This is a genomic window from Alteromonas lipotrueae (assembly GCF_019249255.1).
GTDB classification, from domain to species: Bacteria; Pseudomonadota; Gammaproteobacteria; order Enterobacterales; family Alteromonadaceae; genus Alteromonas; species Alteromonas lipotrueae.
The window spans coordinates 57,672-115,342 of record NZ_JAESDJ010000006.1; the positions used below are offsets into that span (position 1 = coordinate 57,672).

General features: G+C 43.7%; 50 protein-coding genes and 4 tRNA genes (2 of these 54 cut by a window edge). 26 read left to right on the forward strand and 28 right to left on the reverse strand.

Annotation, left to right across the window (positions count from 1 at the left end; all coding sequences use genetic code 11):
• Nucleotides 1–525 carry the 5' portion of a cytochrome b/b6 domain-containing protein gene (locus KYS23_RS10105; RefSeq protein WP_159531235.1) on the reverse strand. It extends 156 nt beyond the left edge of the window, so only the first 525 of its 681 coding nucleotides appear in the window; the start codon lies at nucleotides 523–525; its stop codon lies beyond the left edge, outside the window.
• A 243-nt stretch (nucleotides 526–768) separates the two neighbouring features.
• Between KYS23_RS10105 and dapB the strand changes: the two genes are divergently transcribed.
• The 4 genes from dapB to greA all read left to right on the forward strand — a co-directional run bounded on the left by dapB (nucleotide 769) and on the right by greA (nucleotide 6,875).
• The gene (gene dapB, locus KYS23_RS10110) at nucleotides 769–1,569 is read left to right on the forward strand and encodes a 4-hydroxy-tetrahydrodipicolinate reductase (protein ID WP_159531233.1); all 801 of its coding nucleotides are present in this window, start codon (nucleotides 769–771) and stop codon (nucleotides 1,567–1,569) included.
• A 342-nt stretch (nucleotides 1,570–1,911) separates the two neighbouring features.
• Nucleotides 1,912–3,042, forward strand: coding sequence for a glutamine-hydrolyzing carbamoyl-phosphate synthase small subunit (gene carA / locus KYS23_RS10115; RefSeq protein WP_159531231.1), 1,131 nt, complete (start codon nucleotides 1,912–1,914; stop codon nucleotides 3,040–3,042).
• A 13-nt stretch (nucleotides 3,043–3,055) separates the two neighbouring features.
• Nucleotides 3,056–6,271, forward strand: coding sequence for a carbamoyl-phosphate synthase large subunit (gene carB, locus KYS23_RS10120; RefSeq protein ID WP_159531220.1), 3,216 nt, complete (start codon nucleotides 3,056–3,058; stop codon nucleotides 6,269–6,271).
• Between the two features lie 127 nt (nucleotides 6,272–6,398).
• Nucleotides 6,399–6,875, forward strand: a complete 477-nt coding sequence (greA, locus tag KYS23_RS10125; RefSeq protein ID WP_159531210.1) for a transcription elongation factor GreA — start codon at nucleotides 6,399–6,401, stop codon at nucleotides 6,873–6,875.
• Between the two features lie 78 nt (nucleotides 6,876–6,953).
• Here greA and KYS23_RS10130 read toward each other — a convergent pair whose 3' ends face one another.
• Complete coding sequence (locus tag KYS23_RS10130) at nucleotides 6,954–8,762, reverse strand: tetratricopeptide repeat-containing diguanylate cyclase (RefSeq protein ID WP_218418506.1); 1,809 nt, start codon at nucleotides 8,760–8,762, stop codon at nucleotides 6,954–6,956.
• A 471-nt stretch (nucleotides 8,763–9,233) separates the two neighbouring features.
• On the opposite strand from KYS23_RS10130, the gene KYS23_RS10135 reads away from it, so the two are divergent.
• The 4 genes from KYS23_RS10135 to KYS23_RS10150 all read left to right on the forward strand — a co-directional run bounded on the left by KYS23_RS10135 (nucleotide 9,234) and on the right by KYS23_RS10150 (nucleotide 14,748).
• Nucleotides 9,234–11,222, forward strand: coding sequence for a methyl-accepting chemotaxis protein (locus KYS23_RS10135; protein ID WP_218418507.1), 1,989 nt, complete (start codon nucleotides 9,234–9,236; stop codon nucleotides 11,220–11,222).
• A 248-nt stretch (nucleotides 11,223–11,470) separates the two neighbouring features.
• Nucleotides 11,471–13,336: a hypothetical protein gene (locus KYS23_RS10140; protein ID WP_218418508.1), complete on the forward strand. Its 1,866-nt coding sequence runs from the start codon at nucleotides 11,471–11,473 to the stop codon at nucleotides 13,334–13,336.
• Between the two features lie 373 nt (nucleotides 13,337–13,709).
• Nucleotides 13,710–14,255, forward strand: a complete 546-nt coding sequence (locus KYS23_RS10145) for an NUDIX domain-containing protein (protein ID WP_159531203.1) — start codon at nucleotides 13,710–13,712, stop codon at nucleotides 14,253–14,255.
• A gap of 103 nt (nucleotides 14,256–14,358) precedes the next feature.
• On the forward strand, nucleotides 14,359–14,748 hold the full coding sequence (locus KYS23_RS10150; RefSeq protein ID WP_159531201.1) for a DUF3224 domain-containing protein: 390 nt from the start codon (nucleotides 14,359–14,361) through the stop codon (nucleotides 14,746–14,748).
• Nucleotides 14,749–14,846: 98 nt separating this feature from the next.
• On the opposite strand, the gene KYS23_RS10155 is transcribed toward KYS23_RS10150, so the two are convergent.
• Nucleotides 14,847–15,290: an Hsp20 family protein gene (locus KYS23_RS10155; protein WP_057792724.1), complete on the reverse strand. Its 444-nt coding sequence runs from the start codon at nucleotides 15,288–15,290 to the stop codon at nucleotides 14,847–14,849.
• 521 nt (nucleotides 15,291–15,811) lie between these two features.
• Between KYS23_RS10155 and KYS23_RS10160 the strand changes: the two genes are divergently transcribed.
• Complete coding sequence (locus KYS23_RS10160; RefSeq protein ID WP_218418509.1) at nucleotides 15,812–16,993, forward strand: acetate kinase; 1,182 nt, start codon at nucleotides 15,812–15,814, stop codon at nucleotides 16,991–16,993.
• A 38-nt stretch (nucleotides 16,994–17,031) separates the two neighbouring features.
• Nucleotides 17,032–19,167 carry a phosphate acetyltransferase gene (pta, locus tag KYS23_RS10165; RefSeq protein WP_159531197.1) on the forward strand — a complete coding sequence of 712 codons (2,136 nt, stop codon included), beginning with the start codon at nucleotides 17,032–17,034 and terminating at the stop codon, nucleotides 19,165–19,167.
• 193 nt (nucleotides 19,168–19,360) lie between these two features.
• Here the strand turns inward: pta and lnt are convergent, their stop codons facing one another.
• The 5 genes from lnt to miaB all read right to left on the reverse strand — a co-directional run bounded on the left by lnt (nucleotide 19,361) and on the right by miaB (nucleotide 24,884).
• Nucleotides 19,361–20,869: an apolipoprotein N-acyltransferase gene (gene lnt / locus KYS23_RS10170; protein WP_220100290.1), complete on the reverse strand. Its 1,509-nt coding sequence runs from the start codon at nucleotides 20,867–20,869 to the stop codon at nucleotides 19,361–19,363.
• 5 nt (nucleotides 20,870–20,874) lie between these two features.
• A complete protein-coding gene (locus tag KYS23_RS10175; protein ID WP_013784735.1) occupies nucleotides 20,875–21,732 on the reverse strand; it encodes an HlyC/CorC family transporter in 858 nt (285 codons plus the stop codon).
• 127 nt (nucleotides 21,733–21,859) lie between these two features.
• Nucleotides 21,860–22,327: an rRNA maturation RNase YbeY gene (gene ybeY, locus KYS23_RS10180; protein WP_159531196.1), complete on the reverse strand. Its 468-nt coding sequence runs from the start codon at nucleotides 22,325–22,327 to the stop codon at nucleotides 21,860–21,862.
• Nucleotides 22,324–23,424, reverse strand: a complete 1,101-nt coding sequence (locus KYS23_RS10185; RefSeq protein ID WP_218397105.1) for a PhoH family protein — start codon at nucleotides 23,422–23,424, stop codon at nucleotides 22,324–22,326. The genes ybeY and KYS23_RS10185 overlap by 4 nt, the downstream gene beginning before the upstream one ends.
• A gap of 26 nt (nucleotides 23,425–23,450) precedes the next feature.
• Nucleotides 23,451–24,884 carry a tRNA (N6-isopentenyl adenosine(37)-C2)-methylthiotransferase MiaB gene (gene miaB, locus KYS23_RS10190; RefSeq protein WP_159534559.1) on the reverse strand — a complete coding sequence of 478 codons (1,434 nt, stop codon included), beginning with the start codon at nucleotides 24,882–24,884 and terminating at the stop codon, nucleotides 23,451–23,453.
• Nucleotides 24,885–25,236: 352 nt separating this feature from the next.
• Here miaB and KYS23_RS10195 point away from each other — a divergent pair, with 352 nt between their 5' ends.
• Both KYS23_RS10195 and KYS23_RS10200 read left to right on the forward strand, forming a co-directional pair.
• Nucleotides 25,237–26,493, forward strand: a complete 1,257-nt coding sequence (locus tag KYS23_RS10195; protein WP_159531192.1) for an FAD-dependent monooxygenase — start codon at nucleotides 25,237–25,239, stop codon at nucleotides 26,491–26,493.
• Complete coding sequence (locus tag KYS23_RS10200; RefSeq protein WP_201299258.1) at nucleotides 26,481–26,657, forward strand: hypothetical protein; 177 nt, start codon at nucleotides 26,481–26,483, stop codon at nucleotides 26,655–26,657. Before KYS23_RS10195 ends, KYS23_RS10200 begins: the two co-directional genes overlap by 13 nt.
• A gap of 262 nt (nucleotides 26,658–26,919) precedes the next feature.
• On the opposite strand, the gene KYS23_RS10205 is transcribed toward KYS23_RS10200, so the two are convergent.
• On the reverse strand, nucleotides 26,920–27,501 hold the full coding sequence (locus KYS23_RS10205) for a TetR/AcrR family transcriptional regulator (protein WP_159531190.1): 582 nt from the start codon (nucleotides 27,499–27,501) through the stop codon (nucleotides 26,920–26,922).
• Between the two features lie 152 nt (nucleotides 27,502–27,653).
• Here KYS23_RS10205 and KYS23_RS10210 point away from each other — a divergent pair, with 152 nt between their 5' ends.
• The 3 genes from KYS23_RS10210 to KYS23_RS10220 all read left to right on the forward strand — a co-directional run bounded on the left by KYS23_RS10210 (nucleotide 27,654) and on the right by KYS23_RS10220 (nucleotide 29,707).
• Nucleotides 27,654–28,205 carry a carboxymuconolactone decarboxylase family protein gene (locus KYS23_RS10210; RefSeq protein ID WP_159531188.1) on the forward strand — a complete coding sequence of 184 codons (552 nt, stop codon included), beginning with the start codon at nucleotides 27,654–27,656 and terminating at the stop codon, nucleotides 28,203–28,205.
• Nucleotides 28,206–28,476: 271 nt separating this feature from the next.
• Complete coding sequence (locus KYS23_RS10215; protein ID WP_013784701.1) at nucleotides 28,477–28,647, forward strand: hypothetical protein; 171 nt, start codon at nucleotides 28,477–28,479, stop codon at nucleotides 28,645–28,647.
• A 442-nt stretch (nucleotides 28,648–29,089) separates the two neighbouring features.
• Complete coding sequence (locus KYS23_RS10220) at nucleotides 29,090–29,707, forward strand: flavin reductase family protein (RefSeq protein ID WP_159531185.1); 618 nt, start codon at nucleotides 29,090–29,092, stop codon at nucleotides 29,705–29,707.
• Nucleotides 29,708–29,788: 81 nt separating this feature from the next.
• Here KYS23_RS10220 and KYS23_RS10225 read toward each other — a convergent pair whose 3' ends face one another.
• The 15 genes from KYS23_RS10225 to lolB all read right to left on the reverse strand — a co-directional run bounded on the left by KYS23_RS10225 (nucleotide 29,789) and on the right by lolB (nucleotide 42,686).
• Complete coding sequence (locus KYS23_RS10225) at nucleotides 29,789–31,192, reverse strand: alanine/glycine:cation symporter family protein (protein WP_159531183.1); 1,404 nt, start codon at nucleotides 31,190–31,192, stop codon at nucleotides 29,789–29,791.
• A gap of 291 nt (nucleotides 31,193–31,483) precedes the next feature.
• Nucleotides 31,484–31,559: transfer RNA gene (locus KYS23_RS10230), tRNA-Gln, on the reverse strand.
• Between the two features lie 4 nt (nucleotides 31,560–31,563).
• Nucleotides 31,564–31,648 (reverse strand) — tRNA-Leu (locus tag KYS23_RS10235).
• A 40-nt stretch (nucleotides 31,649–31,688) separates the two neighbouring features.
• Nucleotides 31,689–31,765, reverse strand: a tRNA-Met gene (locus tag KYS23_RS10240).
• 172 nt (nucleotides 31,766–31,937) lie between these two features.
• Complete coding sequence (locus KYS23_RS10245; RefSeq protein ID WP_232370628.1) at nucleotides 31,938–32,870, reverse strand: peptidylprolyl isomerase; 933 nt, start codon at nucleotides 32,868–32,870, stop codon at nucleotides 31,938–31,940.
• Between the two features lie 181 nt (nucleotides 32,871–33,051).
• On the reverse strand, nucleotides 33,052–34,143 hold the full coding sequence (gene ychF, locus KYS23_RS10250; RefSeq protein WP_159531181.1) for a redox-regulated ATPase YchF: 1,092 nt from the start codon (nucleotides 34,141–34,143) through the stop codon (nucleotides 33,052–33,054).
• A gap of 38 nt (nucleotides 34,144–34,181) precedes the next feature.
• Nucleotides 34,182–34,763, reverse strand: a complete 582-nt coding sequence (gene pth / locus KYS23_RS10255) for an aminoacyl-tRNA hydrolase (RefSeq protein WP_126873900.1) — start codon at nucleotides 34,761–34,763, stop codon at nucleotides 34,182–34,184.
• A 5-nt stretch (nucleotides 34,764–34,768) separates the two neighbouring features.
• Entirely contained in the window at nucleotides 34,769–35,401 is a 633-nt protein-coding gene (locus KYS23_RS10260) for a 50S ribosomal protein L25/general stress protein Ctc (RefSeq protein ID WP_218418510.1), read from the reverse strand.
• Between the two features lie 223 nt (nucleotides 35,402–35,624).
• Nucleotides 35,625–36,626, reverse strand: a complete 1,002-nt coding sequence (gene ahr, locus KYS23_RS10265) for an NADPH-dependent aldehyde reductase Ahr (RefSeq protein ID WP_218397103.1) — start codon at nucleotides 36,624–36,626, stop codon at nucleotides 35,625–35,627.
• A gap of 101 nt (nucleotides 36,627–36,727) precedes the next feature.
• Nucleotides 36,728–37,183, reverse strand: coding sequence for a ribose-phosphate pyrophosphokinase (locus tag KYS23_RS10270; RefSeq protein WP_218397102.1), 456 nt, complete (start codon nucleotides 37,181–37,183; stop codon nucleotides 36,728–36,730).
• Nucleotides 37,184–37,272: 89 nt separating this feature from the next.
• A complete protein-coding gene (locus KYS23_RS10275) occupies nucleotides 37,273–39,666 on the reverse strand; it encodes a putative bifunctional diguanylate cyclase/phosphodiesterase (RefSeq protein WP_218418511.1) in 2,394 nt (797 codons plus the stop codon).
• A gap of 320 nt (nucleotides 39,667–39,986) precedes the next feature.
• Nucleotides 39,987–40,925 (reverse strand): ribose-phosphate pyrophosphokinase, encoded by a 939-nt coding sequence (locus tag KYS23_RS10280; protein WP_208806010.1) that lies wholly within the window; start codon nucleotides 40,923–40,925, stop codon nucleotides 39,987–39,989.
• 43 nt (nucleotides 40,926–40,968) lie between these two features.
• A tRNA-Gln gene (locus tag KYS23_RS10285) sits at nucleotides 40,969–41,044 on the reverse strand.
• A gap of 5 nt (nucleotides 41,045–41,049) precedes the next feature.
• Entirely contained in the window at nucleotides 41,050–41,955 is a 906-nt protein-coding gene (ispE, locus tag KYS23_RS10290; protein WP_218418512.1) for a 4-(cytidine 5'-diphospho)-2-C-methyl-D-erythritol kinase, read from the reverse strand.
• A 110-nt stretch (nucleotides 41,956–42,065) separates the two neighbouring features.
• A complete protein-coding gene (lolB, locus tag KYS23_RS10295; protein ID WP_159531169.1) occupies nucleotides 42,066–42,686 on the reverse strand; it encodes a lipoprotein insertase outer membrane protein LolB in 621 nt (206 codons plus the stop codon).
• Between the two features lie 114 nt (nucleotides 42,687–42,800).
• Between lolB and hemA the strand changes: the two genes are divergently transcribed.
• The 6 genes from hemA (at nucleotide 42,801) to kdsA (ending at nucleotide 49,036) form a co-directional block, all read left to right on the forward strand.
• Nucleotides 42,801–44,075: a glutamyl-tRNA reductase gene (hemA, locus tag KYS23_RS10300; protein WP_159531167.1), complete on the forward strand. Its 1,275-nt coding sequence runs from the start codon at nucleotides 42,801–42,803 to the stop codon at nucleotides 44,073–44,075.
• A 15-nt stretch (nucleotides 44,076–44,090) separates the two neighbouring features.
• Nucleotides 44,091–45,176, forward strand: coding sequence for a peptide chain release factor 1 (prfA, locus tag KYS23_RS10305; protein ID WP_218418514.1), 1,086 nt, complete (start codon nucleotides 44,091–44,093; stop codon nucleotides 45,174–45,176).
• Nucleotides 45,177–45,180: 4 nt separating this feature from the next.
• Nucleotides 45,181–46,047, forward strand: a complete 867-nt coding sequence (gene prmC / locus KYS23_RS10310) for a peptide chain release factor N(5)-glutamine methyltransferase (RefSeq protein WP_159531163.1) — start codon at nucleotides 45,181–45,183, stop codon at nucleotides 46,045–46,047.
• Nucleotides 46,048–46,132: 85 nt separating this feature from the next.
• A complete protein-coding gene (locus tag KYS23_RS10315) occupies nucleotides 46,133–47,707 on the forward strand; it encodes a DUF3369 domain-containing protein (protein WP_159531161.1) in 1,575 nt (524 codons plus the stop codon).
• 78 nt (nucleotides 47,708–47,785) lie between these two features.
• Nucleotides 47,786–48,157 (forward strand): SirB2 family protein, encoded by a 372-nt coding sequence (locus tag KYS23_RS10320; protein WP_218397099.1) that lies wholly within the window; start codon nucleotides 47,786–47,788, stop codon nucleotides 48,155–48,157.
• 24 nt (nucleotides 48,158–48,181) lie between these two features.
• Nucleotides 48,182–49,036 carry a 3-deoxy-8-phosphooctulonate synthase gene (gene kdsA / locus KYS23_RS10325; protein WP_159531157.1) on the forward strand — a complete coding sequence of 285 codons (855 nt, stop codon included), beginning with the start codon at nucleotides 48,182–48,184 and terminating at the stop codon, nucleotides 49,034–49,036.
• 61 nt (nucleotides 49,037–49,097) lie between these two features.
• Here kdsA and KYS23_RS10330 read toward each other — a convergent pair whose 3' ends face one another.
• Complete coding sequence (locus tag KYS23_RS10330; RefSeq protein ID WP_159531155.1) at nucleotides 49,098–49,385, reverse strand: hypothetical protein; 288 nt, start codon at nucleotides 49,383–49,385, stop codon at nucleotides 49,098–49,100.
• 228 nt (nucleotides 49,386–49,613) lie between these two features.
• Here KYS23_RS10330 and KYS23_RS10335 point away from each other — a divergent pair, with 228 nt between their 5' ends.
• The 5 genes from KYS23_RS10335 (at nucleotide 49,614) to fusA (ending at nucleotide 55,084) form a co-directional block, all read left to right on the forward strand.
• Nucleotides 49,614–50,507 (forward strand): transcriptional regulator GcvA, encoded by an 894-nt coding sequence (locus KYS23_RS10335; RefSeq protein WP_159531153.1) that lies wholly within the window; start codon nucleotides 49,614–49,616, stop codon nucleotides 50,505–50,507.
• A gap of 30 nt (nucleotides 50,508–50,537) precedes the next feature.
• A complete protein-coding gene (locus tag KYS23_RS10340; RefSeq protein WP_420838755.1) occupies nucleotides 50,538–51,206 on the forward strand; it encodes an alpha/beta family hydrolase in 669 nt (222 codons plus the stop codon).
• Nucleotides 51,207–51,261: 55 nt separating this feature from the next.
• On the forward strand, nucleotides 51,262–51,717 hold the full coding sequence (locus KYS23_RS10345) for a DUF423 domain-containing protein (RefSeq protein ID WP_338081874.1): 456 nt from the start codon (nucleotides 51,262–51,264) through the stop codon (nucleotides 51,715–51,717).
• On the forward strand, nucleotides 51,710–52,804 hold the full coding sequence (rlmM, locus tag KYS23_RS10350) for a 23S rRNA (cytidine(2498)-2'-O)-methyltransferase RlmM (protein WP_159531147.1): 1,095 nt from the start codon (nucleotides 51,710–51,712) through the stop codon (nucleotides 52,802–52,804). Before KYS23_RS10345 ends, rlmM begins: the two co-directional genes overlap by 8 nt.
• Before the next feature lie 195 nt (nucleotides 52,805–52,999).
• On the forward strand, nucleotides 53,000–55,084 hold the full coding sequence (fusA, locus tag KYS23_RS10355; RefSeq protein WP_126873886.1) for an elongation factor G: 2,085 nt from the start codon (nucleotides 53,000–53,002) through the stop codon (nucleotides 55,082–55,084).
• 98 nt (nucleotides 55,085–55,182) lie between these two features.
• Here the strand turns inward: fusA and cynS are convergent, their stop codons facing one another.
• The 3 genes in view from cynS to KYS23_RS10370 are tightly spaced (at most 44 nt apart) and all read right to left on the reverse strand, a layout consistent with a single transcriptional unit that may run on beyond the window.
• Entirely contained in the window at nucleotides 55,183–55,632 is a 450-nt protein-coding gene (gene cynS / locus KYS23_RS10360; protein ID WP_013784675.1) for a cyanase, read from the reverse strand.
• A 40-nt stretch (nucleotides 55,633–55,672) separates the two neighbouring features.
• On the reverse strand, nucleotides 55,673–57,466 hold the full coding sequence (locus KYS23_RS10365) for a bifunctional protein-serine/threonine kinase/phosphatase (RefSeq protein WP_218418518.1): 1,794 nt from the start codon (nucleotides 57,464–57,466) through the stop codon (nucleotides 55,673–55,675).
• Nucleotides 57,467–57,510: 44 nt separating this feature from the next.
• On the reverse strand, nucleotides 57,511–57,671 hold the end of the coding sequence (locus tag KYS23_RS10370; RefSeq protein ID WP_159531143.1) for a formate/nitrite transporter family protein. It continues 688 nt past the right edge of the window; 161 of the gene's 849 nt are visible here — the last part of the coding sequence; its start codon lies off the right edge, out of view; its stop codon occupies nucleotides 57,511–57,513.

Consider the following 57,671-nt stretch of genomic DNA (forward strand, 5'->3'; position numbering starts at 1 on the left):
CACAAGTTTTTGCTTTTTATACACGGCATAAAACCCAATAGCGGCAACATGTAAGCCTATTACCCACAGTAAAATCTCGAAGGCGAGATGGTGCAAGGTATTCATAAGGTCTAACGTGCTACCGCTGACAAGATGGCGATAGGGGCCATCTAGAAAAATATCATCGGTCATAAACAAGCCGCTTACTGCTTGTACCAACAACAGTGAAATCATTACTACCACAAACCAGCCACCGAGGGGATTGTGGCCTGCCACAGCGGCGCTGTTTTTATCAAACAGCGTACGTAAATAACCTATTACCGCACTAGGGCCTTTCACAAATTGACTAAAGCGGGCATAAGTTGGGCCTATGACTCCCCAAATCACCCTAAATACTAAAAGCCCTAAGGTGAAGTAGCCAATATAGAAATGCCATTGGGTCGCATCATCCATCCACTCAGCGGTAATATATTGTGCTGCAATACTGGCAACCAATAGCCAGTGGAAAAGCCGAGTGGGGAGATCCCATATAAGCTGTTTATGCATATTATTCTGCCTATGTGTTTTGAAGTAATTCAATAAACGGTATTTTTCACGTCATCTAGGTCTTGGGGTAAACCCACAGGCTATCATGCTAGCTATTTTTACCGTTAAAAACGATAGGTTGCCCGCCTTTTTTGTATTAATGCTGCAATTTTTCAATTATCGGTAATATTTAAGCTTATCTCGTTGCAATAGTAACTGCATTTGGCAAAATGCGTTTACTGTTAAAGGAAAAGAATAACGTAAATGAAAGTAGGTTTATTTGGCGCCAATGGGCGCATGGGTCGGGTGCTTATTGAAGCACTAGATCAAAACGAGAATGCAGAATTGAGCGTTGCTACGGTGCGCGATGACTCTCCTTGGGTTGGCATGAATGTAGGCGAACTGGCAGGCATTGGCAAAAAGCCAATTGATTGCTTAGGCATGTCTGCTTTAACCCAATCACACGCCGATGTAATGATTGATTTTACATTGCCAGTGGTGTTTGAAAATAATATTGCATGGTGTGTGGCCAACAAAATGCCAGTGGTCATTGGTACTACTGGGCTAAGTGAAAGCCAATTGGCTGCGCTAGATGAAGCGGCGAAAACCATTCCTATTGTATTTGCGGCTAACTACAGCGTGGGCGTTAACCTGATGTTGTCATTGGTTCGACAAGCTGCGAAGGCGTTAGGTAACACGGCTGATATAGAAATTATGGAAGCCCACCACAGGTTTAAACAAGATGCACCTTCCGGCACCGCCATGGCCATTGGTGAAGCTATTGCCGATGAACTGGGTCGTGACTTAAAGACATGTGCAGTATACGGCCGTGAAGGAAAAGAACCTGAGCGCGACCAAGGCACTATTGGGTTTGCTACCGTTCGCGCAGGCGATATTGTAGGTGAGCATACCGCTTTGTTCGCTGATATTGGTGAGCGATTAGAAATAACCCATAAGGCATCTAGCCGACTGACATTTGCAAAAGGGGCTGTGCACGCTGCCCAGTGGCTGCATGATAAGCCAGCAGGGTTATATTCTATGGTTGATGTTTTAGATTTAAAATAAAAGCCACACGCTATAGCGGTGTTTTTAATTTTAACAGCAGCTTAAGTGAAATTATTTCAGGCTAATAAGTGGTGGTTTTGGCGGTTATACAAGGTAAATGAGTTTAAGTGGTGATTTTAATGATTTTTGATATTTAAATTAGACATTTTTAGTCAGTCATGTATACTCGCCGGAATTTGCCCGAATTTCGTATTCTAAAGCTATAAAACTGGCTGTAGAGCACGGTTTTATTAGCTGCAAAGATCGTAAAATGAGCGCTGTTAAATCAGTACTCTCATTTTTTGTGGGGTTTGGACAGAAATTCTGTTCAAACACATAGTTATCCTTAATCTGGAGGTTGACTTGGCTAATTCTGCCCTTTTGGTGTTAGAGGATGGTTCTGTCTTTAAAGGAACGGCGATAGGTGCGCAAGGTACTGCCGTTGGTGAAGTGGTTTTTAATACTTCAATGACAGGCTATCAAGAAATCATCACTGACCCATCCTACGCTGAACAAATCATTACCCTTACTTATCCACATATTGGCAATACCGGTATTAACGAAGAAGACGTTGAAGCAGATAAAATCTGGTCTAAAGGTCTTATCATTCGTGACTTACCATTGGTTGCTAGTAATTTCCGTCAACAACAAACGTTATCTGAATACCTCAAAGCCAAAGGCGTTGTAGGTATAGCCGATATCGACACCCGTCGTTTAACACGTATTTTACGTGATAAAGGCGCGCAAAACGGCTGCATCGTTTGTACTGATGAGTTAGATGAAGCGAGCGCGTTAGCACAAGCAAAAGATTATCCTGGCTTGAAAGGCATGGATTTGGCAAAAGTAGTAAGCATTACTGAGCCAAAAAACTGGACTGAAGGCAGCTGGAAATTGGGCGAAGGGTATATCACTCCAGCCGATAGTAAATATCATGTAGTCGCTTACGATTACGGGGTTAAGAGCAACATTTTACGTTTGCTTGCAGACCGTGGTTGTCGCGTTACCTTGGTACCAGCGCAAACACCTGCTGAAGAAGTGTTAGCTATGCAACCTGATGGTGTGTTCTTGTCTAACGGCCCTGGTGACCCTGAGCCGTGTGATTATGCCATTACAGCGATTAAAACTATCGTTGAAACAGGTTTGCCAGTGTTTGGTATTTGTTTAGGTCATCAACTACTTGCGCTAGCCAGTGGTGCTACTACGGTGAAAATGAAGTTTGGTCACCATGGTGCTAACCATCCAGTGAAAGACTTAAAACGCAATGTGGTTATGATCACCAGTCAAAACCATGGCTTCGCTGTAGATGAATCAAGCCTACCTTCTAATTTAGAAGTAACGCATGTTTCGTTGTTCGATAAGTCGTTACAAGGTATTCATCGTACCGATAAGCCAGCGTTTAGTTTCCAAGGGCACCCAGAAGCAAGCCCAGGACCGCACGAAGCTGCGCCGCTATTCGACCACTTCATTGAATTAATCGAACAACACAAGCAGTAGGAACGAGCCCGCTATGCCAAAACGTACCGACATAAAAAGTATTCTCATCATAGGTGCTGGCCCTATTGTTATTGGCCAGGCCTGCGAGTTTGACTATTCAGGCGCTCAAGCATGTAAAGCGCTACGCGAAGAAGGTTATCGCGTTATTCTGGTTAACTCGAACCCCGCTACTATCATGACCGATCCTGAAATGGCCGATGCAACATACATCGAGCCAATTCATTGGGAAGTGGTACGCAAAATTATCGAAAAAGAGCGTCCGGACGCTATTCTCCCAACAATGGGCGGACAAACCGCACTTAACTGCGCGCTTGACTTAGATCATCACGGTGTATTGAAAGAGTTCAATGTTGAACTTATCGGTGCAACGGCTGATGCTATCGATAAAGCCGAAAACCGTGAGCGCTTCGACAAGGCAATGAAGAACATTGGTCTTGAATGCCCACGTGCTGAAATTGCACAAAGCATGGATCAAGCCCACGATGTATTAACGCGCATTGGCTTTCCTTGTATCATTCGTCCGTCATTCACCATGGGTGGAAGCGGCGGCGGTATTGCATACAATATTGACGAATTTAACGAAATTTGTGGCCGTGGTCTCGACCTTTCGCCTACCAAAGAACTACTCATTGATGAGTCGTTAATCGGTTGGAAGGAATACGAGATGGAAGTAGTGCGCGACCGTGCAGATAACTGCATCATCGTGTGTACGATTGAAAACTTCGACGCCATGGGTGTACATACTGGTGATTCAATCACAGTAGCGCCAGCGCAAACCCTTACTGACAAAGAATTCCAGCTAATGCGTAATGCCGCCATGGCAGTATTACGTGAAATCGGTGTTGAAACCGGCGGCTCGAACGTACAGTTCGGTGTAGATCCTAATACAGGCCGTATGGTGATTATCGAGATGAACCCGCGCGTATCGCGTTCATCTGCATTAGCATCAAAAGCCACAGGTTTCCCAATTGCTAAAGTGGCCGCCAAGTTAGCCATTGGTTACACCCTTGATGAGCTTGCTAACGATATTACTGGAGGCTTAACACCAGCATCGTTTGAGCCTTCAATCGATTACGTAGTCACAAAAATTCCTCGCTTTAACTTTGAAAAATTTGCTGGTGCGAACGATCGCTTAACCACGCAAATGAAATCAGTGGGCGAAGTGATGGCGATTGGTCGTAACCAACAAGAGTCATTACAAAAAGCACTTCGTGGCCTTGAAGTTGGCGCGAATGGCTTGAACTCAATGGTCGATTTAGAAGACCCAGAAGCGCGCAACAAAGTGATTTACGAACTACGTGAGCCTGGTGCTGAGCGTATTTGGTACATTGGCGATGCGTTCCGCATGGGCATGACCGTTGATGAAGTATTTACGCTCACCAATGTAGACCGTTGGTACCTAGTTCAACTTGAAGAGCTTATTCAGCTTGAAGCTCAGGTTGCTGAGTGCGGATTGCACGGCATTGATGAAGATCTTATGCGTAAGCTTAAGCGCAAAGGTTTCTCTGATTCTCGCTTAGCCGAGCTAACGAAAGTAGCGGAAGGTGACATTCGTGAAACCCGTCGTGGCTTTGGTGTAACGCCAGTTTATAAGCGTGTTGATACCTGTGCGGCAGAGTTTTCTACCAGCACGGCTTACATGTATTCAACCTACGATGAAGAGTGTGAAGCTGACCCCACTGACAACGATAAGATTATGGTGTTAGGCGGTGGTCCAAACCGTATTGGTCAGGGTATCGAGTTTGATTATTGTTGTGTTCACGCGGCGCTTTCAATGCGTGAAGACGGTTACGAAACCATTATGGTTAACTGTAACCCTGAAACGGTTTCTACCGACTATGACACATCTGACCGCTTGTACTTCGAACCGGTAACGCTAGAAGACGTACTTGAGATTGTGGCTAAAGAAAAGCCAAAAGGCGTCATAGTGCAATACGGTGGCCAAACGCCGCTTAAATTAGCACGTGCCCTTGAAGCTGCGGGTGTCCCCATTATTGGTACGTCGCCTGAAGCTATCGATAGAGCAGAAGATCGTGAACGCTTCCAGCAAATGGTGAATAAGCTAGGCCTTAAACAGCCAGCGAATGCGACCGTGACTAACATTGAGCAAGCTCTTGCCATGGCTGATGGTATTGGCTTTCCGCTTGTAGTACGTCCTTCGTACGTACTAGGTGGCCGCGCAATGGAAATTGTTTACGACCTTAAAGACTTAAAACGCTACCTAACGGAAGCGGTGAAGGTTTCTAATGATTCTCCTGTACTGCTAGACCGCTTCTTAGATGACGCCATCGAAGTCGATATCGATGCAATCTGCGACGGTAAAGAAGTCGTTATTGGCGGAATCATGGAGCATATTGAGCAAGCCGGTGTTCACTCTGGTGACTCAGCTTGTTCATTGCCACCTCACTCTTTAAGTAAAGAGATTCAAGATGTTATGCGCGAACAAGTGAAAGCCATGGCGCTTGAACTTGGTGTTGTTGGCCTAATGAATACACAATTTGCGGTAAAAGATGGCGAAGTGTATTTAATTGAGGTTAACCCGCGTGCAGCACGTACAGTACCATTTGTATCGAAAGCCACAGGTGTTCCACTTGCTAAAGTTGCCGCGCGTGCGATGGCGGGTGTTAGCTTGGCAGAGCAGGGTGTTACGACAGAGATTATTCCTCCGTTTTACTCTGTGAAAGAAGTGGTATTACCGTTTGCTAAATTCCAAGGTGTTGATCCACTATTAGGCCCAGAAATGCGCTCTACTGGCGAAGTAATGGGTGTAGGTGACACGTTTGAAGAAGCGTATGCTAAAGCTAACTTAGGTGCAGGGGCGCCATTACCTAGATCAGGTAAAGCGTTAATCTCTGTGCGTAATAACGATAAGAATAAAATTATCGAATTAGCCAAAGCATTGAACAGCGCTGGATTTAGCATTGAAGCGACGCGAGGCACAGCGACCACACTTTATGATGCCGGCATTGCCTGCTCTGTTGTGAATAAGCTGTCTGAAGGCCGCCCTAACATTGTGGACTCTATCAAAAACGGTGAGTACGCCTATATCATCAATACAACGGAAGGTCGCCAAGCGATTACCGACTCGGTTTATATTCGCCGAGAAGCGTTGCTGAATAAGGTGACTTACACCACCACAATGAATGCTGCTTTTGCCACTATTCGTGCGAAGTCAGCAGACGATCGTGACAAGGTGGCTTCTGTACAAGAGCTTCACGCAAGACTCTAACACTGATGACATTACATGGGATACGCGGTATCCTGTGTATATGACACTTATGTGAACCAATCAAAAGTGCGCCGAAAAGGCGCACTTTTTTCTGTTTAAAATCAACTATCCAGTCGAGACTGTATTCATGAGTCAGTATCCAATGACCGCGCACGGCGCACAGCTTCTGCGCGACGAACTAAACGAACTTAAAACAAAAACTCGCCCGCGTATTATTCAGTCTATTGCTGAAGCTCGCGAGCACGGCGACTTAAAAGAAAATGCTGAATATCACGCCGCCCGTGAACAACAAAGTTTCTGCGAAGGCCGTATTCAAGATATTGAAGGTAAATTGTCGAACGCACAAATTATCGATGTCACTAAAATGGAAAACAAAGGTAAGGTTATTTTCGGCACTACCGTTACCATTTTGAATGTCGATACCGACGAAGAAACCACATATCGGATAGTGGGCGACGACGAAGCGGATATTAAGAAAAACCGTATTTCGGTAAATTCACCTATTGCTCGCGGCCTTATCGGTAAAGAGCTTGATGATATGGTGACTATTCAAACGCCAGCTGGCAGTGTTGAAGTAGAGATTATTGAAGTTCAATATATCTAAAAGAGACGAAAGTGTTATTGAAGATAAAACCGCCGAGCCCTGCTCGGCGTTTTTTTGTAAGCAATGAAATATACTGACTTACTGGTAACTTTCATCCACTTTGTATTGATTCCTACCCGCATTTTTGGCTCTGTAAAGCGCCTCATCAGCTTTTTTCAGCAAGGTTTTGAAGCCTTGTGATGAGTTATTAGTGCACGCTATACCTAGGCTAACCGTTGCTTGTAGCTGCTTTTGTCCATAATTAACCACCATGCGCTCAATATTAACCAATACCCTCTGGGCTATTTCTGTTGCGTCTGTCAGCTCAGTGTTTGGCAACATTAATAAAAACTCTTCACCGCCCATACGAACCATTACGTCATGTTTTCTTAAGGTGTGTTTACAGGTGTTGACCACAGCATTAAGAAGCACATCGCCAGCGTCGTGCCCGTAGGTGTCGTTTACCACTTTGAAATGATCAATATCTAAAGCGATTACCGTAAAGGTTTCTCTTGAACGCTTTGCTTGAGTAATCATACGCTCGCCAATTCTTAACCCACTTCGGCGGTTGTGTACACCTGTAAGATGGTCATAGTCTGCAATCTTCTTATAACGTGAAATGCCTTTTACGAGGGAAATAACCACTAAAATCAGCAAAAACGATAGTGAAATTGCTAAGAAAAGCTTCAGCTTGGCATTTGTTTCCTGGCTTTCCTTTTTATGTAGCTGTAGCTCGGAAATAGCTAACTGTCTTTGTAAAATATCGTTTTCCATCTGGGCGACGGTGATGTCGTTTTCAGAAGCGACAATACTAACTTGTTTTTGTATCAGTGAATTTACGTGATCTTCATAATAGGTATTTAGTGAAAGTAAACTCGCCACCTTCTCTATAGATGCTGGTTTGTTATTTAAAAGTGACGTGAGTGATTTCGCGATAATGCCTTCGACAGGACGTTCATCATTGTCGATGGTGTATTTTGATGCGAATTCTGCCGCCGAGCTAAACTCACCTATTCGGTATGCACTTAGCGCAAGGTGATAGTAAAGTTGATTAACGAACGCTGTTTCTACTGTTGTTTCTTTTAACGCCAATGCATCGCGATATCGGTTGTAAGCGTCTTGGTATTTTTCCTTGGCGTAGTAAACATGCCCCTGATTAAACTGCGCAAAAAAGAAGAAGTCGGGGCCTGCGTTACTTTTTTCAGCGAGGGCAAACTGACTGTTCACATGAGTTTGTGCTTGCTGGAAATCTGCCAGCCTTATGGCTTCGAGTGTCAGCGTATGGTGCATATTGAATACACCTTGATAGTCGTCTATTTTCTCCCATTCTGTTAAAGCCTTCGATAAATATACGTAGGATTTTCCGTGTAAGCCGTTAAAGCGATAGATATTACCCAGCGCATTATAAATAACGCCTTTGTCTGATGGCGGTATGGAATAGCGGTCTTCCAGAGCCAATGCTTCGTTGAGTAGGCTTAAGCCTTCCGCAAAATTGTTCGTTGAAGTGGCACAAAAGGCGGTTTGAGAAAGAGCCAATACTAAATGTTCTGCGTCGTCTAAATGTCGGGCAATGTTGAGTGCTTTGTACCTGTCGGGGCAGTAATGATTTGGGTCTCCAGTTGCCAAATAGCGAAAGAATGAGCGTTCTAGCAGAGCCATTACTACATGAACTGAAACAGGTTCACTTTCAAGTATCTGTAACGACTGACTCAAATACTTCTCAGCCAAGTCAAGTTTATCCAATTCGCCAGCGGTCGAACCCAGCCATTGAAAATACTGACCCTGTTCTTTGGCCGACCAGCTAGTAACGTCTTCTTTCACATCGATAAGAAGCGTAAATGCCGTTTCGAAATCTGGTGCAAGAGAATATTGCGCGTTAACTCCTTTAAAACTTTCGGCAGCCTTCAACACCAAACTATAAGAAGAAAGGAATATGAAGAAAGTGAATGGAAGCAGTAAACATATTAATCTAGAGCGAATGACCATGAGCGCATTTTTTATAAGTTTGGATAGGAAAGATAGCACAGTTATGAAATATTAAGATAATCGTTAAAATTGAACCTCCTGTCGTGTTACATAGTGCATTGGAAATCAGTTAAGCTCTCGCATTTAACGTAGGACAGTCACGTTTGCGTGTTTAGTTTTGATTACTACATTTACTTATGTGTCTGTCCAACTGTACGGAAAAAAGCGCAATGCCTTGTGATTTCGAAACAACCTTACACTAATTGATAAAGGTGAAAGTCGCCAATAGTAGGCTACTTTTTAATAGCGTACGCGTTTATCAGCAACAGCGATATTAATTGCTTGTTGTCACTAACAACGTGCTTATTGAATTTTGTAACCACGTTATCTACCTATTAAGAGGCTGTCTTCGTTATGGTATTGAAAAAGCTATCAGTAATGCAGCTTGCCATTTTAGGTACAGCCTGCTTGTTCATATCAATAATGTTTCTTGCCTACAAAGACATAAATTCCTCAAGAGAACGACTATCTTCTGCGCAAAAAGATATTAAATTAGTGACAATAATAACAGCCGTAGAACGGGTGGCACATCATCACGCGGTCGAAAGGGGGATTACGGCAGGTTATTTAGGTAATCCGAATGATGCATCGCACAATAAAGTGTTAAGCCAAAGAGAGAAAGCCGATGCGGCGGTTGAAAAAATAAACAGTATAATAGCGTCGGACTGGAAGAATTCATCGACAATTAACGTCATTCTTTCACCCGTTTTTACATTATTGAAAAATAAAGGTGAGATTAGACAGCAGGTAGACGAATTAAATGGGAAAAATGCTTTTTCCTTTTACAGTAGCCTTAATAAACGCGCGTTAAATACTACCAATGCGCTAACCATGCTGGTTAATGCCCCCGATGCTAAACTGGCGCTGTCACAGGCGCTGCTGTTTGCGCAAGCAAAAGAAAAAATGGGGCAGCGACGAGGTAAAATGAACGCTGTTCTAGCAGCCAGAAGTATTTCCGATCCGGTCAGGCAGCAGGTGGTAGCCTATACCAACGAAACTAAGTACATAGAAGATAAGCTGAAGCTGAATTTAGACGGCGAGTCATTAACTGGGTTTCAAACATTATTGAACAGTTCCACAAGCAATGAAATTAATCGAATTGTGAATGGAGCCACCTCTGATAACCCTGATTTCTCTTCACTACCCACCAATACAGATTGGTTCGCATTAGCCTCAGAGCAAATTGGGGGGATTGCCGGGCTGCTAAAAGAGCGGTTTGATTACGTGCTAAATGATGTTAACGCAAAAGCAAATAGCGCGAACACAAACCTAGTGATTACATTCGTAGCCATTGTGCTACTCACGCTGATTATTTTTGTTATATATCGCACGTTGCACGGCATCATTACGCAACAGTTAGACAAGTTGGTGGCGAACCTTGATAAAATAGCAAAAGAGGGTGATCTCACTATTGATTTATCAATGAGCACGAAGAACGAATTAGGCGATATTTCCCGTTCAGTCAATGCCACCATTTTTGCGCTGCGGGATCTTTTGCGTGGGTTAGGGCAATCTATTCTCACAAGCTCAAGGCTTTCCAATCAATTAGAAGACTCTAGTGGCGAAATGCTGGATGATGCGGGAAATACTCAGCAACTTAGCGCTAATATTGCTTCAGCAATTGAACAAGTTGCGTCGACTGGCAGGGAAATAGCTAAAGCCGCATTAGATACGTTAAGTGCCAGTAAACAGTTAGATGGTTTAGCTGAGCAGTCGCTAATAGCGAATGATAAAATTCGTCATAGTATGGAAGTACTATCTAATGATATTAAAGGTGTGCAACAAAATGCCGCCGATATGGAGCAGCAAGTTACAGAAATTGGTTCAATTCTCGATACCATCAACTCGCTTTCTGATCAGACGAATTTATTGGCGTTAAACGCGGCTATTGAAGCGGCCCGCGCGGGTGAACATGGCAGAGGTTTTGCCGTTGTTGCTGATGAAGTGAGAAAGCTAGCGCAAAGTAGTCGTGCCTCCTCTGACAAAATCTCAAGTTTGCTGTCTAATTTAAAAGATGCCAGTGTGATAGTGGTGGCAGATATTAATAAAAATGTGGCCTCTATTACCAATTCTATGGAAGTGACTATCGAAGGAAGGACCACCGCAGAAAAAGTAAAAGAAGCGGCTACTAATGTGGAAGGTATGGCTAACAGCATGTCTTCCTCGGCAGAACAACAATCAGCTACTACCTCAGTGATAGCGCAAGATGTGGTGAACGTCGAAAAGGCGGCTAGCCATGAAGTAAATATAGCCCAACATTTATCTAAATTATCGGGTGACATGAAAGAAAACAACCTTCTTCTTCAACGCACAATAGATGGGTTTAAAGTGGATAATGATTAACTTCTGAAGCCTAGTTCGATGAAAAAGGACAATGACTAACTCCCCCCCAAAATATTGGGCCCCAAAAATTGGCTCACTTCACTAGTTGGACAAACACTCATTTTGCTTCTCTTATTTTAGGTGACTATTTAAAGTGGCAGGCTCGCGCTTAACTGCCAACCCTTTACAATCTTGCTGAGACTTTTCATTGCCTAACCCTTAGGCAAAGTTTATTCTGCATAAGCTTTTATTTAACAGGGATTTTTTCGATGGCATATGATTTTGGTTCACAGACGTTAGGCATAGCCAACCCCTTCAAAAAAGAAGGGGTATTCCGCGCAGTGGGCGGGGGCTTGGTACTCGCTTTAGCCATTTATGCAGTAGCGGGCGTGCCCGATTTGTTTGCCGAGAACAAAGTGCGTGGTTACACGCTACTAGGCGTGGCTTTTGTGCTGATCGTGTCAGGCATTAAACATTGCGCTGTGGGTATTTTGCAGCTCATGCGGTTTTTTGTAGGGCGTACTGTGCCTACTTCTCTTGCGTATAATCACTCAGTTTCCGAACAGGATGCAGCGCAAGCCGAAAAAAAATCCCTGCTGTATTCGAAAGAAAGCTTACACGCTATGTTAATGGGTCGTCGTAACACCACGTTTGAAGAGCCTCGTGGTTGGCTAGCCAGATTAGTGCATAGTGTACTTCCTAAACTTACTTTCCTACCTTTTCCTTTGCGCCATTTATCTCAAGAAATTATTGCCATGGCGGTGACCTTTCTTGTGGCGCTGCTTGCATTCGCTATTGTCTACTTTTTAGTGAGCAACGGGTTAGCGGGTGAGGTAGCTAAAGTATTGGTGATGCCTTTGCTCTCAATATTGCTTCTTGTGTACTTAATAGCGAATTGGGGCTCTACCGCAAAAGGCATTCACAATGAAGGTAACTCTCAACTTGCGAAAGCGAGCAGTTTATCGCTAGGGGTGATTATTGGCCTAGCGATAGTTGTGCCGTTAGGCGCGGGTGTATTCTTAGATGAGTTGGTTGGCCGCGATATCGATAAAGTACAAGCGTGGGCAAATACGTTCCCACTGTTTAGCGCTTGGGCAAACTTAGCCTTGTTACTAGTTTGCGTGATTGCTGTGATGGCGTTAATCATGCCGTTACTTTACAAACGAATGGGGCAGGTTACACCGAAAACTGAAGTCAGTGAATTCCGCGCTAATATGCAGGAGTCGGTTCACCCGAATGAAATTTTTATCAATATTGAAAATATTGTGCTTGCTAACCGCAGATACCGTGAAGTGCCAAATCGTATCTATGCCGACTTCGATCCTAGACTAAAAGAGCAAGCAGAAGGTAAAGGCAGTTTTGAGGGCGAGTTATTAATAGAAACCCAGCCTACATTAACCGCCGGTGTTACCTTGCCAGAGAAAAAGAAAATGACCCTAACTGCCGTTGCACAAGTGGCCGTAGTTGCCGCAGCTATATTGTTTTATGTGGGTGGGTTGCAGCTAGCTGAAGTGCTCGATTTAGTTATTCGCCAAGGCGTTAATACCGATGAGCAAGTTAATTCCGCAATTACCATGGGTAATAACCTCATTTGGTTAATCTTCGCCTGGTTAACGGTTCGTGGTGCTGCCAATGTGATGAACAAAGCGTCCCACATGTTTTGGGGGGAAATGACATTCTCATCGTTACTCATGTTTATGAAAACGGAAGGTACCTATACAGAGTCTCGTGTATCTACAGGCATGGCCATTCATGATTCTACACGTTCCGAAAATGTTGTGGTGCGAAGCAGTATTACCCCTTGGATCATAACCAGTAGAATCAACACCTCTATTTTTGCTACAAGCGGTATGAACAACTTAGAGTCGCCACGTTTCATTATGGGAATGAATAAGAACGATGCCGAGCTTGGCGAGATTGTCACTGAAATCAAGGCATTCCTTCGCGGCCGAGAAACCATCGCATCTATCACCAATGAGGCCGATTTAGCGAACGCTGGAACCATTCATCAGGTAAACCAGCAAACCCGAAGCCACAATGACGAGCCTCAAAGCAAAATTACCCTTGAACAAGAAGAAGAGGCCGCCGGCTTCTTGCGTAACAATGCAGATCAAGAAGATGAGAATAAAAGCTAAAAGTTAGGCTTTGTCACTATTTACTTTATTTAGATATCGAATGTATTTATAGAAAACGTATATTGGACACACACATTAATTTTGATGAACATGAGTGTGTGTCCAATTTTTTACAACTTATATTCCACCCTCTAATCCTATTTTATCTACGTCGTTAAACCTGCTTATTTAGCTTAAAATGACGCATATTTGTGTGACTGTCCTATCTGCTTCTATCTGCTAACTATCTGTGCCTCTTATCTAATTACCTAACCTCTTCAGTTTATTTTGAATGACTGTCCAACCTATAGTTAATTCGTAGGTGGACGGAGTTGCTCCTTGGTATAGGCGCTTGTACACTGAGTTTTTTTAAGACTTACTGAAAGGCGCTATTATGTCGGATAAGGATATTGAAACGCTTTCGTCGAAAGTGGTTTACGAAAATAAGTGGCTAAAAGTACGTGAAGATAAAATTCGTCGTGCTAGTGGGAACGAAGGTATTTATGGTGTTGTTGAAAAGCCAGACTTTGCGATTATTCTTCCCATCGATGGTGATATTGTTTATTTGGTTGAACAATACCGGTATACGGTAGAGCAGCGATTGCTAGAATTTCCGCAAGGTGCCTGGGAAGATAACCCGGATGCCGACCCGAAAGTGTTAGCCGCCGGCGAATTAAAAGAAGAAACGGGGTTTACAGCCAACGAAATGCATTACGTTGGTTTTCAATACCTTGCCTATGGCTTTTGTAATCAGGGGTATCATATATTCGTTGCGAAAGGGTTAACGCAGGGCGAGCAAAAGCTAGATATAGAGGAAGAGGATTTAAAAATCATACCTGTGCATTTTAAAGAATTAGAATCTATGATAACTGAAGGCACTATTAAAGATGCATCTACCTGCAATGCGTTCGGACTTGCCCGTTTAAAAGGGTTTATTTAGTTAACAGCCTGATTATTGACTGTAACAGAGTGTAACAATTTTATGTTGAACGGCATCGAACTCACTTGTATTGTGTGACCACACTTTTTCTTTGGAGCAAACAATGAACTGCAATGGGCAATTTTCCATTACGGGGTGGGATGAAAATATACTAAGTGAAAAACGAGAAGGTGTTAAGCAAACCCATGCTAGCATTACGCAAGCTTATGAAGGCAGCATGGCGGGGCAAAGCGACGTTGAATTTCTCATGTCGTATCAGACATCAATGTTGGCACTATTCGTTGGATTCGAGAGTTTTGTAGGGGTTATAGACGGTCGTCGAGGCACAATTTCGTTTAAACACGATGGAAAATTTGAAAATGGCATTGCCAGCAGCAACTTCTCATCGATTGATGGCAGTGCAACGGGTGAACTATCTAACTGTGATATTTCAGGGACGTTCGAGTCTGCTGAAGGCGGTAAAGCAAATTATACAATAAATCTTACCGAATAAATCTTACCAATAACCTATTTTTTACACACTGTATAAACGAAAAAACGGCGCTTTTCAGCGCCGTCCAAAATCAGGGAAACGATTTTTAAAAGCCTTGTTTAACTCTCTATTAATCGTGAACCAATCTCAATTTGACGAGGTTTTTTAGCTTCGGGTATGACACGCTCCATATCGATGTGCAGTAACCCATTTTCCATATCAGCGGCTAACACCTTCACATGGTCGCCAAGCTGAAACTTCCTTTCGAAATTACGCTCGGATATTCCTTTATGAAGAAACTTACGTTCGGCGGATTCTTTTTCTTCCGGCTTACGTGTGCCCGTTATTACTAGGGTGTTTTCTTGAACCTCAATGGACACGTCATCTTTACTGAACCCCGCTATTGCCATAGTGACACGATATTTGTCATCGCCAAGCAATTCAATGTTGTAAGGGGGGTAAGTACTTTGTTTTTCAGCACGAGACGCAGCATCAACTAATGAAGCTAAGTGGTCAGAACCAATAAATGAACGGTAAAGTGGAGATAGATCGATAGTACGCATAGTCATATCCTATTAATTTAGCAATATGTTAAAAATAATTCGCCCCGACTATTCGGCGGCGGTGTTGTCAACCTGAGCTTTCAGCGTCGACATAATAGATATAGGGTGGCTCAAATTCTTTTCAAGGTTTTTTTTCAAAAAATTTTAAATTTTATTTTGAAACGTAAAAGCCCCCTGATTTTTCCGGCTTCTAACACGTAACAGTCTTAATTACCGGAACTATTAAAGTGCGACCGAATTTTTATTATTAAAGTCTATTGTTTTAGGTGTCGACAATTATTTACCTCTCCTTGTTTTTGTCCCTTCCTATTTAGCGTTCTATCAAATCAATAAAGTTTTTGTAGCGAAAATAGATTCGCATAACGTTTAACGCATACTGAACTAAATGATAATTAATTGTATTTGGGTGGTGTGGGATAGTATTATGAGACTCTACTTGAAAGAGTATTAAGTAAGCATTTATGTACGTAAATGCTACACTTAGCGTTCTTTTTGTCACTTAATCAAACTCAAGAAATCGAATGAAAAAAGAAGTTATTGTTTTAAATTGTGGTAGTTCGTCAGTAAAATTTGCCATTATCGACGCCGACACAGGTGAGGCTGGGTTAAGTGGTATTGCTGAAAGCCTAGGAAATGATGATGCTAGATTATCGTTTAAATTAAACGGGCAAAAAGAACAGCACTCCCTACCTAGTAATGCGTCTCATGCAGAAGCGTTAGCGGCAATTCAGAACATAGTCACCAGTACCGGCGTTAAGCCAATAGCGTTGGGACATCGAGTAGTCCACGGTGGTGAGCGGTTCAAAGAAGCTGCGTTAGTCGACGATGGCGTATTAGCCTCTGTAGAGGAATATGCCAGTATGGCGCCGTTGCATAATCTAGCGAACTTGAAGGGGATTACCACTGCTCAAGCCGCGTATCCAGCGTTACCTCATGTCATCGTGTTCGATACCTCTTTTTTCCAACAAATGCCAAAACGTGCCTATATGTATGCGCTACCCAAGGCCTTGTACGAGCAGCACGGTGTGCGTAAATATGGTTTCCATGGCACTAGCCACAAGTTCATTCTAGATAGCACTGCGCAATTGCTTAGTAAGCCTGTTGAACAAACCAGTATTATTAGTGCTCACTTAGGAAATGGTTGCAGTGTTACCGCTATTGAAAAGGGTGTAGCGGTAGATACCAGTATGGGGTTTACGCCCCTTGAAGGTTTGATGATGGGCACGCGCTGCGGTGATATCGACCCCAGCCTGCCAGGGACTTTGCAAGAAAAGCTAGGTAAGTCTGCTGCTGAAATCAATTCATTGATTAACAAAGAGTCTGGGTTGGCGGGTATTTCCGGGTTAAGCAACGATTGCCGTACGCTAGAAGAAGCGGCAGAAGCGGGGCACGAAGGCGCATTATTAGCCCTCGAAATGTTCTGCTATCGCTTAGCCAAGTATATATCTAGCTACATGATAGCAGTGCCGTCATTAGATGCTGTGGTGTTTACAGGTGGCATTGGTGAAAATTCATCGTATATTCGTGCAACTACCATGAGGTATTTTTCCCATCTTGGTTTTACCATTGATGATCAAAACAACCAAGCTATGCGCTTTGGTGCAAAAGGAAACATAGCGACTTCGTCATCCACAAAACCTGTTTTAATCGTACCCACTAATGAAGAGTGGGTTATCGCCGCCGAAGCTGCGAAATTCGCTTAGGTTTTTTTGCGTAAATTGTCTTTGCTTTAGGAGCAACTATGTCACGCCGTATTATGCTGATCCCTGTTGGCACAAGCGTAGGGTTAACTACTGTCAGCATTGGGCTCGTTCGTGCATTAGAAGAACAAGCCATTAAACTGAATTTCTTTAAACCTGTAGCACAGCCTCGAAGAGGCGACACCGGTGAAGAGCGCTCAACCGCTATTATTAGTCACCACTGTAGTGTTAAGCCTATAGCGCCATTCGATTTGAACGTAGTAGAGCGAATGATCAGTAGCGACAATACTGATGAATTACTTGAAGAGATTATAGAGCGCTTTGAAGCGAATCAAGAAGCCGATGCCGTGGCAGTAATCGAAGGCTTGGTGACAACTCGCCATCACCCTTACGCAGAGCGTTTAAATCTTGAAATTAGTCGTGCGTTAGATGCCGACATCGTGTTTGTCTGCGTACCAGGAAATGATGATCCTGTGGATATTAACCATCGCCTTGAAATTGTGGTAGACGCTTACGGCGGCCACAAAAGTAAAAAGGTAGTGGGCTGCATTTTTAATAAAGTTAACGCACCGTACGACGAACACGGTCAGCTACGTACTGATTTAAGTGTGCTGGAAGCGCCTGAACACGATGAAACCCGAAGCAAAGCGCTGCGTGAACTGCCTATATTTGCAAAAGGCTTGAACCTGCTAGGAAATATCGATTGGAATGCCGAGCTAATGTCTCCTCGTGCTATCGACATTGCCAAGCACTTAAATGCCACGTTAATTAACGAAGGCAATATTGCTTCACGTCGATTAAGTAGTGTTACCTTTGCTGCCCGTGAAATTCACAATATGACACACACCTTAAAGCCAGGTGCACTGCAAGTGATGTCTGGTGATAGAGGCGATGTATTTGTTTCTTGTTGCTTAGCGGCATTAAATGGCACTAAGTTAGGCGCATTGTTATTAACTGGCGGCTACCAGCCAGATGAAAACATAAAGCATTTATGCAGCCAGGCTCTGGAAACCGGCTTGCCTGTCATGCTGGTAAATACTAATACGTGGCAAACCGCACAGAACCTGCACGCGTTCAATCAGGAAGTGCCGGTGGATGATAGTCAACGTATCGAAAAAGTGATGGTACACGCGGCAGAAAGTTTAGATGCTAAATGGGTATCTTCACTTACCGAAAAAGTATCTCGTCAAAAGAAACTTTCTCCGTCTGCATTTCGCTATTATCTGACTAATCGTGCGCGCCAAGTTAACAAGCGTGTGGTATTACCTGAAGGTAATGAACCGCGCACTGTAGCCGCGGCAGCCATTTGTGCTAAACGTGGGCTAGCGCGCCCTGTGCTTATAGGTGATGAAAACGAAATTCAACGTGTGGCACAGCAACAAGGCGTGGTGCTGGGCGATGGTGTTGAAATTGTTTCACCTGCTGCCATACAAGAAGATTATGTGGCAGGGTTAGTGAAGCTTCGCGGTCACAAGGGGGTTACCGATGTGGTTGCTCGTGAGTTGCTACAAGACAACGTTACCCTAGGTACTATGATGTTGCAGCAAGGTGATGTTGATGGCTTGGTATCTGGCGCCGTTCACACTACAGCAAATACCATTCGCCCCGCATTGCAGTTAATTAAAACAGCAGAAAATGCATCGTTAGTTTCGTCGGTATTTTTCATGTTATTGCCAGACCAAGTCTTGGTTTATGGTGACTGTGCTATTAATCCAGACCCTAACGCCCAGCAGCTGGCGGATATTGCTATTCAGTCTGCCACGTCGGCACAGATGTTTGGCATTGAACCAAGAGTGGCCATGATCAGTTATTCTACCGGCACATCAGGTGCTGGTAGTGATGTTGAAAAAGTGCGTGAAGCTACCGAGATTGCACAAAAGCTTCGCCCTGACTTATTAATTGATGGACCGCTTCAATACGATGCCGCTGCTATAGAAAGCGTAGGGCGCAGTAAAGCACCAAATAGCCCTGTTGCGGGTAAAGCTAATGTATTTGTATTCCCAGACTTAAACACCGGGAACACCACTTACAAAGCGGTACAGCGTAGTTTTGATTTGGTGTGTATTGGGCCAATGTTGCAAGGCATGCGCAAGCCAGTCAATGACTTAAGCCGTGGGGCATTGGTGGATGATATTGTGTTTACTATTGCATTAACTGCTATTCAGGCCGCGAATTAGTTAGGGGCTGTTTAAGCTGGCTCAAGGCTGTATCAATTAGCTTAACGCTATCGTAAATTATGACTATAAAAATTTGATAGTTACACGTACAAAAACGGCGCATCATGCGCCGTTTTTTATGGTTAAATTTTAGTTCGTCAACTAAGTTTAACTTGTCGAATTAATCAAACCTGTTTATTAAAGCGTGGCTTGGCTACCAAGCCTTAGCACGTTTCCTTAACCAAAGGGCAATGACGAAAAATACTAATACCAGCACCCATACGCCTATATCTTGAATCAGGTAATAGGGCGTGAAACCAGAGGTCGCCAACACAGGAGCAGTTAAACTGGCCGCTTCAAATTGAGGTAACCGTGCAGTTATATTGCCTTTGTGATCAATAAAGGCAGTTACGCCATTATTGGTCGCACGCACTACTGGGCGGCCAAATTCGACGGCACGCATTCGAGCAATTTCTAAATGCTGAGCTGGGCCATGAGAATGGCCAAACCAGGCATCGTTACTGACCGTAATAATCATGTCGGTGGCGTTATAAATATTCGCCGCCACTTGCCTTGGGAAGGCAATTTCAAAGCATATTGCCGGCGCCAAATGGATACCGTTGGCAACAAGATTAGCTTGCTGAAAATCACCTCTTGCAAAGGAAGACATGGGTAAATCAAACAAGGGCGCTAAGGGGCGCAACCAATCTTCAAAAGGGACGAACTCACCAATGGGTAGCAAGTGGTGTTTAGCAAAGCGATTGTTGTGGAAATACTGATAATCTGGTGTTGTAGCATCGGGTATTCTTTTACCCAGTACAATCAAATTATTCCATGCTTCATCGGTTTCCCAATTATAATTAACAATCCCTGTGATAAGGGCTGTGTTTTCAGCAAAGGCGCGGGCATTAACTTGAGTTAAATAATCTAATGCAAGTGGCTCTAGTTTTGGTACAGCGGCCTCAGGCCAAATTACCAGGTCGTTATCCCACAGCGGTTCCGTAAGGCTTAAATAACGGTTCATGGTGGGGGCATCTTGCTCCGGCACCCATCGCAAAGACTGTGCAATATTACCCTGCGCCATCGCGACGTTATACTGCCGTTTAGGCGCAACCCATGAATGCTGATTGGCAGTGAACCCGCTAATATACAAAGCTAAGCTAACCACAACAGCGCCGGTGAAATGCCGTTTAGTACGCGACACGGCAAACAAGCTCGCACCGATAACCAGCAAGGCCGTTATGCCGGTTTCACCTAATATGGGTGCCCAACCCACTAGGGGGCTATCAATTTGGCTATAGCCTAACGACAGCCAGGGAAAACCGCTTAGTAACCAACTGCGCAACCATTCTGCGAATACCCAGAAAAAAGGCAAAGCTAATGGCCAAAGCCGATGAGGGAAATAGCGAGCGGTAAGCTTAAAGGCAAGGGCCGGGAACAACGCAAGGTAACTACACAGCAAAACCATAAGGCCTATGGATGCAACCAGCGGTAAGCCACCGAAATCAGCAATGCTCACGTGTACCCAACTGATGCCCGCACCAAACCAGCCTAGCCCAAATACCCAGCCAGCTAAAAAAGGGCGATGTGGAAGTTTAATAACTTGCCTAATTCCTAACGCAAAAGCGGGAATAACAAGTGGCCAGATACCAAAGGGCGCAAACGCCAGCGTTAAGCTAGCGCCGCTTAGTAAAAGCAGTAAATAAGGAATGAACCGTTTCAACGGAGTTACTCCAGAGAGGCCACCGACACTTTAAGGTGTATAAGACGGCGTTTATCAGAGTTGGTTACCTTAAAGTGAATATCACCAATGGTAACTTCATCGTTCGTTTCAGGCATGTGCCCGAACGCTTTAAGCACAATACCGCCAATGGTATCAGCTTCTTCTTCGCTGAATTTGGTTTCAAAGAAGGCGTTAAATTCGTCAACGGGCGTTAACGCTTTAACTGAATAGGTCGATTTGTTCAGTGGGCGAATATCATCGGTACCGTCTTCTTCGGTATCGTATTCGTCTTCAATTTCACCAACAATAATCTCTAGTATATCTTCAATGGTAACAAGCCCTGACACACCGCCGTATTCATCCACAACAATGGCCATGTGATAGCGTTGTTGGCGAAACTCTTTCAGCAGTACATCTACACGCTTACTTTCCGGCACAATAACGGCAGGACGTAAGATATCGCGTAAATTAAGACTTTTTTCTGGATTAAACGCATAGCTTAGTAAGTCTTTAGCAAGCAATATGCCTTCAATATGATCTTTATCTTCACTAATAACGGGGAAGCGGGAGTGGGCTGATTCCAACACCACAGGTAAGAATTCATCGACATTTTTTTCAACGTCTATGGTGGTCATCTGCGCGCGGGGGATCATAATATCCCTAACTCGCATTTCGTTGACACCTATAACGCCTTCAATCATCTCCCGGGTTTGGGGATCAATGATTTCGTTCTGCTCGGCTTCAGTAATAACTTCAACCAGTTCTTGTTTGCTTCTCGGCTCGCCAGAGATAGAAAGTTTAAGTTTGTCTAACCAACTTTTTCCTTGGGAGCCGTTGGTAGAGTGAGGATTATCGTCGCTCATAATGTCCGCTAATTTATTGATACAACGTCAACGTTAAATGTCTTGGGGAGGGGCGTCAATGCTTTATTGTTTATTTGCACGTAAATTACGCAACTGCCCAAGTGTAACTTGTTGGCGCTATTGGGTTTTATTGATAAGGATTACCAATATTTAAAGATGCCAATATACGAATTTCTTTTGCTTCCATAATCTCAGCATCAGCATCGTTTATATGATCGTAGCCCAGAAGATGTAATATTCCGTGAACGACCATATGGGCATAGTGGTTGGTGGGGGCTTTGTCTTGCTCTACCGCTTCACGCATGATCACAGGCACACAAATAACCAAATCACCAAGCAGGTTCATTTCTATGCCAGGTGGAACTTCAAAGGGAAAAGACAGCACATTAGTAGGCTTATTTTTACCTCTGTATTCATGGTTTAGCGTTTGTGACTCTTCATCATCAGTGAAGCGTACGGTAATTTCTTGCTCACCAGTATTTTCCGCCACAAGGACTGCATTGGCCCATGTTTCGATTTGCTCAACAGAGGGAATGGCCTTAGCCATTTCCGCGTCAGCTTCATAAGCTTGCTGGTAATCTACAATAGCTATCACTGGCTATCGCTATTTTGTTGTGCAGATGAGCTATTAGATGAGGCGTTAGCATCAGCTTGTTCACGTTGAAGACGCAAAGCTTCCTCTTTCTTCTCTTTGCGAACACGCTCTTGTTCGGCGTCATAATGTTCATAAGCACGCACGATTCGGGCTACTACAGGGTGTCTGACCACATCTTCAGCGTTGAAGAAGTTAAACGAAATATCGTCAACGTTACTCAATACTTCAATAGCGTGGCGCAAACCAGAGCGGGCACCACGTGGTAAATCAACTTGGGTGATATCACCGGTGATCACCGCTTTAGAATTAAAGCCGATACGGGTTAAGAACATTTTCATTTGTTCAACCGTGGTATTTTGACTCTCATCCAAAATAATAAAGGCATCGTTTAACGTACGGCCACGCATATAGGCTAATGGTGCAACTTCTATTACGTTACGTTCCATTAATTTTTCTACTTTTTCGAAACCAAGCATCTCAAATAAAGCATCGTAAAGCGGGCGCAGGTAAGGGTCTACTTTCTGTGAAAGGTCACCTGGCAAAAAGCCTAGCTTCTCACCCGCTTCTACAGCAGGGCGAGTGAGTAGTATTCTACGTATTTCTTGGCGTTCTAGCGCATCAACTGCTGCAGCAACGGCTAAATACGTTTTACCTGTACCTGCAGGGCCTACACCAAAGGTAATATCATAATTGAGAACATTAGCTACATACTGAGCTTGATTCGGGTTACGGGGCTTAATAACGCCGCGTTTCGTGCGAATGTGTACTTCTTTACCGAAATCGCCAGTGCCTGACTCTGTATCTTGCTCTAGAGCCGCGGCCTGTTGAATGGCTAAGTGTACTTGCTCAGGTTCAAGTTCAGGTAAGCGGCCTTTTACTGGCTGAGTTTCTACATACAGTTGCTTAAGTAACTCAGTGGCGCTCTGAATTTGACGTGGCTCACCTAGCACCTTGAACGCATTATTCCGGTAAGTAATTTCTACTCCCAACCTGCGCTCTATTTGCTTGATGTTGTCGTTAAACGGCCCACATAAGTTAGACAAACGTTTTGTGTCTGCCGGCTCTAAATCAAATTCATTACTTACCAATGTACTCAAACTACTGTATTCCTCACTTTCAATATTTATGCTGGGTTAAATTGACCTACGCCTATCGCGTCAGGCAAGTCAGCCTCGTGCTTGGCCATAATAGATTGGGGCGAAACAGCAACACGCAAGCCCATTTCATCTTCACGGCGAATAACATCACCACGTAATGAATTGGAGAATACGTCTGTCACTTTCACATCTACGAATTCACCAATCATATCCGGCGTACCTTCGAAGTTAACCACGCGGTTATTTTCAGTACGGCCAGAAAGCTCCATAGGATTTTTCTTTGACGGGCCTTCTACCAAAATACGTTGTTCAGTACCTACCATGTTACGCGCAATACGCAACGCTTGTTGGTTGATACGTTGCTGTAAAAGGTATAAACGCTGCTTCTTGGCGTCTTCGGTTACATCATCTACTGCATCTGCCGCGGGTGTACCAGGGCGAGCACTGTAAATGAAGCTAAAGCTTAGGTCGTAATCAATGGCCTGAATAAGGTCCATTGTGGCTTCAAAGTCAGCATCGGTTTCACCTGGGAAACCAATGATAAAGTCGCTCGACATACTAATATTTGGGCGAACTTTACGAAGCTTACGAATTTTAGACTTATACTCAATAGCGGTATGACCACGCTTCATTAAGTTAAGAATTCGGTCTGAACCACTTTGCACAGGCAAATGGAGGTGATCAACAAGCTCAGGAATAGTGGCGTACACGTCGATAATATCATCGGTAAACTCAACCGGATGCGACGTGGTATAACGAATCCTGTCTATACCATCGATAGCTGCAACAAGTTCTAATAACTCGGCAAAGCGACATACGGTTCCATCGTGGTTCTCACCGCGAAACGCGTTTACGTTCTGGCCTAACAAGTTAACTTCGCGTACGCCTTGACCGGCTAGCTGGGCAATTTCAAGTAATACGTCATCTACCGGACGGCTTACTTCTTCACCACGGGTATAAGGTACTACGCAGAATGTGCAGTACTTAGAACAGCCTTCCATAATAGAAACGAACGCCGTAGGGCCTTCAGCTCGAGGCTCAGGTAAACGGTCAAATTTCTCAATTTCAGGGAAGCTTACGTCGATAACCGACTTTTCGCCGCCTTTAAGTTGGTTAATCATTTCGGGCAAACGATGTAAGGTTTGCGGGCCGAAAACTAAATCAACATAAGGCGCGCGCTGACGAATAACGCTACCTTCTTGAGAAGCTACGCAACCGCCTACGCCAATGATAAGCTCGGGGTTATCTTGCTTAAGGTTCTTCCAACGACCAAGTTGGTGGAACACTTTTTCTTGTGCCTTTTCACGGATAGAGCACGTATTAAGCAATATAACATCGGCTTCTTCCGCAGTTTCCGCTGCAGTGTAGCCATGAGTAGAGTCGAGTAAGTCTGCCATTTTCTCCGAGTCGTACTCGTTCATTTGGCAGCCCCAGGTTTTGATATACAGCTTTTTAGTCATAACAACTAGTCGATAACCTGATAGAGTTCCCGTAAGCAATTGACTGGCGGTTGAAAATGCCACACGCTAACTAGGTTAGGTGTAAATTCTGGCAAAGCCTGCCACTGCAGTTTTGGGAAGATGTTCAAAATAGCCGCGTATTTTACCTGTTATAACGTCGAATGCCCAGTGTATTCACCCACATTCGACGGAATTTAATGCACTGCCATCTTGCAAGGGCGGTGTGGTTGATATAAAGCATGAAGCAGAAGATATTAGTAAATTAAAATGGCGAACGTATTTGGGCTCACATTCGTATTATTTATTAGTGCAAAGCGAGTAAGCTATTGGGTAAGTAGAAGAGATTTATAGTATGTATGATTTTTGTATAAATGGTGGTGGCATGGTTGGGGCTGCGCTTGCATTGGGCTTAGCGAAGCAGCAATACCGGGTAGCTATAATTGAGCCCCACTTGCCCAAAGCTTTTGACGAGGCCAGTAAGCCAGACTTAAGAGTATCTGCCATTAGTGACGCGTCTGTATCGTTATTAACCTCGTTAGGCGCGTGGGAATACATTGAAACAATGCGTGTTAAGCCCTATACGGGCCTGAGTGTGTGGGACGATCCCGCGCATCGAACAGACTTTACAGCGCAAAGTATCGATGTACCTCAGCTAGGCTTTTTTGTTGAAAACCGTTTATTGCAATTAGGGTGTCATCAAGCATTAAAGGCGTTTGACAACGTAACATGGTTTACTGGCTGTAAGGTGACTGATATCGCGCTTGGCAATAGCTCAGTTAGTAACTCAGTTGATAGCTCAGTTAATAGCTCGGCTAATTCTGCAGCGTCATTGGCCCACGCCGCTATCCTTAGTCTTGATAACGGCGAAACTATTCACGCTAAGTGGTTGATAGGTGCCGATGGTGCGGCCTCGCAAGTTAGGCAATCTGCAAATATTGGCGTATCGGGTTGGCAATACCGCCAACAAGCTATGGGTATTACTATTGAAATGGCAAACCCGGTTAACGCCATTACATGGCAAGAATTTACCCCTGAAGGCCCTAAAGCCTTATTGCCAATGTTCGACAATTACGCCTCGTTAGTATGGTACGACTCGCCCGATGAACTTAAGCGGTTATCAACCCTTAATGCCGCACAATTAAAACAAGCCATTATAGAAGCCTTTCCCAGTGAGCTAATAAAAAACGGTAACGACTTTACAGTAATAGACAAAGCTACATTCCCGTTAACCCGTGCACATGCTAGCCGCTATGTTACCGATAGCGTTATTTTGGTGGGCGATGCCGCCCACACCATTAACCCATTGGCAGGGCAGGGAGTTAACTTAGGGTTTAGAGATGTTGAAACCTTATTAGCGGTGACCGGCGAAGGTATCGACTTAACGTCGCTAGCGTTTAAAAGCCGCTTAATAACAAGCTACGAAAAGCCACGCCAGCGTGATAATGGCTTGATGATGTCTGCCATGGACGGTTTCTATGGCTTGTTTAGTAACGATATCGGCCCCATTAAATGGTTAAGAAACCAATTACTTTCTGTGGCACAACACTTTGAGCCAGCTAAACGGGAAGTACTTAAATATGCGATAGGGATGCGAGAATGGAAGTTTTAATCATACTTGCCGTACTGTTCGGCGCACTTTTTATAGTAATACCACTTATCGAGCGCTCGAAAATGCGCATTAGTGATGAAGACACCGCCAAGTGGTCTAAGTGGATATGGCCGCTAATGGGCATTCTACTTGTTGCACAACTTCTGCGGATGCTGCTTAGCTAGCTGTTTGGATGGGAAGTTGAAAGCTCGAAAGGTTGAAAGGGCGTTGGGAGAGTGTGCATTAGAAACTCGCGGTAAACCCATCCATGGGCGCTCTGCCACAGCATCCATGCTGTGGAAGGTTTCTAATGCATACTCTCCCAATGCTCTATAGATGCACGAGTGAACAGCTACCACTTAAAAACTCGTGGTAAATCCATCCATGGAAGGTCTACCAAGGCGTTCACATTGTGAAGGGGTAAAGCGGGTTCACCATATACATCTTTCACTCAGGCCAAGAAGTTTTAAGATCGATGAGTACTTTATCTATCATGGTTTCGATGGCGTGATCGTCGCTTTGCATTAACGCAAAAGTGCGAAGGCCTATAAATTGGTTTTGTAACCAATCTGCGGCTTTATCAATCGGTGTGCTCGAAGGTAGAGAGTTAGTTTGAACGGCCTTTTCTACAATCGATTTGAAGCACGCTTTTAAGGTACTCATGCCATCAAGCACAGATTGTTTCCCGTTTTCACCCAGCATCTCTAATTCGGTAATAGACTTAATTAATAAGCATTGGCGCTGGAAGCGCATTTCTTCAGGATTAATAAGCTCGCTGACGAAAAATTCGCGTAAAGCGTCAAGGGGGCTGACAGCCTCAATAACAATGCTGAGTTTTTCTTGGCTGTTCGTAACATACTTTTCCACTACTAACTGGAACAAGCCTTCTTTACTTTTAAAGCGAGCGTAAATACTGCCGGGTCGCATATCTAGCGCTTGTTGAATGTCGCGCATACCAGCGGCCTGAAAGCCTTTTTGCCAAAAAAGCGCCGTTGCCTTCTCAATCACTTCAGACTCTTCATATTTCATTCTGGTATACCTTATATTTGAATATTTTGAACACTTGTTCAATTATGGCTTGAACAAGTGTTCAAGTAAACCTATATTGTATTACATCAAAACGTAATCAGTATTTATCATTTTAGTTACTGGTTTTCAGTTCACATCAATAGGAGAGTGACATGAGCGATTTTACATTACACACAGCAGATAGTGCACCAGAAGCAGCTAAACCACTTCTTGATAATTCTCAAAAAGCTTTCGGTATGATCCCTAACTTGCATGCAGTAATGGCGGAAGCGCCAACGTTGCTTGAAGGTTATCAAGTACTTCACGGCTTAGCACAAGATACGTCATTCAATGCAGAAGAGCTTACGGTAGTATGGCAAGCGGTTAACGTAGAGCATGCGTGTCATTACTGCGTACCAGCACATACCGGTATTGCTAAAAGTATGAAAGTAAGTGATGAGCTAATTGAAGAGTTACGTAACGACGAAACCCTTTCTGATGCCAAGCTAAACACTTTGAAAGATACCGTACTAGCAGTAACGCGTGGTCGTGGCCACATTGAAGATGCACAGCTTAAAGCATTTTACGATGCGGGTTATGCGCATAAGCAACTATTAGAGATTATTCTAATATTGGCGCAAAAAGTGATGAGTAACTACACAAACCACCTAGCTGAAACCCCAGTAGACGATGCATTCAAATCGTTTGCCTGGGAACCGAAGTAAGGTACGAAGAAGGTAGAGAGAGCTAACTCTTCTACCCGTAGTGAAATAGCAATGGTTTTACGAAAGTTCAAGTAAAACATGAATATACAAAAACGGCCTTTGATAATCAAAGGCCGTTTTTTTACGTCTAATTTTCTTGTTATTTGCTATTTTGGTTAAACAAAACTGTCATATAAAAGCAATAAACCTTGAAAGTGTATATACAATTGATATATGGTGTATAGCCATATTCCGCATGAACTCATAATGAAGTTCTTGATGAGGACTTACATTGGATAAGAAAAAGAAAAAAAAGAATAGTCAGCTGATTATTCGCATAAATGATCAGGAGCGTGCTGACTTTATTCATCTCTGCGAAGAGTTAGATACTACAGCGGCTAGAGAGATCAGGCGGTTTATTAAAGAATTCACTGAAGAGCAAAAAGCCAAGTCTTCAGATTAGCGCTTTTGCTTTATCAAAAATGCATATGCTCTTAAAGCAGTGATTACATCGAGTGGGCGTATAATGCCTAGCATTCCTCACTCAATAACAATAGTAATAAAAGGATATTTCCAATGGCTAAAGCTAAAAAAGTCAAACAAGAAATCAAAGTAACAAAAGCTAAAATTTCTAAGCAAGAAGGTAAACTTAAAAAGCTTAAAAAAGAGCTTAAAAAAGCGAAGAAAAAATAGTTCGCTATATTAATTTACATTTATAAAACGGCGTATAAGCATGGCTTTACGCCGTTTTTATTTTCTATTAATGGCATTCGTATGTCTGTTTCGGTGCCACAGTTCATCAGATAAATGCTTCATCTAAATGAGTATCCACTACTGCTAATTGAACGTCTTAGGCGCTATACTCATAATGGTAAAGTAACGATACTCGCCGCTAAGGAACATTCTTGTCTGACATTCACTTCTACGAACCCAAGTTAGGTCATAACCTCGCACACGATCCGTTTAATGCCATTATTGCGCCTAGACCCATTGGCTGGATTTCGACTAAAAGTAAAGACGGTAAGCCCAATTTAGCGCCTTACAGTTTCTTTAATGCACTTAATTACACGCCACCTATTATCGGTTTTTCTAGCGTGGGTGATAAAGATTCACTGAAAAATATCAAAGAAACCGGTGAGTTTTGTTGGAATCTTGTCAGTAAATCATTAGTTGAGGCAATGAACCAAACAAGTGCACCGTTAGCATCTGATGAAGATGAGTTCGCATTCGCTGGTTTAAGCACCGCTGAATCTCACATTGTTGATGTACCACGGGTTAAGTCCAGCCCGGTCAGTATGGAATGTAAGCTTACCGATATCGTACAGCTAAAAAATGCAGAAGGCGGCTTATGTGAAAGCTGGTTTGTCATGGGCGAGGTAGTAGGCGTTCACATTCAAAAAGGTATGATTGAAGCGGGTGTATATAAAACGTTGAAAGCTGAACCTGTCATGCGTGGTGGCGGAGCAGGGGATTACTTCACCGTAGATAGTCGCAATATGTTTGCGCTTTTCAGGCCGAAATAGAGAGAGTTTATGGCATAAAAAAGCAGTGGCGACTGTGTTTAGTTAGCGGCCACTGCCTTTTATTACTGCTTAATGTTTCGCTTACCAAATACCGTCTTCAGATTTACCCTGAATTTCACAGTCTCCAGCTTTATATTCTACCTTTTCACCCCTATCGCGCTTAGCAAAGTAATCTTTGCTGATAGAGACAATGGTAGGCGTCATCCACACAATCGCGGTGATATTAATAACAGTCATTAACCCTAATGCCATATCGGCCATGGCCCATACTTGCGGCATAGCAGCTTGAGCGCCCCAGTAAATCATACCCAGGTAACCTATTGTGTAGGCGGCTCGACCCGCGCGGTTATCGAGTTTGAACATATGTAAGTTACTTTCGCCGTAGGCATAGTTAGCCACAACCGAAGTGAAGGCGAATAAGCTAATAGCGGCGGCAACAAAGTCAGTTCCCCCTTCGCCTAAGTGGCTGCTCATTGCATCTTGGGTTAATCTAATGCCTTCCATTTGATCGGAGTTAGACCCGCCGGCAAGCAGAATAATAAAGGCGGTAGAGGTACAAAGCACCATAGTATCTAAAAACACGCCCAGCATTTGAATGTAGCCTTGTGACACTGGGTGGTTAGGGTTAGGTACCGCGCTGGCCGCTGCATGAGGCACAGAGCCACTTCCGGCTTCGTTTGAGTATAACCCTCGTTGTATACCGTTTTTAATCGCTGCCCCTAGCGCGCCAGCTCCCGCTTCTTGCAATCCAAATGCAGATTTTACGATATCCATCAGCATCGCAGGTAGTTCTGAGATGTTGATAAAGGTAATTCCCAATGCCACTAATACATAACCAATACCCATAAAAGGCACAACAAACTCAGCAAATCTAGCAATACCGCGTAAGCCACCTATTACGATTAAAGAGGCTAGGGCAATAATCGCTATGCCTGTGTATTCGCTGGGAAATTGATACGCGTTGTTTAATGCATCCGTGATGGTGTTTGCTTGCACCGCACTAAAGACAAAGCCGTAACCGAAGAAAAGACATAAAGAGAAGGCTACCGCTAACCAGGTTTTATTCAAACCTTGTTTAATGTAATACGCAGGGCCGCCACGAAACTCACCGTTTTCATCACGTACTTTGTAAAGTTGCCCTAACACGCTCTCTGCGAAGCCTGTGGCCATGCCTAATATGGCAATCATCCACATCCAGAAAATAGCCCCCGAGCCACCAAGCGAGATAGCTACAGCTACCCCTGCTAGGTTACCGGTACCTACTCGGGCTGATAAACTAGTACACAATGCCTGAAAAGAACTAATACCTTCTTTTGAGGATTTATTGCTTCCTTTCAATAAGGAAAACATGTGACCAAAATGACGTAATTGAACACCACCTAATTTAACGGTAAACCAAATACCACACACCAATAGCATTATAATTAATACTTGGCCGTTACCCCATAAGACGTTATTCACCGCCGAGACAAAGTCGTATATCACGCGTTTTCCTTTGTTTTTGTTGTGAGACTCGTAGAAATCCTAAAGAGGCTGTTACTCGCTTAAAGGCAAGTACCTTAAAAGGCTAATATCTAAATCGAGAGTACTTTAAATGAATACACCTTAACTAAAGCACCGTAGAAGAAAGTATCTTGCAGGAGAGCGCTCAAAAGACACAGTAAGCAAATATAGTAGCATGTGGGAAAAAAGAGTGAAGAGGGAATAAGTAGTTAGATTACAACTTTATTTAGGTCTAAAAACAAAAAACCGGTCGAAGGACCGGTTTCTTATGTATGGCTGGGGTAGCAGGACTCGAACCTACGAATGGCGGGATCAAAACCCGCTGCCTTACCAACTTGGCTATACCCCAACTGTGGTGCGGAAGGAGAGACTTGAACTCTCACGCCGTGAAGCACTGGAACCTAAATCCAGCGTGTCTACCAATTCCACCACTCCCGCACAGTCAGAACCTCAAGAGAAGTTAGATAAAAAGAAAAATTGGTGGCTATGGCGAGATTCGAACTTGCGACCCCATCATTATGAGTGATGTGCTCTAACCAACTGAGCTACATAGCCTCCGGCTTTTTCTTTTCCCTCTCAGGAAGTGGCGCGTATTATGCGGATATGACTGGCGACCGTCAACCCCTTTTTTACTAACTTTTTCTAAGTGGCTAATATCTGTGCGTTCAGGTCTAAAATCTAGTCAAAGTGCAGTGAATTTAATCAAATATCGCCAATAAACCTAAACTTAATTCCATGGCGTTGATGAAGTTTTAGTCTGGTAATAGCAAACATCGATAGGTCTAGGACTATAAATTTTGTCATGAAAGAAAGAATTATTGAGTGTTTGTCCAGTTTTCATACGTTTTTGGTATTCAGGGTGTGAGGGAAGCTGAATATAATACAGTTTACCCGACGTATCTTTGTTACCTGCGTAACTATTTTTAATTTGGCTCTTATCTGAAGGCACTTCAATAACGCCACTATTCTCTATTGGGCCCCTAGGCAATTGCTGCAATACTTCCATCCCCTCAAGTACTCGTCCAATAACAGACATATTTCGGTCTAAATGTCTGGGGGCTTGGCCAATCACAATATAAAACTCCGTGCTGGCAGTGTCCTTTTCACTATTTCGGGCAAAAGCGACCGTGCCAGGGCAGTGAAGCGCCCACATCTCATTTCGAGCGCTGTCTATTCCTACAGGAAACCCATTTAGAAAACCTGTAGCGGGGGCAAACATGTCATTTTCTTCTATAACAACCGCAGAGGATGAAAGTGGGGTAACAAACTCAGCCTTCAACTTATCGGTTCCTTGCGAGGGGGTATGGCTTTCATTACTTCCTCCTTGGGCTACGAAACCGTCTACCACGCGGTAGAAGTACTGCTGTTGATAAAAATCACGCATAATCAATTTACGAAAGCGTTTTACATGATGGGGCGCTAAAGCTGGGTTCAGCGCTATGACGACATCACCGTAGTGTGTCTCAAGGGTAACGATATGTTTAGTAGGCACCTTGTACCATTTGTTGGCTATGTTGGTATCCAGCAGGAGCTTTTCTTTTATCAGAGTATCCTCAACGCTTTTCCCATGGTCATTTGCGGAAACAATACCTACACCAGAAAATGCCACACAGAGCGAGACAGACAGTGCTGAAAGTGAACATATGAGGTTTTTTATCATTTTATTTGTAAGCCCTAATGTGAATCTTATTATAAGCACTGTTATAAGTGCCATTTGATGTGTTTAAAGTACCGAGTCATTGCCTGTTAAATCAACAACTAATTCTACAGGCAATAAAAAACCACCTCTAAGGGTGGTTTTTGTAACGTTAAAAGAAAGGCTAGCCTAGGCTACATTCTTATTACACGTTAAATCTAAAGTGAATTACATCGCCATCTTTAACAATGTATTCTTTACCTTCTAAACGCCACTTACCGGCGTCTTTAGCACCTTGTTCACCGTTGAATTCAACAAAGTGATCGTAGCTAACGATTTCGGCACGAATAAAGCCTTTCTCGAAGTCGGTGTGAATCTTACCTGCTGCTTGTGGTGCAGTTGAGCCTTCTGGGAAGGTCCAAGCGCGTACTTCTTTTACCCCTGCTGTAAAGTAGGTTTGAAGAGTCAACAAGTTATAGCCTGCACGAATAACACGGTTAAGACCTGGTTCTTCAAGCCCCATGTCTTGCATGAATTCTTCACGCTCATCGTCTTCAAGCTCGGCAATGTCAGACTCGATAGCGGCACATACTGCAACTACAACGGCGTTCTCGCTTTCGGCGATAGCGCGTACTTTGTCTAAGTATGGGTTATTTTCGAAACCGTCTTCGTCAACATTAGCAATGTACATGGTTGGCTTGAGGGTAAGCATGTTCATGTAGCTGATTGCCGCGTGCTCTTCTTTAGTTAGTTCTAAAGAACGAAGTAATAAACCTTCATCTAAATGAGGCTTAATTTTTTCCAATACTTTAAGTTCATACTTAGCATCAGAGTCGCCACCTTTAGCGCGTTTAGCAACACGATGTAGGGCTTTTTCTGTGGTTTCTAAGTCTGAAAGTGCAAGTTCGGTATTGATAATATCAATATCGTCTTGTGGGTTAACTTTGCCCGCAACGTGAACAATATTTTCGTTGTCAAAACAACGAACCACGTGGCCAATGGCATCGGTTTCACGAATGTTAGCTAAGAATTTATTTCCTAAGCCTTCACCTTTTGAAGCCCCTTCAACCAAACCTGCAATATCAACGAATTCCATCGTGGTTGGAATAACACGTTGAGGGTTTACAATTTCAGCCAGTTTGTCCAAGCGAAGATCCGGTACAGGTACAACGCCTGTATTGGGCTCTATGGTACAAAAAGGGAAGTTTGCCGCTTCAATACCTGCTTTTGTCAGTGCATTAAAGAGTGTTGATTTACCTACGTTTGGTAGTCCAACAATACCGCATTTAAAACCCATGGTAGGGATCCTTGTCTGGAATTAGTACTAGCTCAGGCTCACGCCTTAAAGGAGTGTAGCCGATTTTGCGCTTGCTTTAGGTCGTTTTTAAGGAGTATTTCAGTACAGCGCACAGCTTCGTCAATGACACTTTCTATGGCCATTTTTTCTTCAGCGGGGGGCTTACCTAATACATGTCCGGTAACACGGCTTTTGTGACCCGGATGTCCAATACCAATACGCAAGCGTAAGAAGTCTTTATTGTTACCCAATTTTGCCACAATGTCTCTAACACCATTTTGACTAGAGCTACCGCCGATTTTGTATTTTGCTACACCGGGAGGTAAGTCGAGTTCATCAAAGGCCACTAAAATTTGTTCGGGTTCAATACGGTAGAAATTGGCTAATGCCGCTACAGCCTGACCACTCTTATTCATAAAAGTTGTAGGGTAGAGTAAGCGCACATCTTGCCCAGCAATAGTCACGCGGGCGGTTTTACCGAAAAATTTGGATTCTGGTTTTAGCGGGGTATTGAAGGTGTCGGCAAGTTGGTTGAGAAACCATTCACCGGCATTGTGTCGGGTATTATCATATTCGGGGCCTGGATTTCCCAGGCCCACGATAAGTCGGATATCAGCCAAGCTGATTATTCCTCAGAAGCTGCTTCTTCGTCGCCTTCTTCTGCATCAGCTGCTTTAGGAGCAGGCTTAACAGTGACTACTGCAAGGTCGTGAGTCTCGTCGTCTTTTCCAAGCTCAACAGAGGTGATACCAGCAGGTAGTGTAAGGTCAGACAAGTGAAGAGTAGAGTCCATTTCAACGTTAGCAATATCTACTTCGATGAATTCTGGAAGATCTTTAGGCAGACACGTAATTTCGATTTCGTTTACGTGGTGCTCAGCGATACCGCCAGCTTTGATAGCTGCAGACTTGTCTTCGTTGATGAAGTGAAGAGGTACGTTAGTGTGTAACTCTTGACCTGCGATTACGCGCTGGAAGTCAACGTGAAGAATACGAGGCTTAAAAGCGTGACGTTGCATGTCTTTAACAAGTACTTCAACAGCTTTTCCGTCTACGTTCAAAGTAAGAACGTGAGAGTAGAACGCTTCAAAATCAGCAGCGTTGTTTACTTTGTTGTGATCAAGAGTGATCGACACTGGCGCTTCTTCACCACCGTAGATGATACCAGGAAGCTTGTCTTCACGACGTAGGCGGCGGCTCGCACCTTTCCCTAGGTCTGTACGTACAGTAGCTTCCAGAGTAAAAATTGCTTTAGACATTATATGTCTCCAATAAAAAATTAAGAATGTAAGTTCTTGCGACCAGAACCTACTGTTATAGGGCGTTGTAGCTACAAATTGTATACAACAATCGCCGCCTCAAATTTTGAGGGCGGCGAATTCTAACACCGAGGCCTATAACATACAAATTTTACTTGGCGGGTGTGCTTATGTTAGCGAGGCTTCATAATATTGGAAGCTTTACTTAGCACTAACCTAAAGCCTATTTAGTTAGCACAACACGATAATGAGCCTTGCCATCACGAAGCCGTTGTACTGCTTCATTAACCTCGTCGAATTTAAAGGTTTCTGTCACCGGCGCAATATTATGCAGCGCTGCAAATTCCAGCATGGTTTTAATGGTTGCAGGGCTACCTACTGGCGAACCTGATACTGAACGTTGACCTCCAATAAGATTAAACGCCCCTATATCTAAAGGCTCTAACGTTGCACCAACAAAGTGTAAACGGCCTTTAGGCGCTAGAGTCGATAAGTACAAGTTCCAATCAAGCTTCACATTCACCGTAGAAATGATAAGGTCGAACTTGCCCGCGGCGGCTTTAAGTTCATCTTTATCGCGGCTATTTAAGGTTTCATGAGCACCAAGTTCTAACGCTTCTTGTTTCTTCGATTCACTCGAAGTAAAAGCAACAACCTTACATCCCCACGCATTCAAAAACTGCAATGCTAAGTGCCCTAAGCCGCCAATACCTACCACGCCAACTACTGAGGTGGGTTTAATATCAAATTGTACTAGTGGGTTAAATACCGTAATACCGCCGCAAAATAGTGGCCCAGCACTTTGTGGGTCTACACCATCAGGAATAGGTACAACGGCCGTAGCTTGAGCTCGAACTTTATCGGCAAATCCACCGTGGCGACCGCCAATCGTCATCGTGGCATTAGAGCATAAGTTTTGATCGCCAGACTCACAGGTGCCACAGCTATTACAGTAGCCGGCGTGCCAGCCCAAGCCTACCCGCTGACCTACTTTCAATGACGTAACGTGTTCGCCTACCGCACTTATTTTTCCCACCACTTCATGTCCTGGTACGAATGGGTATTCACTTATACCCCATTCATTATCCAACATGCTTAAATCACTATGACAAATGCCGCAACTCTCCACGTCTATCTCAACATCGTGAGAGGCTAATTCGCCAGGGTCATATTCAAACTTTTCCAGCTTTCCACCTGGCTCTTGTGCTGCGTATGCATTAATCATTTATTACTCCTACTATTAACAGTGACGTTTGTACGGCGTAGATAGCCGTAATCGATCACCGGTTCCTTTTTCCAATCAACCACTGCTTAGTCAAAGCATGCTTAGTGAGTGGGTGCGTTTCCTATCACTCTGCTGGCGTCGAGAATTTCTACACTTTCAACCTGTAACACGGTGCCGTATTGGGTGATAGTCATAAGGTCCGGCATAGGCATACCGGTAACCTTAACGATTAAGCCATTTCTATGAAATTTCTTATCCAGTTTTCGAAGTGTGTAGCGCTCGCCATCTTCAGCAATAAAGGCATAGAAGCCACCTTCCATTTCTTTGTACACAATGGTGCCGGTTAGGGTAACTTCACTGGCTTCACCTGACGCGCTAAGACGTTTTTGTTCCGCAGTTTTAGCCACTAAGGCTTGCTGAGGCTTTTCATCTGCTTTTTCAGTCATAAGGGGCTCTTCTTTAACATCTACAGTGGCGTCATCTTCATTAGAGCAGCCAACAAGGGCTAATAGTAATGTGGCGGCTGACAGCGTAGATAATGTGCGAGTAAATTTCATAAATGCCTCTTTTATAGTTTTTTGTTAGATACTAACCGTAAACCGAAAGTGGCCACATGGCTACAAAGAAAGACTACTTTAAAGCAGGTTTAGTTCTCTTTATTTTGAATGTCGGGCCATTTACTGATGAAATTTTGAGCGTGTTCGGCGGTCATCGGGCGACCATAGAAAAAGCCCTGGGCATTCGTAAAACCTAGCTGTTGTAACAAAGTGGAAACTTCTCGGGTCTCTACACCTTCTGCAGTGGTTTGCAAGTGTAATGCATTAGCCAATTGTAGTATTGCTGACAAGATAGATTCCGCATTTGCACTGTTTAGGTTTTGAGTGTGTTCTGACGCGGCAATAACGAAACTTCGGTCTACCTTAAGCTTGTCAAAAGGGAAACGTTGAAGGTAAGACAGTGAAGAGTACCCTGTACCGAAATCGTCCAATGCGATCCGAACGCCTTGCTCTCTTAAGCTATTCAAAAGCACAATCGTGCTGTCGCCATCACACATTAATGATGATTCAGTTAACTCAAGTTCTAATCGAGAAGCGGGCAGACCGGTTGCTTTAAGCGCCTTGATCACCGTAGTGAGTAAATTGGTTCGCTCAATTTGAACGGGAGAAACATTCACAGCAACTTGAAGCGGTGCAGGCCAGTTCATGGCATCACTACAGGCCTGTCTTAAGACCCATTCCCCTAACTGGACTATCATGCCATTTTCTTCAATAAGGTGAATAAAATCGGTAGGCGACACGACGCCTCGTTCGGGGTGGTGCCAACGAACCAATGCTTCAAAACCGATTAGCGTATTATCGCTAAACCGAATTTGAGGCTGGTAGAGCACAACAAAGTCGTGGTCTGCAAAGCTCTGACGAAAATCACTTAGCAGCGCCAATCTCAACATGGCATACTCATCGAGTTTAGGATCGTAGAAGCAAAGTTTGTTTTTACCGCTCGCCTTGGCTGCATATAGTGCCATGTCGCTGGCACGTTGAAGAGACACTGGGGACACACCATCCATTGGCGCGTTTGCTACCCCAATGCTGGCGCCTAAATCAAACGAGTGCTCTTGATGTAGCCATGGTTCAGCTAATAAGTCGTGGATTTTCTGCCCGAAACGTGTTGCTTCCAGAGGCGTAAGGCTATTTTTGAAAACCCAAGCAAATTCATCACCCCCCAGTCTTGAGAGCAAGACATTCTTTGGTGTGATTTCTTGAAAACGACAAGAAATTTCTTTTAATAACGCATCACCAGCTAAGTGGCCTAACGTATCGTTAATCACTTTAAAATTATCAAGATCTAACGTAACTAAGGTTATATCCTTGATTATTTCAGGGGTGTTCAGTTCAGCTTCAACGACAAAGCATTCTTGTAATGTTTTGGAGAATAAGTGGCGGTTAGCCAACCCAGTTAAAGAGTCGATATTAGCTAAAAACGTCATCTCTTTTTCGCGAAGTAGCGCATCTGTCACATCAGTGCTTACGCCGCGCCAGCCAGATAAGTTACCCGTACTATTAATAAGAGGTTGGGCAGTCAGCGACCACCATTTAGTATCGCCATTGACTTCAATAGGAATGTTATCTTGTGTGAAGGGCTCATTCTGTTGAAAATTGGTCGCTAATTCTCTCACTACGTGCTGGTTCGCCGCAGATGTGCTGTCTGAAAGTAAGTTTAAAAAATGGCTGCCAGAGAGTTGTTGTACAGGTTTCCCTAAAACATGTTGCATACGTAACGAGACATGCTTCAAACATCCGTGACTATCAATTTCCCATAGCCAATCACTAGCGTTTTCTTCAAAATCTTTCAACAACAACCCTACAACCTGGCGTTGATGTTCTATCGCGGTTTCTGCCATTAATCCGCGAACAAAACGTTTCGATGTAACCAGCACCACACAGCTTAGATATATCCAATAGATCAACAGCAATGCAGATATAAATAAATACTCGCCAAAATAACTTATGTGGATACCTACTGATACCCCCAAGGTTAAGAACAAAACCCAAAATAACGCGGCTGCGGGTAAGGACGCAAACTGCCAAGCGCCAGTTGCAATAAATGCTGCAATAATAGCAACTAAGATAATCTTACCTTGGGTATCCAATACTCCAAGTAATACGGTCGTCATTTGCGCATATAAAACAGCCGCCAATCCCAACATGAGTGCCAAGATAAATTGAACCCGCTTAGAGCCGGTATTCTCAATTTTTCGTTTAACCAATAAGTACCAAGCAATAACATCACCGGCTGCGATAATAAGTAATGACAACGACCATGCAATCATGAAATCACTATTAATAAGGCCATTAGCAAAAACGGAACACAAAATAACGATGAGAACAGTTGCACTGCTGGCAAGGGGAAGTTGTCGAGATAGAGAGTCAATTTGCCGGGCACGATAGTAGTTAGCCAGCTCAGACGTAGCATCGGGGTCGGTCCAAAATCGACTTAACCAATACCAAAATGCTGTTGACGAGCGAGTTTTTCTTACATTCACTAACCGCTCCTTTTTTATTATTTGTATTTGAACGTGGCTTGTAAGAAAACTCACGTTAGGAACAACTTTTTTAACAGACTGATCGTGGTTGAAATTCGACCGTTAGTCTACGACTTAGTCTACGAGTGTTAATAATAGTAAAAGAGACACTAAATATTTTACTTTTTTCAGGTGATTTTTAATGTGGAGATGAAGAGGCAAGAATAGTAGGCACAAAAAAAGGGCCCGTAGGCCCTTTTATATATAAATCGTCGAACTGTCATCGCTTAACTTATTCGCGGCGAGAATTCGAGATGAGTACTTGTGACGGTTACTAGAAACTAGTACTCAAACATCGCTGAAATAGACTCTTCGTTGCTGATACGACGAATCGTTTCAGCAAGCATTTCAGATAATGTTAGTTGTTTCACTTTTCCAATCTTCTGCATATCTGCACTAAGCGGAATAGAATCGGTAATGATAATTTCATCGATGACAGATTCTTTTAGGTTCTGTGCTGCGTTACCAGAGAAAATTGCATGGGTGGCGTAAGCATAAACATTACGTGCACCATGGCTTTTCAATGCTTCAGCTGCTTTCGCTAACGTGCCGCCAGTATCAATCATGTCATCCACAATAATACAGTCACGGTCATTAACGTCACCAATTATGTTCATTACCTGAGCAACGTTCGCCTTAGGACGGCGTTTGTCGATAATGGCAAGATCAGCATCGTTAAGTAGCTTAGCGGTAGCACGTGCTCGAACAACACCGCCAATATCTGGCGATACTACAACCGGATCGGCAAAATCACGTTGAACCATGTCGGCCAACAGGATAGGCGTTCCGAATGCATTATCTACAGGTACATCGAAGAAACCTTGAATCTGCTCGGCGTGCAAGTCGATAGTAAGTACTCTATCTACACCAACGTTAGAAAGAAAGTCTGCGACAACCTTTGCAGTAATTGGCACCCGGGCTGAACGAACGCGACGGTCTTGACGCGCATAACCAAAGTATGGAATTACCGCAGTAATACGACCTGCTGATGCGCGGCGCAAAGCGTCGATCATCACGATCAATTCCATTAGGTTGTCATTAGTGGGTGCACAGGTTGATTGGATAATAAAAACGTCCGAACCACGGACGTTTTCATGAATTTCTACGCTAATTTCACCATCACTGAAACGGCCTACTTTGGCGTTTCCGAGTTTGGTATAAAGGCGATCGGCGACTTTCTGGGCAAGTTCAGGTACGGCATTACCTGCAAAGAGCTTCATATCTGGCACAAGTGGGTTCCTCAGTGCGTTGATAAAAGAGGTTTGGCTGGGGTAGCAGGACTCGAACCTACGAATGGCGGGATCAAAACCCGCTGCCTTACCAACTTGGCTATACCCCAATTTTTTATTTCTTGTCCGATGTGGCGTACACGTGCTCTGATTTTTTTAATTTTTGTAATAGCGGTGAGCGATTCACACCTTTTGCAACAAAACTTTGCCAAGCAGCAGGCAGTTTAGCCTGAACTTGTTTAGCGGAAACTTCGTCAGAAAAGGTGGCAAATACGCAGGCACCTGTGCCCGTCATTCGCGACGGTGCGTAGTGTACCAACCACTGTAATAAATTTGCAACTTCGGGATAGCGATTAACGACTAATTGCTGACAATCATTGCGAGTTTTTTCAAATTGGTAGTCTTCCCACTGCATAATTGGTGTATTTCTAGGCAATTGTTCAGCGGTAAATACCTCGGCGGTACTAATATGCACATTGGGGTTCGCCACCAAATACCATTTTTCTTGTTGCGGGGCAGGGGTGATCTCTTCACCTACTCCTGATGCAAAAGCGGTAAGCCCGCGAACAAAAATAGGTACATCGGCGCCTAACTTTAACCCAAATTCAGCAAGTTCATCTTCTTTTAGCCCCGTCCCCCACAAATGATTCAAAGCGACTAGCGTTGTGGCGGCATTTGAAGATCCGCCGCCAATTCCGCCGCCCATGGGTAAGCATTTTTCTACACTAATGCTAACACCTTTATCAATATGAGCATGTTCAGCTAATAGCTTAGCGGCACGCACAATAAGATTATCTTCATCTTTTACCCCTTCGAGCGGGGTAGCCATAGAAATTTTACCCGAATCATTAATGTCAAAAGCAAGCTTGTCGCCGTAATTAAGCATCTGAAATAAGCTTTGCAATTGGTGATAGCCGTTCGGGTAACGACCATTAATATGTAGAAAAAGATTAAGTTTGGCGGGAGATGGCCACCAATCTGGGCTTATCTCTTGTGGATTCGTTACTTCTGAATTAGTCATGTTTATTTCTTTACTTCCGAGCCTGTCACAACTGAGTTTGTCACGACTTAGTTTGTTACTTCTAGCTTTTTTTAGTGCTAGGTTTGACGCTGCTAGGTTTAGGCTTGAAACTAAAGCAGCGTCCATTCATATATTTTTATTTTTAATTGCGTTGATGGCGGGTTGGGTTGAACCAAATTAATAGCGTGGGGCAGCCACACATTATTGCCTTCGGGGGTAGTCACATTGCCATAGTTAGCATAACTCACTTGCCAGCCTTTACATGCACGACAATTGCTTTCAAGGGTATTAAGCAAACCCTTGTCGGTAAGGGTAAATTTATCATCGGCAAGAGGAAGCCCTTTGATCCACGAAAGTAAGGGGGCGACGGGAATATCCATGCCAGTGGTATAATAGATTAAAGGTTCAGGATCGGCGTCTTCATATACTTCATTACCGGCTTCTAAAATGGCTTTATCACCATTTACATTCAAATCAACCATGGTTACACCGAGTAAATTGGTTAATCGGAAATGAAAATTGGCGTCATCGGTTTTCCACAATAGGTTCGCGCTAGCCCCTTCTTTTTCCTTTCTGAAGGCTATTTTTCCGCGCAATTGCCAGGCATCAACTTGAGCCACCTTTTTAAGCTGGGCGCTAAGGTTGACGGCGTCTTCAGGACCATCAGGTAAGGTGATACAGGCGCTGATAAATAGGCTAACCACTACAAGTAAAAAAGCAAAGCGAATCATTGGGTGTCGTCTTAGGTAAAGTGCATACTTTATGTGAACACAGTTCTACCAACACTTTCAATCATTTTGGGTTTTTCGTACAATGCGCGTCCGACGTTGCCAGCACAGATTTGAATGACTCTACTCGCCCTTGGTATTAACCACAAAACCGCCCCTGTCGCATTGCGTGAAAAAGTGGCTTTTACACCAGACTCTCTGGTGGAAGCGCTTGCGTCATTAAGAAAGGTGGACGGGGTTGATGAGTCGGTAATTGTCTCTACGTGCAACCGCACAGAGCTTTACGTGAACACCCAGCATGAAACTGCGACTGCATTATTAGCGTGGTTATCAAACTTCCACCATGTTGAAGTTGATGAAATTGCCAATAACAGTTATGTGCTTGCCGCAGATGATGCGGTTAAACATATTATGCGGGTGGCAAGTGGGTTAGATTCGCTCATTCTTGGTGAACCGCAGATATTAGGGCAAGTAAAGCAAGCCTTTGGTGATGCCAAACACTCAGGTATGATTAATACCGAGTTTGATAAACTATTTCAGCATACCTTTTCTGTAGCTAAGCGGGTACGCAGCGAAACTGAAATTGGCGCGAATGCCGTCAGCGTAGCTTATGCTGCAGTTCAATTAGCAAAGCATATATTTGCTGAGCTACCCAAGCGCTCGGTGCTACTGGTGGGTGCGGGTGAAACCATTGAGTTAGTGGCACAGCACTTAAAAGAGCAAGGTGTTACTTGTCTAGCGGTAGCGAACCGAACTATTTCTCGTGCAGAAGCCTTGGCTGAAAAATTGGATGCCAGTGTGTATACCCTTTCACAGGTACCGGAACACCTAAAAGATTTTGATATAGTGATCAGCTCTACTGCCAGTCAACTACCCTTAATAGGGAAGGGCATGGTAGAGAAGGCGTTGAAACAACGCAGAAATATGCCCATGTTTTTAGTTGATTTAGCGGTACCTCGTGACATTGAAGCGCAAGTGAACGAATTGGGTGATGCCTATTTATATACCGTAGATGATTTACAGCACATCGTTCAAAAGAATTTACAAAATCGTGAGCAAGCGGCGCTGGAAGCTGAAAAGTTGATTGAGAAGCAAGCTGGCGATTACATGAGCTGGAAGCAGTCTCAACAATCTATTGATTTAGTTAGGCAGTATCGTCAAAAAGGCATGGAACAGCGCGACGATGTAGTAGAAAAAGCATTGGCGCAGTTAACCGAAGGCAAAGACGCCGAAACGGTTTTAAGTGAAATGGCCTATAAGCTAACCAATACATTGCTGCACCCCACAACCCTGGCACTTAGAGAAGCTGCCATGCATGATGACCCGGCGCTGAGTCGGTGGTTGGGGCAGGCATTATCGTTATCTGACACTACGTCAGATATCAAAAAATAAGGTAAACATAAAAATATGAAAGACTCGGTTGTCAGAAAACTCGAAAACTTGGTGGAACGCTTCGAAGAAGTGCAGGCCTTATTGGGCGATCCGCAAGTAATCGGCAATCAAGAAAAGTTTCGTAATTTGTCAAAAGAGTTCAGCCAGCTTGAAAGCGTAGTGGGTGGATTTAATGCCTATCAACAAGCGCAAGAGAGTCTTGATTCAGCGAATGAAATGTTGAAAGAAGATGATGCAGAAATGCGTGAAATGGCGCAAGAAGAACTTAAAATTGCGAAAGCGGATATTGAACGCCTAGAAACTGAGTTACAAGTTTTATTGTTACCTAAAGATCCTAACGATGATAGCAACTGTTTCTTAGAAGTCCGAGCCGGTGCCGGTGGTGATGAAGCGGCTATTTTCGCCGGTGATTTGTTCCGTATGTACAGCCGTTATGCAGAAACCAAAGGTTGGCGCGTAGAGCTAGTTAACGCTAACGAAGGTGAGCATGGTGGTTATAAAGAAGTAGTTGCGAATATTAGTGGCGATGGCGTTTACGGTATCTTGAAATTTGAATCAGGCGGCCACCGTGTTCAGCGCGTACCTGACACTGAATCTCAAGGTCGTATTCATACGTCTGCCTGTACTGTTGCAGTATTACCTGAAATCCCTGAATCAGAAGCGATTGATATTAATCCAGCGGATCTTCGCATTGATACCTTTAGAGCATCTGGCGCAGGTGGTCAGCACGTTAACAAAACCGACTCGGCTATTCGTATTACTCACATACCGTCTGGGTTAGTGGTTGAATGCCAAGACGAGCGTTCGCAACATAAAAACCGCGCCAAAGCCATGTCGGTATTGCAAGCGCGTTTGAACAATATTGAAGAAGAAAAGCGTGCGGCAGAAGAAGCCTCTACTCGTAAGAGTCTGGTAGGAAGTGGTGATCGTTCAGAGCGAATCCGTACTTATAATTTCCCGCAAGGGCGTGTCACCGATCACCGCATTAACTTAACGATTTACCGGTTAGATGAAGTGATAGAAGGTGATTTGAAACAGCTTCTTGACCCTATCATGCAAGAGCACCAAGCTGACTTACTCGCCTCGTTGTCAGACGACTAATACCATGCGTATAGACGCCGCATTAGCGTGGGCGATAGCCGAGTTGCACGAAGGCGAGTCGCCAGCAGTTGATGCTAAAGTACTGTTAAGCCATGTGTTAGATAAACCTCAGGTTTATCTATTTACATGGCCTGACAAAACAGTAAACGAGAATGAGTTATCTCAATATAAAACGCTAGTCAGTAAACGTGTTGAAGGCATGCCAGTGGCTTACCTAACGGGCAGCCGGGATTTTTGGACACTGCGTTTAGCTACAACACCCCATACTTTAATTCCTCGCCCCGATACGGAAGTGTTAGTAGAGCAAACTCTTGCATGTATCGCGTCGGAACCGTTTTTCCCAGATCTAGAAAATAATGGGTTAGCGATTTGTGATTTAGGTACAGGCACAGGGGCAATTGCCTTGGCGCTAGCCTCAGAATTACCTAGCGCAAAGGTCACAGGTGTAGATTTACTACATGAAGCCGTTCAACTCGCTACCCGCAATGCTACGCTTAATAACATCTCAAATGTACACTTTAAACAAAGTAGTTGGTTCGATAATTTAGCGAATGAAAAATTTCACGTTATCGTTTCCAATCCACCTTATATAGAAACATCCAGTCCATTTCTTCAGCAAGGCGATGTGCGCTTTGAACCTGCATCAGCACTTACATCAGGCGCTGATGGGCTCGACGATATTAAGCACATTATTGCACTTGCAGCTCCCCATTTATTTGAAGGCGGCTTACTGGCTTTTGAACATGGTTTCGACCAATCAAAAGCGGTTGGCGGCCTGTTAAAAGCCCATGGTTTTGTGAGTATTCGTACCGAAAACGACTATGGTGGGAATGAGCGAGTCACGTACGGTTATCTATCCACAACGTCATAAAAACGTGCTGCCATTATATAGGGACTTGCTAAAAATACGTATTGCATTAGTATTTTAGGAGCATTTGGGGAGTAGGAAGTGATAGATGAGTGATGACTTACTGTTCATCGAAGACGATGAAGATGATGTAGTAGAAGAATTAGGCAGATGGAAAATTCTAATTGTTGACGATGAACCAGAAGTTCATGCCATCACAAAATTGGCACTCAACGACTTTTTCTTGAATGGCAAAACCCTTGAATTCATTAGTGCTTATAACGGCGACGAAGCAAAGCGTTGTTTCGAAGAACATGATGACATAGCGGTGGTTTTACTTGATGTCGTAATGGAAAGTGACGATGCGGGGTTGCTAGTGGCAGAGTATGTTCGCAACGAACTCGACAATCACTTTACCCGCATTATTCTTCGAACGGGTCAGCCAGGGCAAGCCCCTGAAAAAGATGTCATTATTAATTACGACATTAATGACTATAAATCGAAAACAGAACTAACCGCACAAAAGCTGTTTACGGTTATTATTGCGGCGCTGCGTTCTTATCGCGATATTATTGTAATCGAAGAGAGCCGTGCCGGCTTAGAAAAAATTATTGATGCCTCTGTTGATTTGTTTTCATCCAATTCGCTCGAAAAATTCATGCAAGGCATTATTCAACAGCTAGCATCTATCTTAGGCTGTTCGAAAGATGCTGCTTATATTACCACTGCAGTTGCAGCCACTCCCGATGCATCATCTAACCACGGTAGCGAACTGAAACTAAATGAGCTGTATGTTTTTGCAGGTAACGGCGAGTATTCAGACAAAGAAGGCGTGTTGTTAAAAGATGCCGTCTCCGCTGAGCAATATGAACTCTGCAAACGCGCTATGCGCGACCGTGAAATTGTGTACGCAGAAGATCATGTGGTGGCGTATTGTAATAGCAAAACGCAAAACGGTGCTTTGTTATATTTATCGGGGTTACCTCGCCGTATAGGCGAAAATGACAAACACTTGGTTAGACGCTTTTCGAACAGCGTCCAACTCGCCTTTGATAATGTGCTTAAAACCATTGAAATAGAAAGTACTCAAAGAGAAATTATTGAGCGCTTAGGCAAAGCGATGGAGCATGACGATCATGGAAGTAATCACATCACGCGAATGAGTGCGATGGCAGAGATTATAGGCTGTGGCATTGGCATGAATGAAAATGACGTGCGGGTACTAAAGCATGCTATACCACTTCATGATGTAGGTAATTCACGGGTACCTGTTACCATTTTGCGTAAAACTGAGCCATTAACGGAAGATGAAGTTTTTGCTATTCGTCAGCATGCCGAATTTGGCTATCAGATTTTAAAAGATTCAACACGACCCACCATTCAGTTGGCCGCAACATTGGCACGGCAACACCACGAGCGGTGGGATGGTAATGGGTACCCAGAAGGGTTGAAAGGCAGTGACATAAGGTTACAAAGCCGTATTGCAACCCTGTTAGATGTGTTTGATGCACTAATCAATACTCGCCCTTACAAAACTGCTTGGCCATTAGAAAAGGTGGAAAAGGTTATTAAGGCGGAAAAAGGGCGACATTTCGACCCGCTATTAGTCGACTACCTGTTGAACCATATTGAAAAATTCATGGCTATTCAACATCAGTACCCTGATATTCCTGAGTATGTTTAACTTAGTCGAATGTCAGTAAATAACGTACAATAACGAATAATTACATAATCAAAACTCAAGAACGATAGGAATTATTGTATGTATATGATGGCAAAACATCTGCACTTAACGGCAGTAGGATTAAGTATTTTACTGTTTATTTTTCGCTTTGTATGGTCACAATTTGACGCCACAATTTTAGCGAAAAAGTGGGTTAAAATTGTGCCTCATATTATTGATACTATTTTATTAGCCAGTGCTGTTTGGCTATGTGTGATCTTGTCTCAATATCCCATTGTAAATGCATGGCTCACATTCAAGTTAGCTGGCGTTATTGCTTATATCGTACTTGGTTTATTTGCCCTTAAAAAAGCAAAAACGACCTTAGGACGTTGGGCCTTTTTCATTGCCGCGCTCGTGGTACTGATGACCACTGCGATGGTGGCAGTCACTAAACAACCCTTATTCTAGAAATCAACGGATAACGAATTAATTATGTCTGAATCTCAACAGATCATTCGTGTTGGCGATGTAGAAGTTGCTAATCACTTACCTTTCGTGCTTTTTGGCGGAATGAATGTATTAGAGTCTCGCGATCTTGCCATGCGCATTGCTGAGCATTATGTTGAAGTTACCCAAAAATTGGGTATTCCTTATGTTTTTAAAGCTTCATTTGATAAAGCAAACCGCTCATCGGTAGCGTCTTACCGTGGCCCTGGTATGGAAGAGGGCTTGCGCATATTCGAAGAAATTAAATCTACTTTCAATGTGCCATTAATTACCGATGTTCATGAGCCTCACCAAGCCGCACCTGTGGCTGAAGTGGTAGATGTTATTCAACTTCCCGCGTTTTTAGCCCGTCAAACTGATTTGGTGGTTGCCATGGCTAAAACCGGTAGCGTGATTAATGTGAAGAAGCCGCAATTTCTAGCGCCCCATGAAATGCGTCATATCATGACTAAATTGGGTGAAGCGGGTAACGATAAAGTCATTTTATGTGAACGTGGCAGTAGCTTTGGCTATAACAACCTTGTGGTTGATATGCTGGGTATGGATGCAATGAAATCCTACGCACCGGTAATATTTGATGCTACCCACGCGCTGCAAATGCCAGGAGGCAGAGCAACATCAGCCGATGGTCGTCGTGCTCAAGCGGCACAATTAGCGCGAAGCGGAATGGCGTTAGGCCTTGCTGGGTTGTTTATTGAAGCACACCCGAATCCGGATGAAGCAAAATGTGATGGTCCATGTGCGTTGCCATTGGCAAAACTTGAGCCGTATTTAGCGCAAATGAAAGCGTTAGATGAATTGGTGAAAGGATTTGAGCCGTTAGATACCAGTAATACCTAGGCAAGTCTGATGGCGAATGCCGGTGCGTCGCACCGGCATGCGTATCAGGTGTGGGCGTGTATTATTCGCTTTCAGCAACTAATACAGTAGATTGTTTATTATTTTCTTTTGCCATGGCAAGTAAGTTTTTATGTAACGCAATTTGCGTTTCTTCTGCCAGCAATGCAGCTGACTGCTTTTTAACAACAATGTGAGCGTCGTTTTCAGGCAATACGTCTGCCATGTTTACGCTGGTCATCGCCGTAGCGATTAACGATTGAAGATTGATCTTTTCTGGTTGTACGTTAGCATTCGCAGCAGCGCTTGCAAAAGCCATTACAGATACACTAGCTAGTAGTAGTTTTTTCATTTTCACACCTAATAAAAATAATTTAAAAATATGTTTCTACTTGTTAAATTGCTTAACAAATAGGCTTTGTAAAGAGTTGATATTCGAGGCTCTTTCCAAAGTTCGCGCAAATAATAACCAAAACTCGTGCAAAAATAAAACGAGTAAAAGTATGGGTTATCATTAGTAAAACTAATGCGATCACTGCTACTATAGAATGAGTAGGTCACACAGGATTTATTTCTTAACATGCATCGACGTCTTCCCCCTCTAAACGCCTTAAAAGCCTTTGAAGCGGCTGCCCGGCATTTGAGTTTCACTAAAGCCGCAGATGAGCTTTTTGTTACGCAAGCCGCGGTCAGTCATCAAATTAAAGCGCTTGAAGAATTCTTATCGATGAAGTTATTCATTCGTCGTAACAGAACCTTGTTATTAACCGAGGAAGGTCAGGCTTACTTCCTTGAATTGAAAGATATCTTTAAAAACCTGCAAGAAGCGACGGAAAGACTGTTAGCGCGAGGCAGTAAGGGAGCCATAACCGTTGCCATGCCGCCGAGCTTTGCCAGCCAGTGGTTAGTGCCACGAATTAGTCAATTTAGTGTGGCGCAACCGGACATAGACGTAAGAATAAAAGCGGTAGACTTCGATGAAGGTTTTTTAGACGATGATGTAGATGTTGCTATTTACTATGGCAAAGGCCGCTGGAGTGGGTTGCAAGCAGACAAGCTTCACCGTGAATTCCTAACACCATTATGTTCCCCTATGCTTTTCAATGGCCCTAAGCCATTAACGAGCTTGGCAGATTTACGTCATCATGTGCTGCTTCACGACTTAAGCCGCGCGGCGTGGAAGAACTGGCTTAAGCATGTTGGCGTGTCGGGCGTGAATGTAAACCAAGGTCCGGTTTTTAGTCACTCTATGTTGGTACTTCAAGCGGCGGCGTTGGGGCAGGGGATTGCGTTAGGTAACACGGTACTTGCTCGGCCAGAGTTAGATGCAGGCCGATTGATTATGCCTTTTGAAGAGAAAGTAGAAAGTCGTGATGCCTTTTATTTGGTGTGCGAAGAGTCTCAAGCTGAGTTAGGCAAGATTGCCGCTTTCAGAGAGTGGATCTTAGGCTTGGTTGAAGAAGAGCAAGAGTGATGAATTTTACATTTAGAAATAATACAGATAATGAGTCAGTCGATGTTTGATATTGAAATTCATTCGGTAAATACGGATGGAAAGGCTAATGCACCTATAGCACGCCTTATTCTTGCACACGGCGCGGGTGCCGGTAAGCACCATGAATTTATGCAAGCGATGGCTTCGCAGTTAACTGGCCATAATATTGAAGTGATATTATTTAACTTTCCTTACATGCAAACCATGATGGAAACGGGAAAGCGTAGGCCGCCAGATAAAGCCGAAAAGTTACTCACACACTTCACAGCGCTTATCGATGAGGTGAGCAAAACCCAAATTAGCGTACCTACGTTTATTGGCGGTAAATCCATGGGAGGACGCATGGCGACTATGGTGCTTGATGATGCTGAGTCAATAATAGGCGCGATAGCATTCGGTTATCCATTTCACCCTCCGGGTAAGCCAGAAAAACTCAGAACCGTCCATTTAGAAACGCTCAAAAAACCACTGCTTATACTACAAGGCGAGCGTGATACCTTTGGCACAAAAGATGAGGTGAGTGCCTATGCGTTATCGCGTGGTATTGCGGTTTCTTACTTAGCTGACGGCGATCATAGTTTTAAACCCAGAAAGCAAAGTGGCTTTACGTTAGAGACCCATATAGAATGCGCGGCTAAATCGACAGCTGATTTTATAAAAGCACGCGTAAATAAATAATGAACCACCAATTAATCTTCGGTTTAACTCACACTCAATGTCATGGGCAGGTGCTTTGAATAAGGCAATAAATAACGCAGGGTCTGTCAATCAGAGCCTAGATAATATACAAGACCTAAATAAATTCTGGTTGTGTGCTGGCATTCTTTTGGCGGCTACCGCAGTAATGCTAGGCGCTTTCGGTGCACATGGCTTAAAGGCGATATTAGCACCATCGGCACTGACTACATTTGAAATTGGGGTTCGCTACCAGATGTATCATGGTTTAGCCATTGTGGCGCTTCCCGCTTTGTCGGCATACATTCCACCTAAATGGCTTAACGCGGTAGCGGCACTTTTTGTGATTGGCTGTGCGTTGTTCAGTGGCAGTTTATACTTATTAGCAGTAACCGGTAACGGGTTATTTGGCCCTATTACGCCTTTGGGCGGCCTATGTTTAATTATCGGGTGGATGGCATTGGCTATCGCAGTCGTTAAGGGAAAGACCAGTAAGGGAAAATCTAATGACTAGTATTTTAGCTTATTGTCGCCCTGGCTATGAAAACGACACGGCCAATGAACTGGCTACCCGTTACGGTGAAAAAGAACTCTTTGGCTACCCGGTATCAAAGTCGAACACGGGCTTTGTGCATTATAACTTGTACGATAATACGAGCCTAGGTAATGCATTGGCATTGTTCGCGGTAAGCGAGTCTATATTTCCCCGCCAATTAATAGGTGTGTTCGCTACGCTTAATGATATTGAAAAAGACGATAGAGTAGGGCAAGTACTCGATGCGCTAGAAGATGTGTCCTTAGAAGCATTTACCGGTGCTCATGGTGTATTCGGTGCCATCGATGTTGAATACCCAGATACGGAAGACGGCAAAACCCTAGCGAAATTTTGTAGGAAGTTTACCGTTCCTCTTCGTCAGGCATTAAGAAAGAAGGGCTGGCTATCACCAAAGGAAAACGAGGTTAAACCTAAATTGCATGTTTTCTTCGAGTCTTTTGAAACTTGCTATATAGGCTATAGTCTTGCTGGATATCGCTCTAATGACCATTTAGGCATTTGCCGATTAAAATTTCCGTCCGATTCACCAAGTCGCTCAACCCTCAAGTTGGAAGATGCCTTGGTGAACATGTTAAGTGCTAACGAGCAACGTGAAGTACTTCGCGCTGGCGGTAGAGCAGTAGACTTGGGTGCATGCCCTGGTGGATGGACTTATCAACTAGTTAAACGTGAAATGTACGTTGAAGCGATTGATAATGGAGCAATTGCTGACAGCTTAATGAGCACAGGGCTTGTTGAACACCATGCTGCAGACGGGTTTACTTACAGACCACAATTTGGTCGTGTAGATTTACTAGTGTGTGATATGATAGAGCAACCCGATCGGGTAGCAAAGCTGATGGGTGACTGGTTGGTAAAACATTGGGCCACTCATGCGGTGTTTAATTTAAAGCTACCCATGAAACGACGATATGAAACCGTAATAGAGGCCATGTCGACGTTAATGACCAGATTGAATGCGTTAGACGATGCATTCACTGTCAAGGTTAGACATCTCTATCATGACAGAGATGAAGTTACAGTAACGATTGTACGCACTTCGTGAAACGAGGTGTGTTTTTGTTACTTTTAAAAAAAATATCTTAAATGCTTATATTATTGATATTTAAATAAAAAATTTATGGTGGCTCGGTTTTTCACAAACGTTTTCAGAGTTTGTGCTAAATAAAGGTGTATCTCTTGTACAGAAATCCTTTATAATCCGGCCGTTTTTTTACTCTGAATCAATGAAAGTGAACTAATGTCAGACTTATCCCTTTACAGAAACATTGGTATTTTCGCCCACGTAGACGCGGGTAAAACTACCACTACAGAACGTATTTTGAAGCTTACTGGTAAAATCCATAAAACCGGTGAAGTACACGACGGTGAGTCAACTACTGACTTCATGGAACAGGAAGCTGAGCGTGGTATTACTATCCAGTCGGCAGCAGTAAGCTGTTTCTGGAAAGATCACCGCTTCAACGTTATCGATACTCCAGGACACGTTGACTTCACAGTTGAAGTTTACCGTTCACTAAAAGTATTAGACGGCGGTATCGGTGTATTCTGTGGTTCTGGTGGTGTTGAACCGCAATCAGAAACTAACTGGCGTTATGCTAACGAATCAGAAGTTGCACGTATTATATTCGTAAATAAATTAGACCGTATGGGTGCTGATTTTTACCGTGTAACTGAGCAAGTACGTAAAGTACTTGGTGCTGTACCACTAGTTATGACGTTACCAATTGGTATCGAAGATGACTTCGTAGGTGTAGTAGACGTATTGACTAAACAAGCATACGTTTGGGATGACACTGGTCTTCCTGAAAACTACGAAATTAAAGACGTTCCTGCAGACATGGTAGACAAAGTTGATGAATACCATGAAATGCTTATCGAAACTGCTGTAGAGCAAGACGATGACCTAATGGAAGCGTACATGGAAGGTGAAACTCCTTCGGTTGAAGACATCAAGCGTTGTATCCGTAAAGGTACACGTGACCTTGCTTTCTTCCCTACGTTCTGTGGTTCTGCATTCAAAAACAAAGGTGTTCAATTAGTACTTGACGCAGTTGTTGACTACTTACCCTCTCCTACAGAAGTTGATCCTCAGCCTCTTATGGATGAAGAAGGTAACGAAAATGGCGAACATGCAATCGTATCTGCTGATGAAACGTTTAAAGCGTTAGCATTTAAGATCATGGATGACCGTTTCGGTGCACTAACATTCGTACGTATTTACTCTGGTAAATTGAACAAGGGTGACACCATCCTTAACGCATTTACGGGTAAAACTGAGCGTGTTGGCCGTATGGTTGAGATGCAAGCTGACGAACGTATTGAGTTATCTAGCGCACAAGCGGGTGACATCATTGCTATCGTAGGCATGAAGAACGTACAAACTGGTCACACACTTTGTGATCCGAAAGATCCAGTAACACTAGAGCCAATGGTTTTCCCAACGCCAGTAATCTCGATTGCTGTTCAGCCTAAAGATAAAGGCGGAAACGAGAAAATGGGTATCGCTATCGGTAAAATGATTGCAGAAGATCCTTCGTTCCAAGTTGAAACTGATGAAGATTCAGGCGAAACCATCCTTAAAGGTATGGGTGAGCTTCACTTAGACATCAAAGTAGATATTCTTAAGCGTACTTACGGTGTAGACCTTATTGTTGGTCAACCTCAAGTTGCTTACCGTGAAACTATCACTCAAGAAATTGAAGATAGCTACACGCATAAGAAGCAATCTGGTGGTTCTGGTCAGTTCGGTAAAATCGACTACCGCATCAAGCCTGGCGAAGCGGGTTCTGGCTTTACGTTCACATCATCTGTTGTTGGTGGTAACGTACCGAAAGAATTCTGGCCTGCAGTTGAGAAAGGCTTTAAGTCAATGATGGGCGAAGGTGTTCTAGCTGGCTTCCCAGTACTAGACGTTGAAGTAGAACTTTTTGACGGTGGCTTCCACGCAGTGGATTCATCAGCAATCGCGTTCGAAATCGCTGCTAAAGGCGCTTTCCGCCAATCTATTCCTAAAGCGGGTGCACAACTTCTTGAGCCAATCATGAAAGTTGACGTATTTACGCCAGAAGATCACGTTGGTGACGTAATCGGTGACCTTAACCGTCGTCGTGGTATGCTAAGCGACCAAGAAGCTGGTTTAACTGGCGTTCGCATTAAAGCAGACGTTCCGTTATCAGAAATGTTCGGTTACATCGGTTCACTACGTACAATGACATCTGGTCGTGGTCAGTTCTCTATGGAGTTCTCACACTACGCAGCTTGTCCACAAAACGTAGCTGACAAAGTAATGGAAGAAGCTAAAGCACGTAAAGCAGCTAAGTAATTAGCTACTAACTAGGTAAGCATTCATGCTTACCTTAGTGTTAAGCATATAAAAGCCCGTCTGGTATACCAGACGGGCTTTTTTGTTGCTAAATGCTATTAATACATTTTGTACGGTAAGAACTTTCCAGACATCACCACACTTACGCGGTCACCTTTAGGATCGTTCTCGCGCTGCAAATCCATCGAGAAATCGATAGCGCTCATTATGCCGTCACCAAATTCTTCATGAATAAGTTCTTTTAGGGTTGTACCGTAAACACTGACTAATTCGTACCAGCGATAGATAAGCGGATCGGTAGGCACTTCGGTCGGCAACGAACCTTTATAAGGCGCAATTTGTAACCAAGCAATGGCTTCATCACTCAGTTCTAGCATTTCGCCAACGGCCGTCGCTTGTTCCTTTGTCATCGCCATTTGCCCTAAACACGCGGCGGTACTCCATTCTTTTGATTGTCCTACCGCTTGGGCAATCTCACTCCATTTAATGCCTTTAGAAATTTTTGAAGACTGGATCATGTCGGTAACTTGAGTTCGATTGGTAATCATTGCATTTCCTTTTTTGAGTGATACGGGTTATTGATAAAAGTTAGTTGTTGCCATAAAGCAGTATGAAGGTAATTACATTACTAATAACTAACAGCAGGGACAGTCCCTGCCAGAATTTAAGTGGGTGACGTTGTATTAATGGCGCGGTCACGCGGTTAAGAAAAGCGGGGCTAGGGTGTCGAAGGTGATAGATAAACTCAGATAAGCTAGCAAAACGCTTTTCAGGATTAGGCTGTAATGCTCGTTTCAGCGTGGCATCTATCCATGCTGGAATAGGCCGTCTATCATCAAGCACCGATTGGTATTTGAGTTTGTGCTGCGCCGCAACGGTGCGGGTTTTGGCTACTTGTGTGCCATAAGGAAAGCGGTCGCTGAGTAAGTAATAGGTGAGTACGGCAAGAGAATAGAGGTCGGATTGATCACAGCCGCTATCGCCTAAGAAGTATTCTGGAGCAACATAAGCTGCGGTGCCCATAATATCACTCTCGTGTTCAAACAATGCGTCACTAATGCCAGCAACACGGGCCGAACCTAAATCTATTATTTTGCAGTTGCCTGAAGCTTCAATCATAATATTTTCAGGGCGAATGTCTTGATGGAGAAGCCCTTCTCGGTGCATGGCCATTAAGCCTTGCGCTACCTGCTCAATAATACTTCGTACTTTTTCAACATCTGGCTTAGGGTTATCGGTGAGCCACTGGGTTAAATTCTGCCCTTCAATATATTCGCTAATGGTATACATACATGAAGGTGGCTGAATACGAGTAGGTACGTTTATTACGTGGTTAGATTTAATTCGTCTTGCCAGCCATTCTTCTAATGCAAAGTGCTCAAGGTAGTGGCTGTCTTGTGCCAGTTCAGTAGACGGTATTTTAATAACGATATGTGTTTTGGTATTTTCATCCCACGCTAGGAAAACATGACTTCTAGCCGATTGATATAGCTGTCGTTCAATGCGGTAGCCATCTATTGTCTCCCCCACATTCAACTGCTTGATAATGGGAAGTGACGTTTCATCAACAGCATATTCCGGTGTTAAAAACTTACCATCGCCTACGCACTCTACCGTTATTAACTGGCAAGAGACATTATCATCGCTGTCGTTTTCACGCGCTATGTCTACAAGGCGTTGCGCAAGAGGCGTAGCATTTTTATTATCAATAGAGGTGTTATGTGTACCAACGTCACTTTCAGAGACGTTAACCGTCGATATAAGTGAAGCAAGCGTAGGGGAAGAAACGTATTCATAAACACCATCTGTCATTAGAATAATAATATCGCCTGCTTTTAGCGGTACCGCGAGGTAATCGATGTCGACATTAGCATGCACGCCCAGTGCGTTAGCGAGATAAGATTCATGCTGTGAGTGGTTGACTCGATGAGAATGGGTAAGGACTTGTACCCTATCATCAGAATACAAACAGACTCTAGCATCACCCACATGGAATATATGTGCCGTATCGCCTTTAACGATAACCGCAGAAAAAGTGCATACGTAGCCCTTATCAGGGGTATAGCAAAAAGGGCTTTGCTGGGTTTTGGTATATAAAGAGGCATTAATACTTTGTATAACGGTTTTAGCGCTTGTTTCAACACTCCAGGTTTCGGGGGTACAAAAGTATTGTTTTATGAAGTCTTTAATCGCCAAATCACTGGCTATTTGGCTAACAGTACTACTGCTTATACCATCGGCAATTGCAAAGGCGGCGCCTTTTAATGTTAAAGCTGGGCTGTTACTAGCTGGAATAAAGGCATCGCAAGCGTCTTGATTTATAGGCTTAACGCCGGCGCTGCTAAACTCGCTATAGTGAAGTGATAAAGATTGAATCTGCATATTGAAAAAGCCCGATACAGAGGAAACGTATCGGGCTTGCTAAATTATACTGTAGCGGCTTTAGCTGGTGCATTTTCAGCAACAGCAATTTTACGCTTGGGTGCAGTTTTAACGTGTGTGCTGTAAATCGTTAAACCAGTAAACGCTAAACCACCAACAAGGTTACCTAGGGCTGTTGGAATTTCATTCCACACGAAATAATCCA

What these genes read in the sequence shown, in the direction of transcription:
- KYS23_RS10320 (WP_218397099.1), top strand. Translation starts at nt 47,786, where the DNA reads ATGTATATGATGGCAAAACATCTGCACTTAACGGCAGTAGGATTAAGT.
- ispE (WP_218418512.1), bottom strand. Translation starts at nt 41,955, where the DNA reads ATGACTAATTCAGAAGTAACGAATCCACAAGAGATAAGCCCAGATTGG.
- KYS23_RS10140 (WP_218418508.1), top strand. Translation starts at nt 11,471, where the DNA reads ATGGCATATGATTTTGGTTCACAGACGTTAGGCATAGCCAACCCCTTC.
- pta (WP_159531197.1), top strand. Translation starts at nt 17,032, where the DNA reads ATGTCACGCCGTATTATGCTGATCCCTGTTGGCACAAGCGTAGGGTTA.
- ychF (WP_159531181.1), bottom strand. Translation starts at nt 34,143, where the DNA reads ATGGGTTTTAAATGCGGTATTGTTGGACTACCAAACGTAGGTAAATCA.
- KYS23_RS10160 (WP_218418509.1), top strand. Translation starts at nt 15,812, where the DNA reads ATGAAAAAAGAAGTTATTGTTTTAAATTGTGGTAGTTCGTCAGTAAAA.
- KYS23_RS10210 (WP_159531188.1), top strand. Translation starts at nt 27,654, where the DNA reads ATGAGCGATTTTACATTACACACAGCAGATAGTGCACCAGAAGCAGCT.
- kdsA (WP_159531157.1), top strand. Translation starts at nt 48,182, where the DNA reads ATGTCTGAATCTCAACAGATCATTCGTGTTGGCGATGTAGAAGTTGCT.
- KYS23_RS10340 (WP_420838755.1), top strand. Translation starts at nt 50,538, where the DNA reads ATGAGTCAGTCGATGTTTGATATTGAAATTCATTCGGTAAATACGGAT.
- KYS23_RS10330 (WP_159531155.1), bottom strand. Translation starts at nt 49,385, where the DNA reads ATGAAAAAACTACTACTAGCTAGTGTATCTGTAATGGCTTTTGCAAGC.
- carB (WP_159531220.1), top strand. Translation starts at nt 3,056, where the DNA reads ATGCCAAAACGTACCGACATAAAAAGTATTCTCATCATAGGTGCTGGC.
- greA (WP_159531210.1), top strand. Translation starts at nt 6,399, where the DNA reads ATGAGTCAGTATCCAATGACCGCGCACGGCGCACAGCTTCTGCGCGAC.
- rlmM (WP_159531147.1), top strand. Translation starts at nt 51,710, where the DNA reads ATGACTAGTATTTTAGCTTATTGTCGCCCTGGCTATGAAAACGACACG.
- ahr (WP_218397103.1), bottom strand. Translation starts at nt 36,626, where the DNA reads ATGATTAATGCATACGCAGCACAAGAGCCAGGTGGAAAGCTGGAAAAG.
- KYS23_RS10195 (WP_159531192.1), top strand. Translation starts at nt 25,237, where the DNA reads ATGTATGATTTTTGTATAAATGGTGGTGGCATGGTTGGGGCTGCGCTT.
- KYS23_RS10155 (WP_057792724.1), bottom strand. Translation starts at nt 15,290, where the DNA reads ATGCGTACTATCGATCTATCTCCACTTTACCGTTCATTTATTGGTTCT.
- KYS23_RS10365 (WP_218418518.1), bottom strand. Translation starts at nt 57,466, where the DNA reads ATGCAGATTCAATCTTTATCACTTCACTATAGCGAGTTTAGCAGCGCC.
- KYS23_RS10270 (WP_218397102.1), bottom strand. Translation starts at nt 37,183, where the DNA reads ATGAAATTTACTCGCACATTATCTACGCTGTCAGCCGCCACATTACTA.
- miaB (WP_159534559.1), bottom strand. Translation starts at nt 24,884, where the DNA reads ATGACTAAAAAGCTGTATATCAAAACCTGGGGCTGCCAAATGAACGAG.
- KYS23_RS10315 (WP_159531161.1), top strand. Translation starts at nt 46,133, where the DNA reads ATGAGTGATGACTTACTGTTCATCGAAGACGATGAAGATGATGTAGTA.
- cynS (WP_013784675.1), bottom strand. Translation starts at nt 55,632, where the DNA reads ATGATTACCAATCGAACTCAAGTTACCGACATGATCCAGTCTTCAAAA.
- hemA (WP_159531167.1), top strand. Translation starts at nt 42,801, where the DNA reads ATGACTCTACTCGCCCTTGGTATTAACCACAAAACCGCCCCTGTCGCA.
- dapB (WP_159531233.1), top strand. Translation starts at nt 769, where the DNA reads ATGAAAGTAGGTTTATTTGGCGCCAATGGGCGCATGGGTCGGGTGCTT.
- prfA (WP_218418514.1), top strand. Translation starts at nt 44,091, where the DNA reads ATGAAAGACTCGGTTGTCAGAAAACTCGAAAACTTGGTGGAACGCTTC.
- lolB (WP_159531169.1), bottom strand. Translation starts at nt 42,686, where the DNA reads ATGATTCGCTTTGCTTTTTTACTTGTAGTGGTTAGCCTATTTATCAGC.
- KYS23_RS10260 (WP_218418510.1), bottom strand. Translation starts at nt 35,401, where the DNA reads ATGTCTAAAGCAATTTTTACTCTGGAAGCTACTGTACGTACAGACCTA.
- KYS23_RS10145 (WP_159531203.1), top strand. Translation starts at nt 13,710, where the DNA reads ATGTCGGATAAGGATATTGAAACGCTTTCGTCGAAAGTGGTTTACGAA.
- KYS23_RS10205 (WP_159531190.1), bottom strand. Translation starts at nt 27,501, where the DNA reads ATGAAATATGAAGAGTCTGAAGTGATTGAGAAGGCAACGGCGCTTTTT.
- KYS23_RS10150 (WP_159531201.1), top strand. Translation starts at nt 14,359, where the DNA reads ATGAACTGCAATGGGCAATTTTCCATTACGGGGTGGGATGAAAATATA.
- KYS23_RS10175 (WP_013784735.1), bottom strand. Translation starts at nt 21,732, where the DNA reads ATGAGCGACGATAATCCTCACTCTACCAACGGCTCCCAAGGAAAAAGT.
- KYS23_RS10135 (WP_218418507.1), top strand. Translation starts at nt 9,234, where the DNA reads ATGGTATTGAAAAAGCTATCAGTAATGCAGCTTGCCATTTTAGGTACA.
- KYS23_RS10280 (WP_208806010.1), bottom strand. Translation starts at nt 40,925, where the DNA reads ATGAAGCTCTTTGCAGGTAATGCCGTACCTGAACTTGCCCAGAAAGTC.
- KYS23_RS10200 (WP_201299258.1), top strand. Translation starts at nt 26,481, where the DNA reads ATGGAAGTTTTAATCATACTTGCCGTACTGTTCGGCGCACTTTTTATA.
- prmC (WP_159531163.1), top strand. Translation starts at nt 45,181, where the DNA reads ATGCGTATAGACGCCGCATTAGCGTGGGCGATAGCCGAGTTGCACGAA.
- fusA (WP_126873886.1), top strand. Translation starts at nt 53,000, where the DNA reads ATGTCAGACTTATCCCTTTACAGAAACATTGGTATTTTCGCCCACGTA.
- KYS23_RS10245 (WP_232370628.1), bottom strand. Translation starts at nt 32,870, where the DNA reads ATGATAAAAAACCTCATATGTTCACTTTCAGCACTGTCTGTCTCGCTC.
- KYS23_RS10335 (WP_159531153.1), top strand. Translation starts at nt 49,614, where the DNA reads ATGCATCGACGTCTTCCCCCTCTAAACGCCTTAAAAGCCTTTGAAGCG.